The sequence below is a fragment of the Aeromonas sp. EERV15 genome (assembly GCF_900079845.1).
Classification (GTDB): Bacteria; Pseudomonadota; Gammaproteobacteria; order Enterobacterales; family Aeromonadaceae; genus Aeromonas; species Aeromonas sobria.
The window spans coordinates 1-57363 of the sequence record NZ_FKKY02000018.1 but is presented as its reverse complement, the minus strand read 5'-3'; the positions used below and the strand labels follow the sequence as shown (position 1 = coordinate 57363).

58 protein-coding genes (1 of these 58 only partly in view) are annotated in these 57363 nt (G+C 56.9%); 16 read left to right on the top strand and 42 right to left on the bottom strand.

The features are described 5' to 3' along the window. The 6 genes from rbsB to BN4575_RS22455 form a co-directional block, all read right to left on the bottom strand. On the bottom strand, positions 1-50 hold the 5' portion of the coding sequence (rbsB, locus tag BN4575_RS15690) for a ribose ABC transporter substrate-binding protein RbsB (protein ID WP_042023335.1). 826 nt of this gene lie to the left of the window's left edge; the window shows 50 of its 876 coding nt (coding positions 1-50); it begins with the start codon at positions 48-50; the stop codon falls past the left edge of the window. 35 nt (positions 51-85) lie between these two features. Then, positions 86-1054: a ribose ABC transporter permease gene (gene rbsC / locus BN4575_RS15685; RefSeq protein ID WP_068978889.1), complete on the bottom strand. Its 969-nt coding sequence runs from the start codon at positions 1052-1054 to the stop codon at positions 86-88. Beyond that, complete coding sequence (rbsA, locus tag BN4575_RS15680) at positions 1051-2580, bottom strand: ribose ABC transporter ATP-binding protein RbsA (RefSeq protein ID WP_068978888.1); 1530 nt, start codon at positions 2578-2580, stop codon at positions 1051-1053. The genes rbsC and rbsA overlap by 4 nt, the downstream gene beginning before the upstream one ends. Positions 2581-2616: 36 nt before the next feature. Further along, entirely contained in the window at positions 2617-3036 is a 420-nt protein-coding gene (rbsD, locus tag BN4575_RS15675) for a D-ribose pyranase (RefSeq protein WP_005336666.1), read from the bottom strand. Positions 3037-3379: 343 nt separating this feature from the next. Beyond that, positions 3380-3565 carry a hypothetical protein gene (locus tag BN4575_RS21845; RefSeq protein WP_141689829.1) on the bottom strand — a complete coding sequence of 62 codons (186 nt, stop codon included), beginning with the start codon at positions 3563-3565 and terminating at the stop codon, positions 3380-3382. A gap of 623 nt (positions 3566-4188) precedes the next feature. Beyond that, positions 4189-4575, bottom strand: a complete 387-nt coding sequence (locus BN4575_RS22455) for a hypothetical protein (protein ID WP_068978887.1) — start codon at positions 4573-4575, stop codon at positions 4189-4191. Positions 4576-4776: 201 nt separating this feature from the next. Between BN4575_RS22455 and BN4575_RS15665 the strand changes: the two genes are divergently transcribed. Both BN4575_RS15665 and BN4575_RS15660 read left to right on the top strand, forming a co-directional pair. Further along, a complete protein-coding gene (locus BN4575_RS15665) occupies positions 4777-5517 on the top strand; it encodes a hypothetical protein (RefSeq protein ID WP_042023344.1) in 741 nt (246 codons plus the stop codon). A gap of 16 nt (positions 5518-5533) precedes the next feature. After that, entirely contained in the window at positions 5534-6217 is a 684-nt protein-coding gene (locus tag BN4575_RS15660) for a DUF2987 domain-containing protein (protein WP_068978886.1), read from the top strand. Positions 6218-6320: 103 nt separating this feature from the next. On the opposite strand, the gene ttcA is transcribed toward BN4575_RS15660, so the two are convergent. The 11 genes from ttcA to ccoN all read right to left on the bottom strand — a co-directional run bounded on the left by ttcA (position 6321) and on the right by ccoN (position 16581). After that, positions 6321-7229 carry a tRNA 2-thiocytidine(32) synthetase TtcA gene (ttcA, locus tag BN4575_RS15655; RefSeq protein ID WP_068978885.1) on the bottom strand — a complete coding sequence of 303 codons (909 nt, stop codon included), beginning with the start codon at positions 7227-7229 and terminating at the stop codon, positions 6321-6323. 82 nt (positions 7230-7311) lie between these two features. Then, entirely contained in the window at positions 7312-8259 is a 948-nt protein-coding gene (gene uspE, locus BN4575_RS15650) for a universal stress protein UspE (RefSeq protein ID WP_068978884.1), read from the bottom strand. Positions 8260-8406: 147 nt separating this feature from the next. Continuing rightward, positions 8407-9162 carry an FNR family transcription factor gene (locus tag BN4575_RS15645; RefSeq protein ID WP_042023353.1) on the bottom strand — a complete coding sequence of 252 codons (756 nt, stop codon included), beginning with the start codon at positions 9160-9162 and terminating at the stop codon, positions 8407-8409. A gap of 68 nt (positions 9163-9230) precedes the next feature. Next, the gene (locus tag BN4575_RS15640; protein ID WP_042023357.1) at positions 9231-9917 is read right to left on the bottom strand and encodes a sulfite exporter TauE/SafE family protein; all 687 of its coding nucleotides are present in this window, start codon (positions 9915-9917) and stop codon (positions 9231-9233) included. Then, positions 9901-10089 (bottom strand): cbb3-type cytochrome oxidase assembly protein CcoS, encoded by a 189-nt coding sequence (gene ccoS / locus BN4575_RS15635; protein WP_068978883.1) that lies wholly within the window; start codon positions 10087-10089, stop codon positions 9901-9903. Before ccoS ends, BN4575_RS15640 begins: the two co-directional genes overlap by 17 nt. Positions 10090-10228: 139 nt before the next feature. Further along, positions 10229-12625, bottom strand: a complete 2397-nt coding sequence (locus BN4575_RS15630; RefSeq protein WP_068978882.1) for a heavy metal translocating P-type ATPase — start codon at positions 12623-12625, stop codon at positions 10229-10231. 86 nt (positions 12626-12711) lie between these two features. After that, positions 12712-13212, bottom strand: coding sequence for a FixH family protein (locus BN4575_RS15625; RefSeq protein ID WP_256028986.1), 501 nt, complete (start codon positions 13210-13212; stop codon positions 12712-12714). 140 nt (positions 13213-13352) lie between these two features. Continuing rightward, positions 13353-14336: a cytochrome-c oxidase, cbb3-type subunit III gene (gene ccoP, locus BN4575_RS15620; protein ID WP_068978881.1), complete on the bottom strand. Its 984-nt coding sequence runs from the start codon at positions 14334-14336 to the stop codon at positions 13353-13355. Next, positions 14336-14515: a CcoQ/FixQ family Cbb3-type cytochrome c oxidase assembly chaperone gene (locus BN4575_RS15615; RefSeq protein ID WP_068978880.1), complete on the bottom strand. Its 180-nt coding sequence runs from the start codon at positions 14513-14515 to the stop codon at positions 14336-14338. The genes ccoP and BN4575_RS15615 overlap by 1 nt, the downstream gene beginning before the upstream one ends. A gap of 10 nt (positions 14516-14525) precedes the next feature. Then, positions 14526-15140 (bottom strand): cytochrome-c oxidase, cbb3-type subunit II, encoded by a 615-nt coding sequence (gene ccoO / locus BN4575_RS15610; protein ID WP_068978879.1) that lies wholly within the window; start codon positions 15138-15140, stop codon positions 14526-14528. Positions 15141-15156: 16 nt separating this feature from the next. Then, positions 15157-16581, bottom strand: coding sequence for a cytochrome-c oxidase, cbb3-type subunit I (gene ccoN, locus BN4575_RS15605; RefSeq protein WP_068978878.1), 1425 nt, complete (start codon positions 16579-16581; stop codon positions 15157-15159). Positions 16582-16862: 281 nt separating this feature from the next. Between ccoN and BN4575_RS15600 the strand changes: the two genes are divergently transcribed. From BN4575_RS15600 to BN4575_RS15560, 9 genes are all read left to right on the top strand, one after another. Beyond that, positions 16863-17324 (top strand): hypothetical protein, encoded by a 462-nt coding sequence (locus BN4575_RS15600; protein WP_068978877.1) that lies wholly within the window; start codon positions 16863-16865, stop codon positions 17322-17324. Positions 17325-17422: 98 nt separating this feature from the next. Next, the gene (locus BN4575_RS15595; RefSeq protein ID WP_068978876.1) at positions 17423-17881 is read left to right on the top strand and encodes a GAF domain-containing protein; all 459 of its coding nucleotides are present in this window, start codon (positions 17423-17425) and stop codon (positions 17879-17881) included. Between the two features lie 102 nt (positions 17882-17983). Then, positions 17984-18628, top strand: coding sequence for an RNA chaperone ProQ (gene proQ / locus BN4575_RS15590; RefSeq protein WP_068978875.1), 645 nt, complete (start codon positions 17984-17986; stop codon positions 18626-18628). Between the two features lie 8 nt (positions 18629-18636). Further along, the gene (prc, locus tag BN4575_RS15585; protein ID WP_068978874.1) at positions 18637-20652 is read left to right on the top strand and encodes a carboxy terminal-processing peptidase; all 2016 of its coding nucleotides are present in this window, start codon (positions 18637-18639) and stop codon (positions 20650-20652) included. Positions 20653-20795: 143 nt separating this feature from the next. Beyond that, on the top strand, positions 20796-23420 hold the full coding sequence (pepN, locus tag BN4575_RS15580) for an aminopeptidase N (RefSeq protein ID WP_068978873.1): 2625 nt from the start codon (positions 20796-20798) through the stop codon (positions 23418-23420). 71 nt (positions 23421-23491) lie between these two features. Then, positions 23492-23713 (top strand): DUF2835 domain-containing protein, encoded by a 222-nt coding sequence (locus tag BN4575_RS15575; protein ID WP_042023382.1) that lies wholly within the window; start codon positions 23492-23494, stop codon positions 23711-23713. A gap of 278 nt (positions 23714-23991) precedes the next feature. Beyond that, positions 23992-28830 (top strand): NAD-glutamate dehydrogenase, encoded by a 4839-nt coding sequence (locus BN4575_RS15570; RefSeq protein WP_068978872.1) that lies wholly within the window; start codon positions 23992-23994, stop codon positions 28828-28830. A gap of 77 nt (positions 28831-28907) precedes the next feature. After that, positions 28908-29918 (top strand): quinone-dependent dihydroorotate dehydrogenase, encoded by a 1011-nt coding sequence (gene pyrD, locus BN4575_RS15565; protein WP_042023386.1) that lies wholly within the window; start codon positions 28908-28910, stop codon positions 29916-29918. Positions 29919-30007: 89 nt separating this feature from the next. Beyond that, positions 30008-30544, top strand: a complete 537-nt coding sequence (locus BN4575_RS15560) for a cell division protein ZapC (RefSeq protein WP_068978871.1) — start codon at positions 30008-30010, stop codon at positions 30542-30544. A 419-nt stretch (positions 30545-30963) separates the two neighbouring features. Here the strand turns inward: BN4575_RS15560 and BN4575_RS15555 are convergent, their stop codons facing one another. The 9 genes from BN4575_RS15555 to BN4575_RS15515 form a co-directional block, all read right to left on the bottom strand. Further along, positions 30964-32595, bottom strand: coding sequence for a methyl-accepting chemotaxis protein (locus BN4575_RS15555; RefSeq protein WP_068978870.1), 1632 nt, complete (start codon positions 32593-32595; stop codon positions 30964-30966). 84 nt (positions 32596-32679) lie between these two features. After that, positions 32680-33906, bottom strand: coding sequence for an EAL domain-containing response regulator (locus BN4575_RS15550; protein WP_068978869.1), 1227 nt, complete (start codon positions 33904-33906; stop codon positions 32680-32682). 13 nt (positions 33907-33919) lie between these two features. Further along, the gene (locus BN4575_RS15545; RefSeq protein WP_068978868.1) at positions 33920-34990 is read right to left on the bottom strand and encodes a protein-glutamate methylesterase/protein-glutamine glutaminase; all 1071 of its coding nucleotides are present in this window, start codon (positions 34988-34990) and stop codon (positions 33920-33922) included. Then, entirely contained in the window at positions 34987-35847 is an 861-nt protein-coding gene (locus BN4575_RS15540; RefSeq protein ID WP_256028984.1) for a CheR family methyltransferase, read from the bottom strand. The genes BN4575_RS15545 and BN4575_RS15540 overlap by 4 nt, the downstream gene beginning before the upstream one ends. Then, positions 35847-36380 (bottom strand): chemotaxis protein CheW, encoded by a 534-nt coding sequence (locus tag BN4575_RS15535; RefSeq protein ID WP_068978866.1) that lies wholly within the window; start codon positions 36378-36380, stop codon positions 35847-35849. The genes BN4575_RS15540 and BN4575_RS15535 overlap by 1 nt, the downstream gene beginning before the upstream one ends. Positions 36381-36390: 10 nt before the next feature. Next, positions 36391-38073 carry a methyl-accepting chemotaxis protein gene (locus tag BN4575_RS15530; protein WP_068978865.1) on the bottom strand — a complete coding sequence of 561 codons (1683 nt, stop codon included), beginning with the start codon at positions 38071-38073 and terminating at the stop codon, positions 36391-36393. Positions 38074-38115: 42 nt separating this feature from the next. Beyond that, positions 38116-40278, bottom strand: a complete 2163-nt coding sequence (locus tag BN4575_RS15525; protein WP_068978864.1) for a chemotaxis protein CheA — start codon at positions 40276-40278, stop codon at positions 38116-38118. Further along, positions 40265-40585 carry an STAS domain-containing protein gene (locus BN4575_RS15520; protein ID WP_068978930.1) on the bottom strand — a complete coding sequence of 107 codons (321 nt, stop codon included), beginning with the start codon at positions 40583-40585 and terminating at the stop codon, positions 40265-40267. Before BN4575_RS15520 ends, BN4575_RS15525 begins: the two co-directional genes overlap by 14 nt. 16 nt (positions 40586-40601) lie before the next feature. Further along, complete coding sequence (locus BN4575_RS15515) at positions 40602-40970, bottom strand: response regulator (protein WP_068978863.1); 369 nt, start codon at positions 40968-40970, stop codon at positions 40602-40604. Positions 40971-41205: 235 nt separating this feature from the next. On the opposite strand from BN4575_RS15515, the gene rlmKL reads away from it, so the two are divergent. The 4 genes from rlmKL to rmf all read left to right on the top strand — a co-directional run bounded on the left by rlmKL (position 41206) and on the right by rmf (position 45937). Continuing rightward, positions 41206-43383 (top strand): bifunctional 23S rRNA (guanine(2069)-N(7))-methyltransferase RlmK/23S rRNA (guanine(2445)-N(2))-methyltransferase RlmL, encoded by a 2178-nt coding sequence (gene rlmKL / locus BN4575_RS15510; protein WP_068978862.1) that lies wholly within the window; start codon positions 41206-41208, stop codon positions 43381-43383. Continuing rightward, positions 43383-43613, top strand: a complete 231-nt coding sequence (locus BN4575_RS15505) for a glutaredoxin family protein (protein ID WP_042023414.1) — start codon at positions 43383-43385, stop codon at positions 43611-43613. Before rlmKL ends, BN4575_RS15505 begins: the two co-directional genes overlap by 1 nt. Before the next feature lie 75 nt (positions 43614-43688). Continuing rightward, positions 43689-45599 carry an ATP-binding cassette ATPase Uup gene (locus BN4575_RS15500; protein ID WP_068978861.1) on the top strand — a complete coding sequence of 637 codons (1911 nt, stop codon included), beginning with the start codon at positions 43689-43691 and terminating at the stop codon, positions 45597-45599. Positions 45600-45760: 161 nt separating this feature from the next. Next, the gene (rmf, locus tag BN4575_RS21320; RefSeq protein WP_082186839.1) at positions 45761-45937 is read left to right on the top strand and encodes a ribosome modulation factor; all 177 of its coding nucleotides are present in this window, start codon (positions 45761-45763) and stop codon (positions 45935-45937) included. 84 nt (positions 45938-46021) lie between these two features. On the opposite strand, the gene fabA is transcribed toward rmf, so the two are convergent. Further along, complete coding sequence (gene fabA / locus BN4575_RS15490; protein ID WP_213391080.1) at positions 46022-46561, bottom strand: 3-hydroxyacyl-[acyl-carrier-protein] dehydratase FabA; 540 nt, start codon at positions 46559-46561, stop codon at positions 46022-46024. 94 nt (positions 46562-46655) lie between these two features. Continuing rightward, positions 46656-48635, bottom strand: coding sequence for a Lon protease family protein (locus BN4575_RS15485; RefSeq protein WP_042023424.1), 1980 nt, complete (start codon positions 48633-48635; stop codon positions 46656-46658). Positions 48636-48775: 140 nt separating this feature from the next. On the opposite strand from BN4575_RS15485, the gene BN4575_RS15480 reads away from it, so the two are divergent. Then, on the top strand, positions 48776-49207 hold the full coding sequence (locus BN4575_RS15480; protein ID WP_068978860.1) for a hypothetical protein: 432 nt from the start codon (positions 48776-48778) through the stop codon (positions 49205-49207). 28 nt (positions 49208-49235) lie between these two features. On the opposite strand, the gene BN4575_RS15475 is transcribed toward BN4575_RS15480, so the two are convergent. The 14 genes from BN4575_RS15475 to BN4575_RS21840 all read right to left on the bottom strand — a co-directional run. Next, a complete protein-coding gene (locus BN4575_RS15475) occupies positions 49236-49598 on the bottom strand; it encodes a hypothetical protein (protein WP_068978859.1) in 363 nt (120 codons plus the stop codon). 212 nt (positions 49599-49810) lie between these two features. Beyond that, on the bottom strand, positions 49811-50785 hold the full coding sequence (locus tag BN4575_RS15470) for a zonular occludens toxin domain-containing protein (protein WP_068978858.1): 975 nt from the start codon (positions 50783-50785) through the stop codon (positions 49811-49813). Positions 50786-50792: 7 nt separating this feature from the next. Beyond that, positions 50793-51059: a DUF2523 family protein gene (locus tag BN4575_RS15465; protein ID WP_068978857.1), complete on the bottom strand. Its 267-nt coding sequence runs from the start codon at positions 51057-51059 to the stop codon at positions 50793-50795. Beyond that, positions 51059-52168 carry a hypothetical protein gene (locus BN4575_RS15460; RefSeq protein ID WP_218060776.1) on the bottom strand — a complete coding sequence of 370 codons (1110 nt, stop codon included), beginning with the start codon at positions 52166-52168 and terminating at the stop codon, positions 51059-51061. Before BN4575_RS15460 ends, BN4575_RS15465 begins: the two co-directional genes overlap by 1 nt. Positions 52169-52231: 63 nt before the next feature. Continuing rightward, positions 52232-52360, bottom strand: coding sequence for a major capsid protein (locus tag BN4575_RS21315; protein WP_005333101.1), 129 nt, complete (start codon positions 52358-52360; stop codon positions 52232-52234). A 137-nt stretch (positions 52361-52497) separates the two neighbouring features. Then, complete coding sequence (locus BN4575_RS15455) at positions 52498-52785, bottom strand: hypothetical protein (protein ID WP_068978855.1); 288 nt, start codon at positions 52783-52785, stop codon at positions 52498-52500. Then, entirely contained in the window at positions 52785-53042 is a 258-nt protein-coding gene (locus BN4575_RS15450; protein WP_068978854.1) for a hypothetical protein, read from the bottom strand. Before BN4575_RS15450 ends, BN4575_RS15455 begins: the two co-directional genes overlap by 1 nt. A 1-nt stretch (position 53043) precedes the next feature. After that, positions 53044-53385: a DNA-binding protein gene (locus BN4575_RS15445; protein WP_068978853.1), complete on the bottom strand. Its 342-nt coding sequence runs from the start codon at positions 53383-53385 to the stop codon at positions 53044-53046. Positions 53386-53436: 51 nt separating this feature from the next. Further along, positions 53437-55353: a phage/plasmid replication protein, II/X family gene (locus tag BN4575_RS15440; protein WP_083221062.1), complete on the bottom strand. Its 1917-nt coding sequence runs from the start codon at positions 55351-55353 to the stop codon at positions 53437-53439. A gap of 273 nt (positions 55354-55626) precedes the next feature. Further along, positions 55627-55809, bottom strand: a complete 183-nt coding sequence (locus BN4575_RS15435; RefSeq protein WP_068978851.1) for a hypothetical protein — start codon at positions 55807-55809, stop codon at positions 55627-55629. After that, positions 55806-56210 (bottom strand): hypothetical protein, encoded by a 405-nt coding sequence (locus BN4575_RS15430; protein WP_083221061.1) that lies wholly within the window; start codon positions 56208-56210, stop codon positions 55806-55808. Before BN4575_RS15430 ends, BN4575_RS15435 begins: the two co-directional genes overlap by 4 nt. 35 nt (positions 56211-56245) lie before the next feature. Continuing rightward, complete coding sequence (locus BN4575_RS15425) at positions 56246-56476, bottom strand: hypothetical protein (RefSeq protein WP_068978850.1); 231 nt, start codon at positions 56474-56476, stop codon at positions 56246-56248. A 465-nt stretch (positions 56477-56941) separates the two neighbouring features. Continuing rightward, positions 56942-57232 carry an NIPSNAP family protein gene (locus BN4575_RS21310; RefSeq protein ID WP_218060775.1) on the bottom strand — a complete coding sequence of 97 codons (291 nt, stop codon included), beginning with the start codon at positions 57230-57232 and terminating at the stop codon, positions 56942-56944. A gap of 22 nt (positions 57233-57254) precedes the next feature. Further along, positions 57255-57363 (bottom strand): IS3 family transposase (locus BN4575_RS21840; protein ID WP_141689828.1); only part of this gene is annotated, 109 nt, incomplete at its 5' end.

Sequence of the window (57363 nt, the reverse complement as noted above, 5' to 3'; positions counted from 1 at the left end):
CCCAGCACGGACATGATGGCGGCAGCGAGCAGGGTATTGAGCTTTTTCATCATTTCATTCCTTGTGTGTGGCTGGTGTTACGTTGTTATCGATTGCTTTTGTTATCGACCATCACGGCGAGCAAAATCACGCTGGCCTTGGCGATCATCTGGTAATAGGACGAGACGTCGAGCAGGTTGAGGGCGTTGTTAAGGAAGCCGATGATGAGTGCCCCGATCAGGGTTCCCATGATGCGACCCTTGCCACCCATCAGACTGGTTCCACCCAGCACCACGGCGGCGATGGCATCCAGCTCGTAACCCATGCCTGCAGTCGGCTGGGCCGAGGAGAGGCGGGAGGTAACGATGAGCCCGGCCAGTGCCGACAACATACCGCACAAACCATACACCGCCAGTTTCACCCTGGCCACATTGATGCCGGAGAGGCGGGTGGCCGATTCGTTGCCGCCCAGGGCGTAGATGTAACGGCCGAGGCGAGTGTGGTTGAGCATGAACCAGGCTAGCAGGAAGACGATGGCCATCAGCCAGATGGGCACTGGCAGACCGAACAGGTAACCGGTACCGAGCCAGGCGAAGTGATCGGCACCCTCACTGAAGCCGGTGGAGATGGGGCGCCCTTCGGTATAGACCATGGTCACGCCGCGCAGGGCGGTCATGGTGACCAGAGTAGCGATGAACGCCTGCACCTTGCCCTTGGCAATGATGAGGCCGCTGACGCCGCCAAGCAGGGCACCTGCACCCAGGGTGAGGGGCACCACCAGCCAGATCGGCAGCTCCATGGCCACCATGGTGGCCGCCAGCGCGCCGCACAGGGCCAGCACAGATCCGACCGACAGGTCGATACCGGCAGTGAGGATAACCAGCGTCATGCCGACCGCCATGATGGCGTTGACCGAGGTCTGGCGCAGAATGTTCAGCAGGTTATCGGCGGTGAAGAAGTTGGGACTCAGGAAGGAGACCACACCAATCAGCACCAGCAGGGCGACCAGGGATTTGTTCTCGATCCACCAGGCCTTGCTCATGACGCCACGGCGGGAAAGGGTTTGGGTTGTCATTGGGATGCCTCTTGCTCTGCTTGCCACTGTTTACCGACTGCCGCCGCCATCAGCTTCTCCTGATTGGCGTCACGGGTGTTGAACTCTGCGCTGATGCGCCCTTCGTGCATCACCATGATGCGATCACTCATGCCGAGCACTTCCGGCATCTCGGAGGAGACCAGAATGATGCTCATCCCCTCCTTCTTGAACTGGTTGATCAGCTGATAGATCTCCTTTTTCGCCCCCACGTCGACGCCGCGGGTCGGCTCGTCGAGGATCAGTACCTTGGGCCGGGTCAGCAGCCCCTTGGCGATGGCTACCTTCTGCTGGTTGCCGCCGGAGAGCAGCTTGATCAGCTGATCCTGACTCGGGGTCTTGATGTTGAACAGGCGCACATAGTCGCTCACCGCCTGCCGTTCGGCCTTGCCGTCGATCTTGCCGTGGCTGATGAACTCGTCGAGGGCGCAGAGGCTCATGTTTTCGCGCACCGACAGCTCCAGCACCAGTCCATCTCCTTTTCGATCTTCGGAGATATAGGCGATGCCTGCGGCCAGCCCATCCGCCGGGCTGCGCGGTACCAGCCCATGGCCGTCCACTTCCACTTCACCGGCGCTGATGGGGCTGGCGCCGTAGATAAGCTTCATCAGCTCGGTGCGGCCAGAGCCCATCAGGCCGCTGAAGCCCAAAATTTCCCCCTGACGCAGGGAGAAGTTCACCCCGCGCACGCCGGGGCCGGCCAGATTTTTCACCTGCAGGCTGACAGGGCCAAGCTCGCGCGCAAGACGCGGGTACTGCTCTTCCAACCGCCGACCGACCATCATCTCGATGATCTTGTCTTCGTCCAGATCGCTTACCGCCTTCTCACCAATCCATTTGCCATCGCGCAGTACGGTGACCCGATCGCAGATCTGGAAGATCTCCTTGAGGCGGTGGGAGATATAAACGATGCCGCAGCCCTGCTGGCGCAGCTCGCGGATAACCACAAACAGCTGCTCGGTCTCGGTGTCGGTCAGCGCATCTGTGGGTTCATCCATGATGATGACGCTGGCATCAAACGACAGCGCCTTGGCGATCTCCACCATCTGCTGTTCGCCAATGGAGAGATCCCCAAGCCGGGTATCCGGCCCATGTTTGACGCCGAGTCGGCCCAGCAGGCCGCTGGCCCGCTCGCGCAACTGTTGGTGGTCGATGCTGCCAAAACGGGTACGCGGTTCGCGACCCAGGAAGATGTTGGCGGCAATCGACAGCTCCGGCAGCAGGTTTAGCTCCTGGTGGATGATGCTGATCCCCTGATCCTGAGAGTCGCGGGGGCCCTTGAAGTGGACCGACTGACCGCGATAGCTGACGCTGCCCGCATCTGCCTGATAGATACCGGTCAGCACCTTCATCAGGGTGGATTTGCCGGCGCCATTTTCACCGAGCAGGGCCATCACCTGGCCCGGATAGACCCGCAGACCCGCTTCGTCGAGGGCGCGCACACCGGGGAAGGTCTTGACGATCCCGGTCAGCTCCAGAATGGGTGAGAGGGGGGAGGTTGTGCTCATTTGCAGCTTCCTTGAAGAGGCCTTCTTTGAAGAATGTCAGAACGCCACACCGGCGCAGAGGATCAGGTTGGCGTAGGGAGTCACCTCGCCGCTGCGCACGATCGCCTTGCTCTGACGGGAGCGGGTTTTGAACTCCTCGTGCAGGCAGTATTCGATGGTGATGGGCTTGCCCTGGGCGGCGGCGTGGGCCTCAAGCTGATCGACCAGCGCCTGATGGGCGGCGGGGCTGATCTGCTTGATCTCGCTCGCCATGATCACCTTCTCCACCACCAGATCGGTGAGCAGGGCGGTCAGTACGGTTGCAAGGCTGGGCGTCCCCGCCATCAGCGCCAGATCGATCCGCTCCGGCCCGGCCGGAATGGGCAAGCCTGCATCGCAGACGGTGATCTCGTCGGTGTGGCCCATCTGTGCCACCAGAGCACTCAGGGGAGCATTGAGCAGTACGCCTCGTTTCATACAGCACCTCATCAGGCCTTGGCCCGTCAATCTGTGAACCGCTAGGCAACCGGTTACGCAACCGGTTGCGTGATGGTTTAAAGGTAGGCCATCTACCGGAAAACAGCCACGGCAAAACAGCAAAACTGTGAAAACGATCTCAAAGGCGGGAGAAGAAGTGCAGGGGAGGAGGGAGAAAGGGTGTCAGCAGAGCCCTGACACCCGTCGTTATTGATTTTATGGTTAGTTGGCCAGCGCCTTGGCGACCGCCGGACGGTATTACTGCGACCAACTGAGGGGAGTTGTAGGGGCTACTGAAAAAATCAATGTGCTTCACCGTGTCTGCCGCGAATGAAAGGCTATGTCATCTTGCTTTTGTGTTACGACGTTTTCTGCCAACCCAAAGAACTAGCAGTAACCATGTTTGCAAGAAAATACCGGCAAATAATCCAAACGGGTAAGCACTTGGTGTACTGAAAAACTGCCAAGCAATTCCACCCATGACATATCCAATAGGAAGATACGGTGCTGTAGCAAAAAGAAAAAACATCTGTATTGTTCCCCCAATCAAATTTGAGAGCGGCAAAGCAGCGGCGTACAAAGTAACCGCTAGAAGCTGCCATCTGGTAAGCGTGAATAGTTGCATGAAAAGTAATAGGCCTAACGTTGAGGTGACAGGGCTGCACAGCTTTTCGCAGCGATGGATTATAAAGTAGCCAGTTCATCAGCTTCGCGGTAGCAGAGTTTTATTGAATATTGCTCTTAAGCTTGTCTGATAAGCTATTTTTTCCGGGCTGTTCGGACAATGTATTTCAAATAATGGCGATGAGGGCTGCAGGAAAAAAGTGAGGATTAATGAGGGATCTTTGTTCCCATCTACCGGACACATTGAATACGCCACAGATCGACTTAAGATCTCACCAGTAGCCGTCAGCCCTTACTGCGCGAGGTTATGTTGTCCAATCTACAGAAGAACCACCGGTCACCATATGGCGAGATTTCCGTTGCGCCCTGAAGCAGACAGGTTTTGTTGGATTGATTGGTTTGTAGTAGCGAGTAAGACAGTGGCCAATTGTACTTGACCACTACAGTGCTGCCGGGACCACAATGAATGAAGGGGGCAATATTGCCCCCTTCATTCATTGTGCCCATAAAGGGCGATTAAACGCCGACTTAACCGGCCTTGGCCACCATAGCTTTAAGCTGCAGGAAGTACTGCTCGTAGAGACGGGAGGCATCACCCACATCGGATTGGAACTCGCCCTTGCGTTTGATCTCGTCGCTCGGGAAGACCATGGGGTTGTTGCGAAACGCCGGGGTGAGCAGGGGAATGGCATCCTTGACCGGGGTGGGGTAGCCGATTGCTTCGGCCACCTTGGCGGCCACATCGGGGCTCAGCAGGGTGCGCTTGCCACCGCTGGAGGGACTCTGCAGGGTAAGAAACTCACTGTCATAGGTCTCAAGATCAAGATCAAGGTCAAGGTTGGTCAGGATCCGCTTGCCATCGGATATTTTGCTGATATTGTTCAGCGCAACAATGACTTGTGGGTTGTTCATCATCCGCCAGTCTTACCCCAGCCAGTGGCCATCGTGTTGAAAGAGGGCCGGGTCCTATGCCGCGAGCACCTGAAATTGAAGGCTTTTTCGTCGAGTTTCACCCTGTGTGGTCAGGAAAAACGGCTACGAATAGCGGGCCAAACCGTTATAATGCGCCACCTGATTTGATCGTTTTCGATATTGGATAGTCAATTGAGTAATAAAATGCGTATTGGCGGCTCCCTTGAGCAGTCTCTGAACCAGGGTTATCGCCTTGATGTAAAAGCAGTCATCCAGGAGGGTTGGAAACAGACCCGCAGCAATGGACTCGGTCTGCTGCTGGCCACTGTCGGGGTGACGGCAATCTGGATCCTGTTCAGCAATACGTTGCTGGTGCCCTATCTTGGCGGCGACGATGAGCAGATGAATGTGGCCATGTTACTAAGCCTCCTTATCACCGTTGTCATGGCCCCCATGACCAGCTCCCTCGATATGTTGGGATTGCAGCAAGCGGTCGGGGTTCGGGCACGGGCGAATCAGGTGTTCGACTTTTTCCGCCATTTTGTGCGTCTTGGCATGTTGAGCCTGCTGGGCAGCGCCTTGACCAGCCTGTTCGGGCCCTTGTTTGATCTGGTGGGATTGCCAGCGGTGCTGGCCTTTATTCCCTCGGCCCTGATCGGCATGGGGCTGGTGTTCACCGTACCGCTGGTGCTGGAACGTGGCCTGACGCCCCCTCAGGCCATTTTGGTCTCTCTCAAGCTCTTTGTACGCGGTTGGCCCAGCATAGTGCTGTTTCACAGCGTTATGGCTGTGCTGCTGTTGGTCGCGCTGATCCCCATGGGGTTGGGTCTTATCTGGGTGGCACCGCTCTACTTTAACTGTAAGGGGATCCTCTATCGCGATCTCTGCGGAGTGGGGGTAGAGGTCAATGAGGTGACAGAAGGCCCCAACCATTTCAATGCATGATGCAAAAGGATCTTGAATGACCCGTTATGGAGTGACCTCGGCCGTGCGCCATACCCTGCTGGCCAGTCTGTTGTTACCAGCCGTGGCGATGGCCGCGCCGACGCTGGATCTGCAATACAGCACCTTCTACAGCCAGATGAAGACCTTTGCCAAGGGCGAGTTTGGCCACGCCAGGCTGGGCTTTTATCTGACCGATCCGCAAAATGGTCAGCTTTGTGGTCTGGTCTCCGCTCGGGTGTCCACCCAGGACAAGCAGGTGCCCGCCGAAGTGACTGTAGACAGCGAGCTGCGGTTGCCATTTGATAATGACTTGAACCTCGACAAAGGCACTGTGGTGGTCACCCTCAAGGAGCCTCATAAGAGCTGCGATCTGGCGGTGCAGGTAATGGCAGATGTGCCCGTCGGACCAGCGCTGCCATTGGACGAGCTGGCGGCCCGTCAGCAGCAGATGCAGTCGCTGCTCGAGAAGATGGCGGGGATGGTCGGCAAGCACTTCTTGCCGAAGATGGAGGGGGTGCGGATTGCACTGGTTGAACCAAGTGGCACTGCGTACCTCAAGGATGGCGATCGTCAAGAGGCGCTTCCCTGGCAGCATGGGCAGTTGCTACTGAGCAACGAGCAGCTGACAGACTTCGCCGCCGGGCAGCTGATGGTGCAGGGCGAGGTGTTGCGACTGACCCCCTGGCTGCACAAGGGCTGATGCTGGTGGCGCTGTCACGCCAGTGACAGGTACATAAAGAAAGCAAAAAAGGAGCGATAATCGCTCCTTTTTTATTGTGTGGCGTTTTCCATGTGATAGCGGCTTAGCGCACTTCAATCACATCCAGCATGTCCATCTCGTCGATGTCCAGCAGCGGGGCCTTTGGCAGTTCGGGCGGATCAAACGCCTTGTCACCACCATCGATGATGCCGGAGTCGCGGTTGATGCTCTTGAAGTCAAACAGCTTGTGATCGAGCAGGTGGCTCGGGATCACGTCCTGAATGGCGGTGAACATGGTCTCGATACGGCCGGGGAAGCGGCGATCCCAATCCAGCATCATCTGCTTGATGGCCTGACGCTGCAGATTCTCCTGGGAGCCGCACAGGTTGCACGGGATGATGGGGAAGGATTTCACCTCGGCATAGCGAATGAGATCTTTCTCTTTGCAGTAGGCCAGCGGTCGGATCACCACGTTCTTGCCATCGTCGCTCACCAGCTTGGGTGGCATGGACTTGAGCTTGCCACCGTAGAACATGTTGAGAAACAGGGTCTCGAGGATGTCGTCACGGTGGTGACCGAGGGCAATCTTGGTGCAGCCCAGCTCCAGGGCGGTACGGTAGAGAATACCGCGGCGCAGCCGTGAGCAGAGTGCGCAGGTGGTTTTGCCTTCCGGTACCTTATCCTTGACGATGGAGTAGGTATCTTCCTCGACAATCTTGTACTCGATGCCGAGTGAGGCGAGGTATTCAGGCAGCACATGCTCGGGGAAACCGGGCTGTTTCTGATCAAGATTGACCGCTATCAGATCAAAATTAATAGGGGCGCTGGCTTTGAGGCTCATCAGTATGTCGAGCATACCGAAGCTGTCCTTGCCGCCGGAGAGGCAGACCATGACCTTGTCGCCCTCTTCAATCATGTTGAAGTCGGCAATGGCCTGACCCACGTTGCGCCGCAGGCGCTTTTGCAGTTTGTTAAAACTGTATTTATCTTTGGCGTTCAGCTCTTCTAGCATGCTCGTAAAATCCGGGACACAAATAAGCGCGTTATTATAGCCATGTCCCGGGGGAGGGCAAGATACCTCGCGCAAAGGCGCGTTACGATTGCGTGCTACGGCTGTCGATCGGACAGCTGTAATCGGCCGGTTTGAGGACCAAAATGTCGCATGATAGCCGGTCAATCACATGTTCGGCGGTATTGCCGAGCAATGCGGCAGAGAGACCGGTTCGACCGACACACCCCATGATCATCAGGGTCGCCTTGAGGTCTTCGGCCATGTCCGGCAGCACCTCTTCAGGCAGCCCCTCTGCTACCCGGGTCCAGAGAGGACCGATCCCGAACTTGTCGGCATGGGCGAGCATCAGGCTTTCATGGTGCTTGCGGATTGCCTCGTTGTAGGCGTTGGGGTCAAACTCGGGTAGCTCGATGGCTACATTGACCGGCGTGCCCGGGTAGGTATTGACCAGATAGAGGTTGGATCCGAGCAGTTCGGCGATATCGCTGCCCTCTTGGGTGATCCGTTCGTTGAGCAGTTTCTGATCGAGGTCGTCGCTTGAGCAGTTGATGGCGGCGATGATATTGCCATCCCGCCGCCAGAGCCCTTCTTTGACCAGCAGCACAGGGCAGGGACATTTGCGCAGCAGATGCCAGTCGGTCGGGGTAAAAATGAAGGTTTGCAGGAAGCTGTGATGATGGGTCGCTTTGACCACCAGATCGTGGCGCTGTTCCAGCACTTCCTGAATGATGCATTCGAAGGGGCGATTGTGCCAGATCACTTTCACTTCACAGTCGATCCCCTTTGCCCGATAGGGGGTGAGGATCTCGTCCAGCCATTCACGTCGTTGTGAAATGACGCCATGACGCATCTCTTGCCGCTCGTCCACCGACAGCATGGCAGTCATTTCATACGAGAAGTCATAGATGGTGAGCAGCAGGGTCAGATGGGCATTTTCGTCCAGCTCGGCGACCTTCACTGCCCGTTCGAGGGCGATTTGACGCTCCTCCTCCGGGTTGATAACCACCAGAATATTTTGATATTTGACCATCTTCTCCTCCTTGGAAAAGTCCAATGACAGCAGAATCTTAGCTTCTATAGCTTAGCGCAGGAGGAGGGGGGCTGGAATGTACCGGATCACATTCAGGGGAAAGGATCCGGCAGATAAGGAGAAGAAAAGAGGGGAAATGTGGTGAAATCAGCCGCAAGCAGGACGGGTCGCGCCTGCCATCACGCCGAGCGCAACCTGATCGAGTACTGTGATGTATTTGCCTTTGACGCCGATAAGCCCCGATTTTTGGAAACGACCCAGCAGTCGACTGATGGTCTCGACGGTAAGACCCAGATAGTTACCGATGTCGCCGCGAGTCATGGCCAGTCGAAACTCTTTGGCAGAGAAGCCGCGCTCGGAGAAGCGTACCGACAGGTTGTGCAAAAAGGCGGCCAGCCGCTCCTCGGCATTTTTCTTGGAGAGCAGCAGGATCATCTCCTGATCGCCCATTATTTCGTTGCTCATCAGCCGCATGATCTGCTGACGCAGCTTGGGCATTTTGCCAGACAGATCATCGAGTATTTCAAACGGAATTTCGCACACCATGGCCGTTTCCAGCGCCTGGGCGAAGGAGGGATGTGCTTGTCGGTGAATGGCATCGAAACCCACCAGATCCCCTGCCAGATGAAACGCGGTTATCTGCTCATCCCCTTGCTCGGTGATGGTATAAGACTTGATGGTCCCGGAACGAATGGCATAGAGGGATTTGAACTCATCACCGGCCTTGAACAGTTCTTCACCCTTCTGGATCGGCTTTTTACGCTCGATGATGCTATCCAGCTGATCAAGCTCATTCTCGTTCAGGGTAAAGGGGATGCAGAGCTGACTTATGCTGCAATCCTGGCAATGAATTGCACAGCCACCGCTCTGGATACGTCTGCCTGGTTTCTTTTCCGGGATCATAGGCTCATACGAATAATTGATTTATATCAAACAAGTTTACCATCAACTCATCCGTTTTGGATAGGGTTTCAAAAGGAAGCAATGCCAATCCACAGGGTATGCACTCCGAACAAAATGAGCAGCAGGGCACCGCCAAGGCGCAAACTGCGTAATGTCAGCCAGTATCTCAGGCGATCGGCAAGCCCCCCCAGCGCAAACAAGGTGGGCAGGGTACCGAGACCAAAAAAGAGCATGATCAGCGCACCGCCACTGGCCGAACCTGCCGCCGCGCTCCAGGTCAGCATGGAGTAGACCAGCCCGCAGGGCAGCCAGCCCCACACCATGCCAAAGGGCAGCGCCTGCAGCGGTGAGGTGAAGGGGAGAAACTTGCCCGCCAGCGGTTTGATATGGGGCCACAGCCTGGCGCCGAGCCGTTCCAGCAGCAAGATCCCCTGCCACCAGCCCGCCAGATAGAGGCCAAGTGCAATCATCAACAATGCTGCCACGAGGCGTAATCCGGCGATGGCGTGTTTGCCCGCGCCAAGTTCGCTGGTGGTCGCCAGCAGTCCACCCACCAGCGCGCCAGCCATCACATAACTCAGGATCCGGCCGAGGTTGTAGTTGAGCAGATAAGCGAGCCGCCCCCAGAAGTGCTGCTTGTTGGCAGGGATTGCCATGGATAGCGCGGCAGAAACGCCACCGCACATGCCGATACAGTGGGCGGAGCCTGCCAGTCCTACCAGCAGGGCCCCTGCCAGATCAAGGCTGTGAGTCATTGTCAGCAGGCTTTGCGGGTTTGCGTGCGGGTTGATCTTCGTCAAACAGGATATTGGAACCTTGCCGGTCGAGATCTTCAAACTGCTCGGAGCGAATGGCCCAGAAGAAGACGACCCCGGCAATGATCACAAACAGGATGGCGATGGGGATCAGGACAAAAATTATGTTCATGAGAGGTACCCAGGTATTCATCTTTGGCAAGCGTCCCCTATGGTAACCCTGTTCGGGCAGGGGGCCAGCCGCTATCAGTTAGAAATGTGGCCTGCATCGGAGGCAGGCCACATTTGCACCTATTTATCTGACGGTTTGCTTATCGGTTGAGACGCATGGAGTTGGTCACCACGATGAGTGAACTGAGTGACATGCCCGCTGCCGCCAGATAGGGGGGCAGCCAGCCGCAGGCCGCCAACGGTAACACCAGCAGGTTGTAGCCGATGGACCAGCTGAAGTTCTCGATGATGATCTTTCGGGTACGCATTGCCAGCACTCTGGCGCCGAGCAGTCGGCTCAAGTCATCGGCCAGCAGGATGGCATCGGCGCTGTTTTTCGCTAGATCAGTGCCGCCTGCCATGGCGAACGAGGCGTGTGCCCCGGCCAGCACGGGGGCGTCGTTGATGCCATCGCCCACCATGATGCTGATATCTCCTTGGGCTTCACGGGCCTTGAGGTAGGCCAGCTTGCCATCGGGTGAAACCCCCTTGACCAGCTCGTCGACACCCAGCTCGCGGGCAATCTCGTCGGCTTGCAGAGAGCTGTCCCCCGTGAGTACGGTGGTTTGCAGACCGGCCGCCTTGAATGCCGCGATCAGCGCCTTGGCATCGGGGCGCAGGGTATCTTCCAGATTGAAACGGGCCAATACCTGCTGTTCGTCAGCCAGATAGATAGCCAGACCGCGGCCGATCTCTTGCGCCGGATCCAGCCCAAGCCAGCGCGCGCTACCGATGCGGTAGCGTACACCGTTCACCAGAGCCGTGATGCCGTGACCGATGACAGGGCTGATGTCTGTGGTATGGGGCAGCACAGTAACGCTATCGGCGGGCAGCCGGAAGGCGCGGGCAATCGGGTGTTCGGATTGTGCTTCCAGTGCTCTGGCGATGGCGAGGCAATGTGTCTCGTCAACCTCTGCCAATGTGGTGATGCCGGTCAGGCTGATTTCGCCGGTCGTTAACGTGCCGGTCTTGTCCATCACGATCCGGTTGGCTTTGGTCAGAATATCCAGGACATGGCCCCGGCGCAGCAAAACACCATTACGAGTCAGATTGGCGGTGGCGGAGGTCAGTGCCGTCGGGGTGGCCAGCGACAGGGCGCAGGGGCAGGTGGCGACCAGCACGGCGAGGGTGACCCAGAACGCCTGCTCCGGTTGGTGAAAGTGCCAGAAGGTCCAGACCGCCACGGCAATGATCAGCAGTACCAGAATAAAGTGGCGTGACAGCTTATCCGCCATCTGGGCGATGGCCGGTTTGTCGTCAAGGGCATGATCTTGCAGCTGCATGATCTGGGCGATCCGCGACTCTTCGATACGGTGGCTGACCCGGATCTGCAGCGGGGCATCGGTATTGATGGTGCCGGCATAGACCTGATCATCGCGCTGTTTGAGCAGAGGCAGCTGCTCGCCGGTCAGCATGGACTCGTTGAGGCTGGCTTGCCCTTCGACAATGATGCCGTCGGCCGGCAAGGTCGCACCGGCCAGCACCCGTACCCGATCGCCGACTTGCAAGGTCTTGGCCGCCACTTCATGTTCCCCTTCATCATCGATACGGGTCGCCATGATGGGCACCAGCCGTGCCAGGTTGGAGCTCGATTCCGACGCCTTGCGCCGGGCCCGCAACTCGAGAAAACGGCCCAGCAGCAGGAAGAAGACGAACATGGTGATGGAGTCGTAATAGACCTCGCCGGTATTGAACACGGTGGCCCACATGGAGGCGACAAAAGCACCGATCAGCGCCAGCGACACCGATACATCCATCGACAGATGACCCTGTTTCAGGCTACGCCAGGCATTGATGTAAAAGGGCTGGGCCGAGTAGATCATGATGGGGGTGGAGAGCAACAGGCTGATCCACTTGAAGTAGACCATGAACTCCTCTTCGACGCTGATGAAAAGATCCATGTAGAGGGCCACAGCGCACATCATCACCTGCATCGAGCCCAGTCCTGCCAGTGCCAACCGGAACATGTAGCTGCGCACCTCTTTGGCGTAGAGCGCTTCCTGTTGATGGGCCTGAAACGGGTAGGCACGATAGCCAATCTGGGCGAAGCCCTTGAGGATGTCGCTGAGAGACAGCTGGGCGGGATCCCATTTGATGCGAGCGCGATGGGTGGTGGTGTTGACGTTGATATAGCGCAGGCCACTTAACGTCATCAGGTGGCGCTCGATAAGCCAGGCACAGGCGGCGCAGGTGAGCCCCTCAACCGTCAGCTGGATTTCGCGGATTGTCTGGCTACCAGTGCCGCTGTCGGTGACAAACTCCTGCTGTATCTCGGCCAGATCGTAGTGGCTGAGGGCGGCCAGCTCCTCGGGCACCAGATCTCCCCTGGTGCCGGGGGCTGTGCGGTGATCGTAGTAACTGGCGAGACCGCACTCCATGATGGTTTCCGCCACAGCCTGACAACCGGGGCAGCACATGGGGCGGACTATCCCCTTGATCTCCAGCGCATAGTGACTATTGGCGGGTACTGGCTCACTACAATGGAAGCAAGAGGTCATGGTTTATGGCCCCCTGAATGAAGAATGCGAGCAGCAGGGTCGATGGCAAGCACCGGCTCGCCACAGTGAGAACAGCCGGTCATGGCTTAGCGTCCTTTCGGATCGAGTTCGACAGGTGACTGGGTTGGCAGTTGTACCGTCTCTTGCAAGCGCCACTGGTGATCGAAGGCATCGACCCGGATATGCCATTTTCCAACCAGCGGTTTGTCGAAATGGAAGCGATAGGTGCCACTGGCATCGGCGGTGATCAGGTGTTCGCTATCCTGTCCGGCCAAAGTCGGGTGGAACAATGAGAGATAAAGAGCTTGCCCGGCGGGAATATCGCCGCTGATGGGTTTGAGAGTCAGCTCGTGACCGTCAACCTGCAGCCCAAAGCGGATATTGAGGGCTTCGGAGCGGTCAAACTTGCTCAAGTCCTGATTGATCTCTTTCCCTTGTTTGTAATAGTCCTCGGCCACCAGATTGACGCCATCTTTACTGGCAATAATGGCGGTGGCGATGCCTGCGATCACCGCTGTGCTTGGCAGGGCGATGATAAACCAGGGCCAGAATTGGCGATACCATGGCTTGATGATGGGCTGGGTCATGATTGCTACTACCGTGAAACGAATGATTAACGTGGAAGATGGTGTTTACGCAACACAAGATAACAAAAAGCCTCGAGTAGTCGAGGCTTTTTGCTGTGTAATCACGTGTTTATCACATGTTACATCTTTATGGGCGAACCTTATTTGGCAGACTGCTGATGAGACAGACTGTAAACGTAGGAGGCCAGCAGGTGGACCTTATCCTCACCCAGAATGTCTTTCCAGGCAGGCATCACGCCTTGGCGACCGTGGGTGATAGTTTGTACCACCACTTCGCGGGAACCACCGTAGAGCCAGGTGTTGTTGGTCAGGTCTGGTGCACCGACGGCGATACCCCCCTTGGCATCGGCCCCGTGGCAGGCAGCGCAGATGGTAAAGCGGGCTTCACCTTTCTTCGCTTCCACCAGGTCGACCTTGCGACCGGAGAGGCTCAGCACATAGGATGCTACTTCTTGCACGCCATCCTTGCCGAGGATTTCACCCCAGGCAGCCATTATCCCCTGACGACCGCCCATGATGGTGGTCTTGATATTATCCGGCTGACCGCCCCATTGCCATTCGCTGTCGGTCAGGTTCGGGAAACCGCGACCACCACGGGCATCGGAGCCGTGACACTGGGAACAGTTCTGCAGGAACAGACGCTGGCCCACTTTGAGTGCCTCCGGATCCTTGGCGATCTCGGTGATCTCCTTGTAGGTCTTGCCATCGGCCTGATAGGTGAGCTCACGGAACTTGGCGCCGTAGATCTCGTCAGCCTTGGCCACTTCACGGTCATACTCCACCGCACGACCTTCACTCTTGGCTGATTCATTTGCCGATTTGGACTCTGCCAGCGAACGTACATCCTGGTTGGAGCTCTGCCAGCCCAGCACGCCCTTCCAGTTGCCCAGTCCCGGGAAGGCGACTAGATAAATCAGACCGGTGACGATGAAAAAGAGGAACATATAGGTCCACCATTTGGGCAGTGGGTTATTCAGTTCTTCAATTCCGTCGAAGCTGTGTCCCATGGACTTGCCTTCTTCGACACCCATTTTGTCCTTGAGGCACCACACCAACAGGATCACACAACCCAGAATGGTTCCCAGGGTTATGACGGTTACAAAAATGCTAAACAGAGTGCTCATTATTGCTTCGCTCCTGCGTTCTTGTTATCAGCACCGGGTTGCTCATCATCGGCAAAAACCAGATTGGCAGCCTCGTCGAAAGAGGTCTTGCGGCGTTTGCTATAGGCCCAGACGATGATGCCAATCATGATGGCCATCAACAGCAGGGTATAGAGACCGCGAAATGTGCCGTAGTCCATCATCGCCTCCTTATTTCAGGGCATGACCCAGTGATTGCAGATAAGCCACCAGTGCATCCAGCTCGGTCTTGCCCTTGACGGCATCAGTAGCACCCTGGATGTCGGCATCGCTATAAGGCACGCCGAAGTGATCGCGAAACAGCGCCAGTTTCTTGCCCGTCAACTCGCCGGTCAGCACTGTGGTATCAAGCCAGGGATAACCGGGCATATTGGACTCTGGCACCACATCGCGCGGATTGATCAAGTGAGCGCGATGCCAGTCATCAGAGTAACGTCCGCCCACCCGGGCCAGGTCTGGACCAGTACGCTTGGAGCCCCACAGGAAGGGGTGCTCCCAGACGCTTTCACCGGCCACAGAGTAGTGACCGTAACGTTCGGTTTCAGCGCGGAACGGACGGATCATCTGGCTGTGGCAGTTGGTGCAGCCTTCGCGGATGAAGACATCGCGTCCTTCCATCTGCAGTGCGGTATAGGGCTTGAGGCCCTCAACCGGCTCGGTGGTCTGCTTTTGGAAGAACAGCGGGGTAATTTCAACCAGGCCTCCCAGACTGATGGCGAAAATGATGCCGACCACCAGCAATGGGACGTTCTTTTCAAAGATCTCGTGACGGTTATTGTTGCTCATGCTTGGACCTCTGCATTCAGGCTGGCTGGGCCACAGGTTCCAGGGAACCTTTGGGGGCGGTGATAGTGCGATAAGCGTTGTAGGCCATCAGCAACATGCCGGTGACGAAGAAGCAGCCACCCAGGAAGCGCACAAAGTAGAAGGGGTAGGATGCCTCAAGGGCCTCAACGAAGCTGTAGGTCAAGGTGCCATCCTCGTTGACCGCACGCCACATCAGCCCCTGCATCACACCGGAAATCCACATGGCAACGATGTAGAGCACTGTGCCCACGGTCGCCAACCAGAAGTGCACGTTGATCAGGCGAACGCTATACATACGCCCCTGCTCAAACAGGTTCGGGATCAGATGGTAAACCGCACCGATAGAGACCATGGCAACCCAACCCAGCGCACCGGAGTGAACATGGCCTACGGTCCAGTCGGTGTAGTGGGAGAGGGCATTGACGGTTTTGATCGCCATCATCGGGCCTTCGAAGGTTGACATGCCGTAGAACGACAGTGACACGATCAGGAAGCGCAGGATGGGGTCATAACGCAGTTTGTGCCAGGCACCGGAGAGGGTCATGATGCCGTTGATCATGCCGCCCCAGGAGGGTACGAACAGGATCAGGGACATCACCATGCCCAGAGACTGAGCCCAGTCAGGCAGCGCGGTGTAGTGCAGGTGATGGGGACCGGCCCAGATATAGAGGGAGATCAGTGCCCAGAAGTGCACGATTGAGAGGCGATAGGAGTAAACCGGACGGCCCGCCTGTTTGGGCACGAAGTAGTACATCATGCCAAGGAAGCCGGCAGTCAGCAGAAAGCCCACCGCGTTATGGCCGTACCACCACTGCACCATGGCATCCATTGCGCCGGAGTACATGGAGTAGGACTTGGTCATGCTGAGGGGCACAGACATGCTGTTGACGATATGCAGCACGGCCACCGTGATGATAAAGGCGCCAAAGAACCAGTTCGCCACATAGATGTGGGAGGTGTTACGTGTCATCAGGGTGCCGAAGAACACAATGGCATAAGCAACCCAGACCAGGGTAATGGCGATATCAATCGGCCACTCCAGCTCGGCATACTCCTTGCCACCAGTCATGCCTAGCGGCAGGGTAATGGCTGCAGAAATGATGATCGCCTGCCAGCCCCAGAACACGAAGGAGGCGAGACGGCCACCGAACAGCCTGGTTTGACAGGTGCGTTGCACTACATAGAAGGAGGTGGCCATCAGTGCGCTGACGCCAAAGGCGAAGATCACTGCGTTGGTGTGGAGGGGCCGCAGGCGACTGTAGGTCAGCCAGGGAGTCTCGAAGTTGAGGGCAGGCCAGATCAACTGGGCTGCGATCAGTACGCCAACCGACATGCCGACAATTCCCCAGACAATCGTCATGACGGTAAACTGGCGAACAACGGTGTAGTTGTACTCAGGGTGGTTTGTTGTATGGCTCATCGTTATATTCCGCTTCCGATGCTGCTGTTGTTTGGTTTTGTATCCGGACAACCGGACTGGCTTCATTGAACTACCGCCCACGCTTGTTAACACCTGTTAACGAAAGGAAAAGCAAAAGATAGTTAAATGAAAACTTCATGGGAATGATACTGAACTGACAGGTAAAATAACAGTATAAACAGTGATATATTTGGCTCCGCTGTGCCCCGTTTTCAGGGCTCTTTACCTTGTCCAAGATCACAAAAATACTATTTTTATTACACCTTATCGGGGCTGTTTGAATGAAAGAGAAATTGAGTGCACGTAAAGTATTCCACCTCTCACTGGTGCTGGCACTACTGTTGGCGCTGGTGGCCTATCGCACCTGGTTTTCGGTTGATAACAGTGCAACGGTTGATCAGATAAAAGATCAAATTTGTGATCTTTCCCACAGCAGTTGCAGCGAATTGATTGGTGGCAAGTCGTTGACCGCGGCGATTAGTGAGTTACCGGTACGTGCAGAACAGGACTTTATCGTGCGCCTGACAGGTGGTGATCCGGCCATCAAGCCGGTAAAAGCCTGGCTCGAAGGCAGAGATATGTTTATGGGCACCATTCCGGTGAATTTTGAACAAATAGCTGGGGGATGGCAGGGCACCACCCTGGTGGGGAGTTGCACCTCTTCCATGATGGTATGGCTACTCAATATTGAATGGAGCAATGGACAACGTCAGCAATTAGTGCTGTCAGTGGCGCGGGAATAACGCCACCGTGGCGGATGGTTACCGTGAAAAAATATTTGAAATTTTCCTGTCAGGCGTTACCTTGCCTGCAAGCCACAGGGAGTGAAATCGATTTAATCATGATTGAAAAAACACAGTTTTACCGCACCTTCAACCGGCAAGCCAAGGCGCTGCTTGAGGGGGAAACCGATCTGATTGCCAATTTGGCCAACCTGTCAGCGCTACTTGGACAGGAACTGACCGATATCAACTGGGTTGGTTTTTATCTGTTGCAAGGGGACACCCTGGTGTTGGGACCATTTCAGGGCAAACCGGCCTGCGTGCGCATTCCGGTCGGTCGTGGTGTATGTGGTACTGCAGTCGCAGAGGGCAAGACCCAGCTGGTGGACGATGTGCATCAGTTCGACGGGCATATTGCCTGTGACGGGGCCAGTAATGCTGAAATTGTCATTCCGGTGCGCCGTGCTGGCGAGATCATCGGGGTGCTGGATATCGATAGTCCGATTTTTAACCGTTTCGACCAGCAAGACCGGATTGGACTCGAAGAAACAGTACAAATTTTGGAAAGCATGCTTTAAGTCATTGCTAGATGGTTCGCAAAAGGCCCCAAGCTCTCTATAATGGGGCCTTTGTTGTGCTCGGGTTATGCCCGTGCGTTTATATGAAAGCCAAGGTTATACATGGAAAACACTGAGAAGCTGAAGAACAGTAAAGAGATCGTTGCCTACCTGGTCGAGAAATTCCCGGCCTGCTTCGTTGCTGAAGGAGAGGCCAAGCCGCTCAAGATTGGCATCTTCCAGGATTTGGCCGAGCGTCTTGCTGACGATGCCAGAGTCTCCAAGACCATGCTGCGTTCTGCACTGCGTCAATACACCTCCAGCTGGCGCTATCTGCACGGCCTCAAAGCTGGCCAGGCTCGTGTAGACCTGGACGGTAACCCGGGTGAAGTGCTGACCGAAGAGCACATCGAGCATGCCAAGCAAGCGCTCAAAGAAAGCAAAGAGCGTGTGTTTGCCAGCCGTCGCACCAACACCAAAGAGAAAGAGAAGGACGAAAAGGCCAAAAAGCCCCGCCGTCCTGCTGCGCGTAAAGCTGAAAAAGCTGACGTAGCTGCCAAGCCGAAGGTTGAAGCTAAAGCGCCGGTAGCAGAAGCGCCGCTGGTCAAAGTGGATGCCGCTACGCTGAAAGTTGGGCAGGATGTACGTGTCGTCATGGGCAGGTTCCCGGTTCCGGCAACTATCAAGGAAGTGACCAAGGATGATGTGCAGGTCCAACTGCAGACTGGCATGATGGTGCGGGTCAAATCAGAGCACTTGGTTCTCTAAGGAGACAAATGTTGAAGCATGGCGTAATTCGTTTTTCCCTCGTTGCCTGTAGCCTGGCGCTTGCCGGGCTTGCACAGGCCATCGAGCCGGTGCTCAAGGAGAGTGATTTGCCTGTGTTGGCTCAAGAGAGCCAACATGCTACGGCCAGCAAGCGAATTGCCAATCTGTTTACCCGCTCGCACTACAAACAGTTCAAGCTGGATGATGCCTTTTCCTCCGTTGTTTTCGACAAATATCTGGAGAATCTGGACTACAGCCGCAATCTGTTTTTGGCCTCTGACATCAGCCGTTTTGACAAATACCGTAACGGTTTTGACACCGACCTCGAAAGAGGCCGTCTGGCACCTGCCTACGAGATGTTCAACCTGAGTCAGCAACGGCGTTATGAGCGGTTCGAATACGCCCTCAAACTGCTTGATACTCCTTTTGATTTTACCCAGACCGACAACTATCAGTTTGATCGGGAAGGGGCGGCTTGGCCCAAGGACGAAGGCGAACTCAATGAGTTGTGGCGCCAACGGGTCAAGTTCGATGCCCTGAGCCTCAAGCTCAGTGGCAAGGAGTGGCCCGAGATCAAGGAGCTGCTTGGCAAGCGTTACAACAACGCCATCAAGCGGATGTCCCAGACCGAGAGCGAGGATGTGTTCCAGCTCTTCATGAACTCCTTCGCTCGCGCCATCGAACCGCATACCAGTTATCTCTCTCCGCGTAATGCCGATCGTTTCAACACCGAGATGAACCTCTCGCTGGAAGGCATTGGTGCCGTATTGCAGGCCGAAGATGACTTTACCGTCATCCGCTCCCTGGTGCCCGGTGGTCCGGCTGCCAAATCTACCCATCTCAAGGCCGATGACAAGATCACCGGTGTTGGTCAGGAAGATGGCAAGATTGTCGATGTGATTGGCTGGCGTCTTGATGACGTGGTCGAGCTCATCAAAGGGCCGAAAGGGAGCAAGGTGAAGCTGGAGATCCAGCGTGGCAAAGGTGCTGCACTCAAAACCGAGCAGGTCGAGCTGATCCGCGACAAGGTGCGCCTCGAAGATCGTGCGGCCAAGTCAAAGGTAGTCACTGCCGAAGGCAAGAAGATCGGTGTCATCGAGATCCCCAGCTTCTACGTCAATCTCCACGACGACGTGATCAAGGAGCTCTCCAGCCTCAACAAGCAAAAGATCGATGGTCTGATCATCGATCTGCGCGGTAATGGCGGTGGTGCCCTCACCGAAGCCTCTGCCTTGAGCGGGCTGTTCTTCGCCAGCGGTCCCGTGGTGCAAATTCGTGATCACATGGGCCGTATCACGGTCAATGGCGATGACGATGGCAACGTCTACTACGGCGGCCCCATGTCGGTGATGATCGACCGTTACAGCGCTTCGGCGTCCGAGATCTTTGCTGCGGCCATGCAAGATTATGGCCGCGCCCTGATCCTGGGTGAAAACTCGTTCGGCAAGGGCACGGTGCAACAGCATCGCAGCCTCGCTAAGGTCTATGACTTCTACGAGCAGCCGCTGGGCCACGTGCAATACACCATCGCCAAGTTCTACCGGATCGACGGTGGCAGCACCCAGAACAAGGGCGTGGCGCCGGATATCAGCTTCCCGACGCCGGTTGCCCCGCAAGAGACGGGTGAAAGCCGCGAGTTCAATGCGTTGCCGTGGGACAAGATTGCCTCCGCCAACTACCAGAGGCTCGGTAACTTCACCAGTCAGCTGCCCAAACTGCAGTCGGCTCATGAGGCCCGGATCGCCAAGGATCCTGAATTTGCTTATGTTATGCAGGACATCGCTGACTACAAGGAGGAGAAAGACAAGAAGTCGGTCTCCCTCAACGAGGCGGAGCGTGTTGCAGAGCAGGCGAAACAGGATGAGAAAGCGCTCAAGCGCACCAACGAGCGTCTTGCTCGTCTTGGCAAGCCGGCGGTGAAGAGTCTGGATGAACTGCCCGCGGATTTTGAAGCGCCCGATGAGTATCTCATCGAAGCGGCCAACATCACGGCGGATCTGGTCAAGTCCAGTAAGCGCAGCTGAACAAACTAACATAATGAACAAGGGCGACTCCGGTCGCCCTTTCTTTTTGTCTGGCATATCTGACGATATGCAAATTGTTTGACCCCGCCAGTTGGTTGTGACAGCCTCTTTCTCGCCTTTAACAAGCGTGGAAGCAGACAATAATGACCGATCACTCCCAGGCCATGACGGCCAAATATCGCCAGGATTATCAGGCGCCGCTCTACTGGATCGACACCCTCGACCTCGATTTCCAACTGCAGGAGCCGCTGACCCAGGTCACCGCCATCACCCGCATTCGCCGCAACGGTGAGCATAATGCGCCGCTGGTACTCGATGGCGAGCAGCTGACCCTGAAAAGCGTTGCCATTGATGGCATTCCCTGTGACCACTACGAGCAAGGCGAGAGCAGCCTGACCCTGTTCAACCTGCCTGCCGAATGTGTGCTGACTATCGTCACCCTGCTGGATCCGGCCGCCAACACCGCGCTGGAAGGGCTCTACAAGTCTGGCGATGCCTACTGCACCCAGTGTGAAGCGGAAGGATTCCGCCGCATTACCTATTATCTGGACCGCCCCGACATTCTGGCGCGTTACAGCACCCGCATTACCGCCGACAAAGCTCAGTTCCCCTTCCTGCTTTCTAACGGCAACAAGGTCGACAGTGGTGAGCTCGATGGTGGTCGCCACTTCGTGCAGTGGCAGGATCCTTTCCCCAAACCGAGCTACCTGTTTGCGTTGGTCGCCGGTGATTTCGATGTGGAGCGCAGCCACTACACCACCAAGAGCGGTCGCAAGGTGGCCCTCGAGATCTTCGTCGACAAGGGCAACCTCGACCGCGCCGGTTTTGCCATGGAGAGCCTCATCAACTCCATGGGCTGGGACGAGCAGCGTTTCGGCCTCGAGTATGATCTCGACATCTACATGATCGTCGCGGTGGACTTCTTCAACATGGGCGCCATGGAGAACAAGGGGCTCAACATCTTCAACTCCAAGTTCGTGCTGGCCAATCCTGCCACTGCCACCGACAGCGACTACCACGGTATCGAACGGGTGATCGGTCACGAATATTTCCACAACTGGACCGGCAACCGCGTCACCTGTCGCGACTGGTTCCAGCTCAGCCTGAAAGAGGGGCTGACGGTGTTCCGGGATCAGGAGTTCTCCTCCGATCTGGGCTCCCGTGGCGTCAATCGCATCAACAACGTGCGTACCGTGCGTGGCCCGCAGTTTGCCGAAGATGCCGGCCCCATGGCGCACCCGATCCGCCCGGATGTGGTGATCGAGATGAACAACTTCTACACCCTGACCGTCTACGAGAAGGGGTCGGAAGTGATCCGCATGATGCACACCCTGCTGGGTGAAGATGCCTTCCAGGCCGGTATGCGTCTCTACTTCGAGCGTCACGACGGCTCGGCCGCTACCTGCGATGATTTCGTGCAGGCGATGGAGGATGCTTCCGGTGTCGATCTCGGCCGTTTCCGCCGCTGGTACAGCCAGTCCGGCACGCCGGAGCTGACCGTCACTGACGAGTACGATGCCGCCAGCGGTATCTATCGCCTCCATGTGAGCCAGCACACCCCACCGACCCAGGATCAGCCGCAGAAGCTGCCGCTGCATATCCCCCTCGACATCGAGCTCTATGACCAACAAGGTGCCGTCATTGCGCTGCAATATCAGGGCAAGGCCATCGGCAACGTGCTCGACGTGCTGGAAGCAGAGCAGACCTTCGAATTCGATCAGGTGCCGGTCAAGCCGGTTCCCTCCCTGCTGCGGGACTTCTCCGCGCCGGTCAAGCTGCACTATGACTACAGCGATGAAGCGCTCGCCTTCCTGATGCGCTTTGCCCGCAACGAGTTTGCCCGCTGGGATGCCGCCCAGATGCTGATCAACAAGGCGGTCATCGAAGGGGTGGCACGGGTACAGCACGGGCAGGGGGTTGAGCTCTCCCAGACCCTGCTGGCAGCCTTTGTCGCCATTTTGGACGACAGCGATCTGGATTTGGCCCTCAAGGCGGAGCTGCTGGCGCTGCCCGGTGAGGCAACCTTGGCCGAGCTGTTCGAGGTGGCTGATATCGACGCCATCCATCAGGTGCGCGACGCGATCCACATCCGTCTTGCCGAGGCCTTTGGCGCGCGGCTGGCGGCTATCTACCAGAGCCTGCGTCTGAGCGGTTATCAGGTGGTGCACGCCGACATGGCCAAGCGGGCCCTCAAAGGGGTGGTGCTCGGCTATCTGGCGGCACTGGACTCTGAGCATGCCGATGCGCTGGTGCGCGAGCAGTATGCAACTGCCGACAACATGACCGATACCCTGACAGCGTTGCAGGTGGCCAACGGCTATCTGTTGCCATGCCGCGCCGCGCTGCTGGCCGATTTTGAGGGCAAGTGGGCCAAGGATGGACTGGTGCTGGACAACTGGCTGCGGCTGATTGGCAGCAAACCCGCCGCTGATGTGCTCGGCGAAGTGAAACAGGCGATGAGTCACCCCACCTTTAGCATTCGTAACCCGAACCGGCTGCGGGCGCTGATCGGCAGCTTCGCCATGAGCAATCAGGTGCAGTTCCATGCGGTGGATGGCAGCGGTTACCGCTTCCTGACCGATCTGCTGATCGAGCTCAACGAGGTCAATCCGCAGGTGGCATCCCGCCTCATCACGCCGCTGATCCAGTTCAAGCGACTGGATGAGGCGCGCAAGGCCCTTATTCGCGCCGAGCTGACCCGTCTTGCCAACCTTGAGGGGCTGGCACGGGATCTGTTCGAGAAGGTAAGCAAGGCACTGCAGCAGTAAGTACCGACGGGGCAGGGGCGTGAACGCGCCTGCCCCTCATTGTGTGATTTACCGTGTGATCAGGAGCAAGCGTGAAGCAGTTTACTTTCCGGCTCTCATTGAGCAGCGACGAGGTGATGCTGATGTATCAGGGCCATGCCAAACGGCTGGTGGTGCGCAGCGAACAGGGGCTGACCCTGGAACTTGGCATAGAAAAAATACGGCCCTTTGTCGCCATTAATGGTGTTCATGGCTACTTTCGGCTGAAAACTCAGGATGATTACCGCTTTATCAGTCTCGAACGCATAAATTAACAAAAATCGAACAGATTACCGACTGTTTATCTGCTTTGCGTCACTATCTATCCGGTAAACTGGCACAAAGGTAGTGGGAATTTCTGTATTTTTGGTTATTTACAAAATTTCTCACAGTTTAAGCCGTGATCTGTACCTTGTTTTTAACATCTCGTTAGCACCTGTCCTCGCCTTCCCTTATCCAAGCCATTACACTTCGCAACAACTCTGCACCAGCGGGTAACCAGGGTGGTTGCCTCTGCGTCGGTGGTTAATGTCGTCCGATAAGGAATATAAAAATGGCATTGAAAGACGCCCCTACCTCAGTTCTGCTCGAAAACGTTCTCAGCCTGATCCATCAGAAGTTGCCCAAAAACAGTGCCTCGCTGGTCGAGCGCTTCGTTGCCAAGTTCTACGGCAACATGGCGAGCTCCGACCTGCACGATCGCAATGACAGCGATCTCTACGGTGCGGCCCTGAGCCTGTGGAATGCCCTCAATCAGCGTACCGGCACCGACCCCTACATCCGGGTCTACAATCCCGAGCTGACCCGTCACGGCTGGCAATCGCCCCATACCATCGTCGAGGTGATCCTGCAGGATTCGCCCTTCCTGGTGGACTCCATCCGGATGGCGCTCAAGCGGCTCAATATCACCGCTCACATGATGCTGCACCAACCGCTGCACCTTATTCGTGGCGCAGATGGCAAGATTGGCGCCATTCTCGAGCTCGACAACACCGACGGGCAGACCTCGGTTGAAACGGCATTCCTTATCGAGATCGACCACCTCACTAGCGAGGAGCAGATGGCCGCGCTGGCTGCCGAGCTCAACTCGGTAGCCGGTGAAGTGGCGCTGGCGGTCGGCGACTGGCAGCCGATGCTGGCCAAGCTCAATGAGATCATCGACGAGTTGCCCAAACGCAAGAGCCCGGTGAGCAAGGAGGAGGTGGCCTCCTGCGTCGCTTTCCTCAAATGGGTGGCTGCCCACAACTTTACTCTGATGGGCTATCGCCGCTACGACGTCAAGGCGGTGGAGGGGGATCACGAGATCCTGCCGCAGGCCAGCTCCAGCTTGGGTCTGATGAAGAACTCTATTAAGGAGGTGGGCCAGCGCCTTGGCAACATGCCTGCCAGCGCCCGTCACGCTGCCCTGAGCTCCGATCTGCTGATCCTCACCAAATCCAACAGCAAGTCCCGGGTACACCGTCCGGCCTATGTGGATTACATCGGCATCAAGCGCTTCGACGAGCATGGCAAGGTGATCGGGGAAGATCGCTTCATCGGCCTCTACGCCTCTTCCATCTACAACACCAGCGCGACCCAGATCCCGCTCATCAGCCATCGGCTGGAGCGCATCATGGCCGCCTCCGGTCACGAGAAGGGCTCCCACGCCTACAAGGCACTGCTCAACGTGCTGGAAACCTATCCCCGCGATGAGCTGATCCAGGCTCGCGAAGAGGAGCTGCTGGCCACTGGTCTCGGCGTGCTGGAGATGCAGGAGCGGGACATGCTGCGGCTGTTCGTGCGTCGTGATGTCTACGGTCGCTTCTTCTCTTGCATGGTCTATGTCACCAAGGAGCGCTACAACACGGCGCTGCGGATCAAGACCCAGCAAATTTTGCAGAAATATTTTGGCAGCAACGAAGAGGTGGAGTTCAACGTCTACTTCACCGAGGGCGTGCTGGCGCGGACCCACTACATAGTGCGGGTCAACAACAACAACGTGGATGTTGATGTGAACGAAGTACAGAACAACCTGATTGAAGCGGCTCGCAGCTGGGATGACCGACTCGACTCCGTGCTGCTCTCCCACTATGGCGAGGCCCGTGGCAACGAGCTGCGCCGCCGTTTCTGCACAGCGTTCCCCCGCGCCTATAAGGAAGATGTGCTGCCGGGCTCTGCCGTGGCCGACATCATGGCGCTCGATAACCTGAGCGAAGTCGAGCCACTCGGTATGCTGTTCTACCGCGCCCAGGAAGAGGAGAACGACCGTCGGGTACGGCTCAAGCTGTTCCATCGCACCGAGCCCATTCACCTCTCCGACGTGCTGCCGATGCTGGAGAACATGGGGCTGCGGGTGATCGGCGAGACCCCGTATCAGGTTCGCACCCCGAGCGGCGATCTGTTCTGGATCCTCGACTTCTCCATGCTGCTGCGTGGTGAGCAGCCCTTTGATCTGGCCCAGAGCCAGCAGCGCTTCCAGCAGGCGTTTGCTGCCATCTGGAACAAACAGCTGGAAGATGACGGCTTCAACCGGTTGGTACTGGGGGCAGGTCTCACTGGCCGTCAGGTCTCAGTGTTGCGCGCCTATGCCAAATACATGCGCCAGACCGGCGTCTCCTTCAGCCAGTCCTATATCGAAGAGACCCTGACCCGTTATCCCGATATCGCCCAGCTGCTGTTTACCCTGTTCGAGCAGCGCCTCGACCCCGCAGGCAAACAGGACGCCAAGGCAGAAGCCAAGCTGCACGAGGAGCTTGCTGCCAAACTGGATCAGGTGGCCAACCTCGATGACGATCGTATCATTCGCCGCTATGTAGAGATGATCGACGCCACTCTGCGCACCAACTACTACCAGCTGGACAAAGCGGGCAACATCAAGCCCTACATCTCCTTCAAGCTGGCCCCCTCCAGCATCACCGACATGCCGCTGCCGCTGCCGAAGTTCGAGATCTTCGTCTACTCGCCTCGGGTGGAAGGGGTACATCTGCGCTGGGGCAAGGTAGCCCGTGGCGGCCTGCGCTGGTCCGATCGCAAGGAGGACTTCCGCACCGAGGTGCTGGGTCTGGTGAAGGCACAGCAGGTGAAGAACACTGTCATCGTGCCGGTGGGGGCCAAGGGCGGTTTCTACTGCAAGCAGATGCCGGTGGGGGCAGCCCGCGCCGTCATTCAGGAGGAGGGCAAGGCCTGTTATCGCCTGTTTATTCGCGGCCTGCTCGATGTGACCGACAACATCATCGGCGGCGAGGTGATCCCGCCGACATCCGTGGTGCGTCACGACGAGGATGACTACTACCTGGTGGTCGCCGCCGACAAGGGCACGGCGACCTTCTCCGACATCGCCAACGAGATCAGCCTCGAATACGGTCACTGGCTCGGCGATGCGTTCGCCTCCGGCGGCTCGGTCGGTTACGACCACAAGAAGATGGGGATCACCGCCCGCGGCGCTTGGGAGTCGGTCAAGCGGCATTTTCGCGAGATTGGCGTCAACTGCCAGACCACCGATTTTACCTGCGTCGGGATCGGTGACATGGCGGGGGACGTGTTTGGCAACGGCCTGCTGCTCTCCGAGCACACCCGGCTGGTGGGCGCCTTCAACCACATGCACATCTTCATCGACCCGACCCCAAATGCGGCTAGCAGTTTTGTCGAGCGGCAGCGGCTGTTCGATCTGCCGGGCTCCAGCTGGGATGATTACAACCGCGAGCTGATATCACAAGGGGGCGGCATCTTCCTGCGCTCTGCCAAGTCCATCAAGCTCAGCCCCGAGATCCAGACCCTGCTTGGCAGCGACAAGGCCAGCATGGCGCCGAACGAGCTGATCAAGGCGCTGCTCTGCCTCAACGTCGATCTGCTGTGGAACGGTGGCATCGGCACCTATGTGAAGAGCGCTCGCGAGAGCGATGGGGAAGTCGGGGATCGCAGCAACGACGCGCTGCGGGTCAATGGCCGTGATCTGCGGGCCCGCATCGTGGGCGAGGGTGGCAACCTGGGCTTTACCCAGCTGGGTCGGGTGGAGTTCGCCAGTCAGGGCGGTCGCATCAACACCGACTTTACCGACAACGTGGGCGGGGTGGATTGCTCCGACAACGAGGTGAACATCAAGATCCTGCTCAACCAATTGGTGACAGCAGGGGATCTGACCCTCAAGCAGCGTAATCAGATGCTCTACGAGATGACTGACGACGTGGCGCAGATCGTCATCACCAACGCCTACCGCCAGTCCCAGTCCATCTCGGTCACCAGCTTCCGAGGCACCGAGCAACTCAAAGAGCAGCAACGCTTTATTCAGGGGCTGGAGCGGGAAGGCAAGCTGGACCGTGCGCTGGAGTTCTTGCCCTCTGATGAGGAGCTCTCCGAGCGGATGGCGGCAGGGCAGGGGCTGACCCGACCCGAACTGGCGGTGCTGGTGGCCTACGGCAAGATGGTACTGAAAGAGCAGCTCAACTGCCCGGAAGTGACCGACGAGCCCTTCCTCGCCAACATGCTGGTCACCAGCTTCCCGGCCAAGGTGCAGCAGCAATTTGGTGCCCAGCTGGCCGATCACCCATTGCGCGGTGAGATCATCGCCACCCGGGTGGCCAACATGCTGGTCAACGACATGGGGCTCAACTTTGCCAGCCGGATGAAGGACGAGACCGGTGCCTCGGTGGCGGAAGTAGCCTGCTGCTTCGCCATGGCCCGCGAAGTGTTTGGCATGAACCCCCTGTGGCGCGATATCGAAGGGTGCGACAACCTGGTGGATGCCCAGACCCAACTTGAGCTGATGTTCTACAGCCGCCGCATCGTGCGCCGGGCTACCCGCTGGTTCCTGCGCGCCCGCAATCGCAGCTGGAGCATCAGTGAGAACATCGCCTTCTTCCGTCCGGCGTTCGAGACCTTAGGGAAGCACCTCTACGAGGTGATGGATGAGAGCGAAGTGGCCGAGCATCGTCAGGCTGTTGCCAAATGGATGGAGAAACAGGTGCCCGAGGCCATTGCCCGTCAGGTCGCCCATATGAGTAGCCTCTTCTCCTGCCTTGATTTGGCGCAGATTGCGGCGGAGCACCAGATCGACATCCTGCTTGCAGCCAATGTCTACTATCGCCTCGGGGCCAAACTGGATCTGCACTGGTTCCTCGACCAGATCAATCATCAGCCGGTCGGCAACCACTGGCAGGCGATGGCGCGGGCCTCCTTCCGCGAAGATCTGGACTGGCAGCAACGCAGTCTCACTTCTGTGGTACTGGAAGGGTGCAAAGATCAGGGAGAATGCGCTACCATACTGGCCGACTGGATTTCGGAGCATGAGCAACTCTTGTCCCGTTGGACCCATATGTTGGCCGACTTCAAGACCACCAGTACCCACGAGTTCGCCAAGTTCTCGGTGGCCTTGCGAGAGTTGAATCTGCTCCAGTTGAATTGCCGGGCACTTTAATTGCCAGATTAAGGCATCACACCGGCATTACACCCAAAGCCCCGGCCAGTTGCCGGGGCTTTCTTTAAGGAGCAAAGATGTTGTACCCCATCGCCAGGCATTTCCTGTTCAAGCTCAATCCGGAACAGGCTCACGATCTCTCCATGAAATATTTGCCCCGTCTTCTCGGTACGCCACTCGATTGTTTCTTCCGCCAGAATTTGCCGAAACGCCCCGTCACTGTCATGGGGCTTTCTTTTGCCAATCCGCTGGGGTTGGCGGCGGGTCTGGATAAAGATGGTGAGTGCATAGACGCGCTGGGCGCCATGGGATTTGGCTTTATCGAGGTAGGTACTGTCACCCCCAAACCCCAGAGCGGCAATGACAAGCCTCGCCTGTTCCGGGTTATTCCGGCAGAGGGGATCATCAACCGGATGGGATTCAACAACAAGGGGGTGGATCATCTGGTGGCCAAGGTGAAAGAGGCCAAATATCAGGGGGTGATCGGCATTAATATCGGCAAGAACAAAGATACCCCCATCGAGCAGGGCAAGGATGATTACCTGATCTGCATGGACAAGGTTTATGATCACGCCGGTTATATTGCCGTCAATATCTCTTCCCCCAACACCCCGGGGTTGCGTTCGCTGCAATATGGCGAGGCGCTGGATGAATTGCTGGCCGCCCTCAAGGTGCGTCAGCAAGAGCTGGCCGCCCAATATAAAAAGTATGTGCCGCTGGCGGTTAAAATTGCCCCGGATTTAAGCCTTGAAGAAATAGACCAGGTCGCCGCTTCGCTGGTGCGTAATGGCATCGATGGGGTTATCGCCACCAATACCACCCTCGAGCGCGAGATGATTTATGACATGCCCCATGCCGGTGAAGCGGGTGGCCTGAGTGGTCGTCCGCTGCAACACAAGAGCACCGAGGTGATCCGTCATCTGGCCAAGGCGCTAAATGGTGCGCTGCCAATTATCGGGGTGGGCGGTATTGATAGTGCCATGGCTGCCCGTGAAAAATTGGCCGCCGGTGCCAGTCTGGTGCAAATTTATAGCGGTTTTATTTTTAAAGGACCGGGTCTGGTCAAAGAGATCGTGACCAATATATAAGAAATAGGGTGGAGCCCTTTATTTGATGTTGCTGATTTTATCGACATGGAATAAAGTCGATAGACGAAATTTCAAGCAAGGGCTCCAACATGTTTATCCAACCGACCGATAGCTGGAAATGGCACTATGATGCCCAGAGTGACCGTCTGATGTTGGACCTGTCCGATAACATGTTATTTGCTACCGAGTATAAAGGGCGACAATTGGTGCCCAGCTCCTTTGCTACCCAGCCTTTTTGTGTCGATGATGCCGCCCTCTATTATCAGTTGATGGATAAAGCCGCCGAACTTGATTGGAGTATTCCCCATCAGGTGCAACTGGTACTCAATGCCATCGCTGTCAGTCGTTTTTATAAACCCCTGATGCCACAAAGCTGGTTTTTTAGTGAACAGCATCCGCAGGTGATCCCGCAAAACGGTGATCTGGTCTGGATGAATACACCGCACGGCAACGGGGAATTTATGGTCATTGAAGCAGGGGAGCAGGCCAGCGTCTGTTTGAACCTCACTGCCGATCTGGTATTGACCACCAGCAAAGCCCTGCCCCGTTTCGGGGTGATCAAGGTGATGAATAACCGGATGAAACCGCGTATTACCGTGACCGAGCAATATCGTCAGGTCAGTTGATCCCGCATTCTATTAACCCGCTTGCCATTATCGTGGGCGATGCTTACCTCCTTGTTTGAAGACTGTCTGGTTTACCGTTTTGATTGCCATGTGATTTATCTGGTTTGCTAGAGCCCCCGCACCTTCTGTTGATCCTCTCTCAGTTTGTCATTTCTCACCATTTTCCCAACACAGCAGCGTGCCTTCCTCGTCATAAATGCAGCAAAAAAAAGTGGCGGGATATTATTCCCGCCACAACCATTGTCACTCACAATTTTCAGACTGGAGAGTACTGAAACCAGAGTATTGAAACCAAAGTACTGAATATGCTACTTGAACCAATGCGACTTGAATTAACGGAACCTGAACCAACGGAACGTAAATCGATGAGGCTGATTGAACAGACCACAAACCTGTCGGTTTGTGGTCTGTCTGCTTGCTTAGACCTTGAAGAAGCGGATCCCCTGATCCAGCTGCTGAATGATGTCGGTGAGCTGGGAGGCATCGTGGTTGACGCTCTCGGCCGCTGCCACGTTCTCCACTGACATCTGGGTGATCTCTTCAACGGATTGGGCAATCAGCTGGCTGGCTGCGGCCTGTTCATGGAGCATGGAGCTGATCTCCTGAATCAGTCCGACCACCTTGCGTGAACTCTGATCGACCTGAGCCATGGTGTTGCTGGAGTGATCCGTGGTCTCCCGCACGGTATCCATGCTGTCGGCGCAGGTATTCATCCCTTTCACCGCGCCAGTCGCCCCTTGCTGGATCGACTGCAGCATCTCGTTGATCTCCTGGGTTGCTTGCGTGGTACGGGCGGCCAGGGTGCGAACCTCATCCGCCACCACCGCAAAGCCACGCCCCATGTCACCGGCGCGGGCCGCTTCAATGGCGGCGTTCAGCGCCAGCAGGTTGGTCTGGTCGGCAACCCCCTGGATCATCACCGAGATCTGGCTGATCCGGGTGATGTCATCAAACAGTCCCTGAACTTGCTTGGCGGAGTCATTGACCGCGGCGGTTACCCGCACCACCTCTTGGGAGGCGCGCTTGACCTGCACTTCCCCTGCGTGGGCAATCTCGCCAGACTCCATGACCACGGTATTGGCCTGATTGGCGAAGGAGGAGAGCTGGGAGACCGAGGTGGTCAACTCTTCCACCGAGGCGGCGGTATTGGCGGTAGCCAGCGACTGTTGCTGGGAACTGGTGTTGACTTGCTGCGCGGCGGCGACCAGCTGAGAGGAGCTGGCCGTGAGCCCTTCGGCGGCATGCTGCATGGTGGAGACGATATCGCGCAGACTGCGGCGCGCGTTGATCATCGAGAGCTGCATCTGGGTCAGTTCATCATTGCCATCCGAGTTATCTTTCGCAGTGAGATAACCGGCAGCCAGTTGTTTGATCTCTTCCATGATGCTGGCCAGCGGCTGGTTGATGCTGTTACTCAGCAGCCAACCCAGCAGCAGGGAGAAGATGACGGAAATGGTGAGAATGGTGTAGGTCGTGGCAGTGAGGCCAGCCACGATCACATCACTGTCGTTATAGGCTTTGGTGCCCAGTTGTTCATTGATATCCACCAGCTTGCTGAGCATGTCGTCGACCATCTGAAAACTGGCCGCCGCTTCGCCTTTCATCAATTTGACGGCGGTATCGTTGTCATTGGCATAGCTGGCGGCCATGGCTTTTTTGGCGGCCGCTTTATAGAGGGGCCAGGTGCGGTCAACTTCTGTCAATGCGGCTTTCTCTGGATCGGTCAACTCGGTGGCGCGATATTTATTGAGCAACGCCTGCATTGTTTGCTCGTGGTCATCTATTTCACGGCCAATGTTGTCCATCCCGGCCTGGGTGGGTTCGATAACATAATCAAACAGTGAGCGGTTATGGTAGATCGCCTGCATATTGGCGTTGGCAATATCCTTGATGGGCGTCAAATTGTTGAGATACATGCTATTGAGCATGTCATTGACGACGGCTGTATTTTGTTTGCCATATATCCCCACCCCGATCAGGATAAGGTTCACCAGTAAAAATGAGATTATCAATCGCACTTTAATGGAAAACTGACGGATTAGATTGTTCATAGATAGCCTCATGCTAATTGTTAGCGTTCCTTGCAGTGATAAAGCGACTGCTTTTGTACTATTTCCCCCAGTCAGGGGACAAATTCAATATGGTCTGGCTGGTGAGGTTGATCTGGCTTGCCATTCGGCAAACCAGTTTTCAATTTGGTCCAGTGGCAGAGGGCGACTGATGTAATAGCCTTGTGCCAATTCGCAGCCCAGCAGGGCCAGCTGTTGCCAGTCCTCTTCGCTCTCAATCCCTTCAGCCACAGTTTTAAGCCCCAGTTTTTGGCTCATCACGATCGCTGAGGTCAATATAGCCAACTTCTTGGGGCTGGTATGGGCATCGTGGACAAACTCTTTATCAATCTTGATCTCGGTAAAGGGACAGCGAGATAACTGCTTCATGGAGGAGTAACCCGTCCCATAATCGTCCATGGCGACGCCAAATCCCCGTAATCTCAGCCGTGCCAGCGTGCCCAACGACATGGCCAGATTTGACATCACCGTGGTTTCGGTTACTTCGATAATGATGGCGTTGCAGGGCAGTTGATGCTCCTGAACAATATTGACCATGTTCTCGACCAATTTATCGGTGGTCAGCAGGGTGACCGGCATATTAATGGAACAGCTGATGGGAGCAGGCAGGGTACTTAATCTATTCAGTGCCTCGCAGGTGGCATGTAAAAATAGATAGAAAAAGTCCAGCGCCAATTGCCCCTGTTCCAGATGATGGACAAAACAGAGCGGCGGGAGCACCCCGTGTTCAGGGTGACGCCAGCGAACCAGCGCTTCAAAACCGTAGAGACTGGAGTCCACCATGGCGATCTTGGGCTGCAGAAAGGGGACCAACTGGCCATTATCCAGTGCCTGCTGTACATCCTCCACGGTAAAGCTGAGTTGCATCCAGTTGTTGCTTTTGCGGTGTTTCAAGGGATCGCAATGCTGGAGTATGCCGTACAAATCACTTTTCCTCAGTGGCTTGGCCAGCACCCCGATCACTTCCAGCGTGCCGGCATCGGCGATGGAGTGGATCACGTCCAGTACATCCCGATCGACGGCGCTCATGACCGCGATAAACATCTGGTAGTTGGTCTGTTTTTCCAGCTGGCTGATGAGTTCCACCCCATCCATGCCGGGCATATTGAGGTCGGTGAGTAGCAGATCCACATGGTCGATTTGCAGCAGTTTGTTGAGGGCTTCCTGGCCATCGCTGGCAACATGGATCTGGCCAAAGCCCAGCTCCTGCAACAGGCAAGTCACTTCGTATTGCTGGGTGCGAGAGTCATCGACCACCAGGGCACAGCGGCCCTGCCATTGCGCTAATGACATAGTTAATCCCCTGTTAATCCGGACGCGCGAGCATCTGTGTTATCTGCGAAAGTGACATCACTTCATCGACCCCGCCGTGGGCTATCGCCTCTTTGGGCATGCCAAATACCACACAACTGGCTTCATCCTGGGCAATGGTGCGGGCACCGGTGTCGTGCAGTTCCCGCAAACCACGGGCACCATCGTCCCCCATGCCGGTCATGATGACCCCGAGCGCATTGTGACCCGCACTCACCGCCACCGAGCGAAACAGCACATCCACCGACGGGCAGTGGCGGGAGACCGGTGGTCCGTCTTTCACTTCGGCCAGATACTGGGCGCCGCTGCGCTGGATCAGCAGATGTTTGCCGCCCGGGGCAATCAGCGCGACCCCGGGCAGCAGGCGATCGCCGGTCACGGCCTCTTTCACTTCCAACTGGGAGATACCATTGAGCCGGTCGGCAAAGGAGGCGGTAAATTTGGCGGGCATATGCTGGACGATGGCGAGCCCCGGGCAGCTGGTGGGCAATCGGGTCAGCAGATACTCCAGCGCCTGGGTGCCTCCGGTTGAGGTGCCCACGGCAATGATCCGCTCTGTGGTTTTGAATTTGATCCGCTCGGCAGGGGGGGAGAGCATGGCATCGGCGCTGCGTTTGGGGGCGGGCACGAAGCCTGCGGGCTGGTTGGCCGGGAGCAAGTTACGCAATTTGGCATTGGCCGCGCCCCGGATCTCCTGGATCAGCTCATTGGCCGATTGCTGTAGAAAGCTTTTAATGCCGACAGCCGGTTTGGTGATGATGGAGATGGCCCCTGCCGAGAGGGCATCCAGGGTGACGGCGGCCCCCGCTTCGGTCAGGGAGGAGCAGATGATGACCGGGGTCGGGCGTTCGGTCATGATCTTCTTGAGAAAGGTGAGGCCATCCATCCTTGGCATCTCGATGTCGAGAATGATCACGTCCGGCCAGCATTTTTTCATCTGCTGCATGGCAAAAATGGGGTCAAACGCAGCGCCAATCACCTCTATATCGGGGGATTTGCCCAGCATCTGGGTGAGCACCTCTCGCACCAGGGCAGAGTCGTCCACGATCAATACCCGTATCGTCATACATTATCCTTTGCCACGGCATCCTGGCAGCGATAGCGAGAAGGGGCTTCCTGTTCCAGCGGCAGATCTTGCTGGCGGATGATCTCCGAGTGACCAACCAGCAGATAGCCACCGGGCCTGAGCAGGCCGCATAGCTGTGATAGCACGCGCGCCTTGGTCGCTTCATTGAAATAGATCAGCACGTTTCGCAAAAAGATCACGTCGAAATCCCGCTCAACAAAGTCACTGCAGGTAAGCAGATTGAGGTTGGAGAACGAGACCTTTCTGGCCAGCTCCGGTCTGACCCGGATCTTACCTGTGTATTCGTCATGGCCGCGCTGAAAATAGCGCAGCCACAAATGGGGGGGGACGTGCCGAGCCCGTTCAGCAATATAGATGGCGCGCTGGGCAATGGGGATCACCCGGGTATTGATGTCGGTCCCGTAGATCCGCCAACGTTCATTGATGCCGAGTTGTTCCGCCAGCACCATGGCGGCAGAGTAAGCCTCCTCGCCGGTGGAGCAGGCAGCAGACCAGATGCGCAGTGGCTGGTGGCGGCTTGCTTGCAACTGCTCGGCGTACTGTTTCAGCCAGCTGAAGTGCTGCGCCTCGCGGAAAAAATAGGTTTCGTTGGTGGAGAGCAGATTGATGGCAATTTGCCGCTCATTGGCTTCCGAGGGCTGATTTATCCGCTCCCAGTAGCTGTAGTAGCTGCTGATGTTGAGTGCCCGCAGCCGTTTGGCCAGCCGTGATTGCACCAACGCTCGCTTGCAGGGCGCAAGGTCGATGCCAGCGGTAGTCAGAATAAAGCGCCGGAACAGATCGAACTCCTTTTGGCTAAGCAGCGGCCCCTGTTCCGGTGTGACGAGTGATGCCACTAGCATCCCCCTTGCTCGACATTGAATAGCTGGCTGGTGGACGCCTCCGCCATGGCGCTGAGTTCGGCAATGGAGAGGGCTTTTTGCATATCGAGCAAAATGGCGAACTGCTGGGCGATGGTCACCACCCCCTGAATGAAATCCCCCCGGATATGGGCGCCAAAGGTCGGGGCGGGCTCTATGGTGTCGGTGGCGATCTCCAGCACTTCACACACGGCATCGAGTAGCATGCCGATCTCCTGATCTTCGCCGTTGCAGTTTGACAGGGAGAGGATCGCCACACAGGTGGTCGGTTTAAGCTCGGTCTGGGCCCGTCCGAAGCGGATGGAGAGGTCGATAACGGGCACCACGGCGCCCCGCAGATTGATGATCCCCCTGACGAAGCGCGGCATCATGGGCACCGGGGTCATCCCCTCGAACTCGATGATTTCACGGATGCAGCTGATATCGACCCCATATAACTCCCCCCCTAGCATGAAGGTCACGCAGTGGAAGTGGGAGGTGGTGGTCTCAGGAGCAAGTTTGGTGCGCATATGCCGGCTCCTAGTAGTTGGTGAACTTGCCATCATCCACTGCTTGTTCCAGATCATCGTCGTGGTGCAGGTGTGGATGCTGGCTCAGGGCGCTCTTTTTCGGGCTCACGGGTTTGGCCACATAGTGTGAACCGTGGAACGGCTGTGGCTGACGACTGTTGCCTCCCCTCAGGGTGAACTGCTGCATCAGCTCCTGCAGTTGCAGGGCGGTGGAGCTCAGCTCTTCCGAGGTGGAGCTCAGCTCCTCGGCGGAGGCGGCAGAGGCCTGCATGCCATCGCTGATCTGGGTCACTGCGATATTGATTTGCGAAACGCTGGCCCGCTGCTCGCGAGAGGCGGAGGCGATCTCTTGCACCAGGGTGGCGGTCTGATCGATGCCGGGCAGCATCTCACGCAGCAGGGTGCCCGCCTGTTCGGCCACGCTGACCGAACGGCTCGCCAGCTCGCCAATCTCTTTGGCGGCATTTTGCGAGCGTTCAGCCAGTTTTCTGACCTCGGCCGCCACGGTGGCAAACCCTTTGCCGTGCTCACCGGCCCGCGCCGCTTCGATGGCGGCATTGATGGCCAGCAGGTCGGTTTTATTGGCGATGTCGTTGATCACTGTGATGCGGGAGGCGATCTCTTTCATGGCATGCACCATCTCACCGACCGCCTTGCCACTGTCGGTGGCACTGCTGGCCGCCTTGGTGGAGATATTCTCGGTCACCTTGGCGTTGTCGGCGTTCTGGCTCACGGTGGCGGCCATCTCTTCAACCGAGGCGCTGGTCTGCTCGACGCTGGATGCCAGCTCCGAGGCAGTTTGGGAGAGGGAGTTGGCGGTGGCTGCCACCTGTTCCGAGGCCGAACCGATGGCCTCCGACATGGCGCCCACTTCGTTGAGGGTATCGGAGAGGCGATGGGCCATGCTCTTGATGGCAAACAGCAGGCTGGAGGTGTCATCAGCCCGCAGCTTGACCGGGGTGGAGAGATCGCCATTGGCAACCCGGGAGACAACTTGCACGGTATAGGAGGGATCGCCCCCCAGCTGGCGCAAGATACTGCGAGTCACCAGCAGCGCGAGCAGCAGGCAGATAACAAACGCAGAGCTTGAAATACCGATCAGCAGGCTGAAATTGCTCTGGTAGATCACCTCGCTCTCATCCAGAGACTGGCTGGCCAACTTGTCATTGAGGTTGACCAGTCCGGTCAGCAGATCATCCGCCTGATCAAAGGCCGGACGTCCTTGTTCTGCCATGAGCTTCGCCGCACTCTGATTATTGAGGCTGTCTACGATGTCAGCTTGCGCGGTGTGAATGATGGTCTCGGCAGAGGTTTTATAGACGGCCCACGCCTGGTCAAAACGGGCCAACGCATCGATCTCCGGCTGGGTCAGGTTGGTTTTGCGGTAGGCATCCAGCAACTTGTTGAGCTGCTTCTCATAGCGCAACATGTTGCCCGCATTGGTTCTTCTGCTCTCTTCACTCGGCTCCAGCACATAGCGATAGAGCGCCCGGTTCATGTAGATCGCTTGCATATTGGCATTGGCCAGATCCCTGATAGGAACCAGCTGATTGGCATGCATGTTCTTGACCAGCTGAGCCATTGCCTTGGTGGAGTGGTAACTGGTGAGGGTCAATATCACCAGCAGCACCATCAGGATGGAGAACGAAAACACCAGTTTTGTTCTGACTTGCAAGTTGTGAAACCAGTCCATGGTTTTGACTCCGTTAATCCGGTTGAAAAAGTATGTTGGGGATCAGTTCCTGATGTTGAACAATGTGTCGGTCTGCTCATGGAGCAAATGCCGTTCTCTGCGCCGTGCCAGCTCGATCAGCTGTGGCACATCGAGAATAAGGGCGGGCTGACCGTTGCCCAGAATGGTGGAACCGCTGACATAGCGCAGGGATTTGAACAGCTCGCCCAGCGGTTTGATCACCGCCTGTACTTCGCCGATCAGCCGATCCACCACTATGCCCGCCCGGTTGTCGGCATAATCGACCATTACCACAAAGGCGGGCTCGTTGGCCGGGGGGAGGGCAAACAGTTCGCGTAACACGATGAAGGGCACCCACTCGCCGCGAATATTGATCTGGCGTGAGGGGGTATCGAGCGCCTCCGGCGGCAGGTCGATGCACTCGATCATCATGTCGAGGGGGATCACCAGTGAGGAGTGATCCACCTCGATGCGAAAACCGTCGATGATGGCAAGGGTCAACGGCAACCTCAGCCGGAAGGTGGTGCCCACACCCAGACGACTTTCGATGGTGGCTTCTCCGCGTAGCGACTCCAGATTGCGTTTGACCACATCCAGCCCGACCCCGCGACCAGAAAGGTCGCTGACATCGGCGGCCGTAGAGAAGCCCGGCTGAAACAGAAACTGGAATATCTCCTGTTCCCCCAATACTTTGCCCTCTTGTGTCATGCCGAGGGACAGCGCCTTGGCCTGGATCTTCTCCCGATCAATGCCGCGGCCATCATCGCTCACTTCAACCACCACGGCGCCTGCGTCGTGGTAGGCATTGAGGGTGATCACGCCAGATGCAGGTTTACCCGCCTGCAGGCGCTGTTGTTCATTCTCTATACCATGGTCGACGGCGTTGCGTACTAGGTGCATCAGGGGATCGGTCAGCTTCTCGACCATGGATTTGTCGATATCGGTATCGGCGTTGTTGATGTGCAGGCTGATGTTTTTACCGGTCTGTTGGGACAGTTCATGAACCAGACGGGGAAAGCGGTTGAAGATCTCGTTGATGGGCACCATCCGCAGGGTGAGGGCATCATCACGGATCCCCTCGACCAGGGTGTTGACGGTGGCGACTGACTCGACCAGCTCGGCATCCCCCCGCATTTTTGCCTGCAGGGTGGTGGCCGAGGTGGCGATCACCAGCTCGCCCACCCGATTGATCAGTCGATCCAGTTTGGCGGCTTCAATGCGGATGTAGTGCCCTTCGCCCCGCAGCGGCGCGGCTTTGAGCGGAAGGGGGAGTGGATTGTCGGCTTCGCTCAGCGGGTTGGCGGGGGCGGGCTGATCACGCGGATCACATGAGGCGGCGGGCGCTGTGTCGTATACGCCCTGTTCGATGGCATCCGCTTCTGTCCGGGTCAGGACATTGGCCGCTTCCCAGCGAGCCAGTTGCGCCGCCAGCGGTTCATTGCGCCACTGGGCCAGCCGCGCGCCCTGTTTGGCAAATTCGGCCAGATCCTGATGAGGGGTGAGCAGGCAGATAATGCTGGCGTGCGCGACAAAATCGAAGGTGCTGCGAATGCGTTCGGGTGATTGTGCGCTGCGCAGCGTGATCTCGTAGCCCAGAAAACACTCGGTTGGATCAAGCAGTTGTAGCGGTGGCCACTCATGCCAGACCGGCTCGATAAAGACGATATCCCCCAGATTGGCGAGGTAGCGGATAAACGCCAGCAGATCGAAACCATCCTGATAGAGGGCCGGATAGAAGCGCAGCGACAGGTGCCATGCTCGCATATCTTGCTCGGCAGCAACGGTCTGGACGGGGAGTGAGACCGGCGGGTTGGGCATGTTTTGATGGCCCTGCAGCTGGGAGAGCAGCGCCAGGATCTGCTGGGTTTCGGTTTGCGGCAACTCGGGGTTGTGCTCGGCCCCTTGCAGCAGATCGCGCAACTGATCGTTACAGGCCAGCAGCAGATTGATCAGATGCTCATCGAGCTGGAGCTCACCGCTGCGCAGCCGCGTCAGCATGTTCTCCATGGCGTGGGCAAAGCGCACCAGCATGGTGAGCCCCAGCATGCTGGCCGATCCCTTGATGGTATGGGCGGTGCGAAACATCAGATTGTAGGTATCCGGGTTCGCGGGGTAGGTCTCTCTGTCCAGCAGGGCGTGCTCCAGATTGTCGCACTGCTCATAGGCCTCTTCAAAAAAGAGGGCGCGCGCTTTATTGATGTCCATCTTGAGCCCTCACCAAGGTCAGCATGGGCAACAGGCCGAGCTGACTCAATGCCTGTTGTGCCACGCTCTCTTCACCTGTGCGGATCCGCAGACTCTTGTTCTGCTGGTTGGCTTCTTGCTGCAAGAGCGCCAGTAGCTGGGCACCACAGCCATCCAGCGCCTCCAGCTGGCTGATATCCAGCACGACGATGGCAAAGTTGAGCAGGCTGAAGAGATCGTCTTGCAGCTCGCCGAGGGTCATGATGGTGAGCTCCCCCGTCAGCGTGGCGGTCGGGGGAGCATGCAGAATATCAAGCTCGAAACTCATCTCCATTGCTCCCGTTTCATGGTTGCATCACCTTGTAGACATCATCGATCAGCTTGAGTGGTTCAAACGGCTTGGTCAGCCAGATGCGCGCCCCCGCGTCAAACCCCTCCTGCCGGATCTCTGGCGAGTTCTCGGTAGTCAGCATGATGAACGGCAGATAGCGGGTCGTTGGCTGCTTCTTGACTTGCCTGAGCAGGGTCATGCCATCCATGCCAGGCATGTTCAGATCCGAAATAATGAGGTGTACACGCTGGCGTTCCAGCTGGCCAAGAGCCGCATTGCCATCATCAGCCTCAATCACTGCAAAGCCTGCGCTTTGCAATGTCATGGTGATGGTGGCTCTGATGCTGACAGAATCGTCCACAACGAGGATGGTTTTAGTCATGTGCATGCTCATTCATACGCGAAGAGGGTATCCGGATGACAGTTTTCTAGCCCCCTAATTGTTGTCCAATAACTTGATGTATGTAGATTTTTTAAAAATGAGGTCAAAGGATGACAAACGCAGGGATGGGAGGAGAGGAGCGGGTATTTCATCCGGTGGGTGGGTGGGTTCAATTGCGCGGCTGTCATCGTTTCTACCCTAGTTTTGCATGCTCAGCGCGGCCATATAGGGTATAATGCGGCACTATTTTTATGGGTTCCCCGTGAGCGTGATGAAAGAATTTTTTGCAACCTGCCCCAAGGGGCTGGAAAACCTGTTGGCCGACGAGCTGACCACCCTGGGCGCAGAGCAGGTCCGTGAGACCGTGGCTGGCGTCCACTTCAAAGGCGAACTGGCGATTGGCTACAAGGCCTGCCTGTGGAGCCGTTTTGCCTCCCGCATCGTGCTGGTGCTGTCCGAATTCCAGATGAACGACGATCTGGATCTCTATCTGGGCGCTCACACCATCCCTTGGGAAGAGCATTTCCCCGGCACATCCACCATTGCAGTGGACTTTACCGGTACCAACCCCGCTATTCGCAATACCCAATATGGCGCGCTGAAGATCAAGGATGCCATCGTTGACCGCTTTACCAAGCGTGGCCATGTGCGTCCGGACGTTGACAAAAAATCGCCGGATATTCGCATCATGGCGCACCTGGGCAAAGGCAAGGCCAATATCACGCTGGACTTGTCAGGCCCGGCGTTGCACCAGCGTTTCTATCGTCAGGGCACCGGCGAAGCACCGCTCAAAGAGAACCTGGCCTGCGCCATGATAGCCCGTAGCGGCTGGGCCGGTGAGCCGATGATGGACCCCATGTGTGGTTCCGGTACTCTGCTGATTGAAGCGGCCTTTATCGCCGCCGACATGGCGCCGGCCCTGCGCCGCGAGCGCTTCGGTTTCGATCGCTGGCTGCAGCACGATAGCGAGCTGTGGCAGAGCCTGATGATGGAAGCGCAAGTGCGCGCCAAACGTGGTATGCAGCGTTGCGAGACCAAGTTGTTTGGTTGTGATACCGACGCCCGGGTGTTGATGAAGGCCCGTGACAACGCCAAGGCAGCCGGTGTGGCGCACTTGATTACCTTCAAGCAGGCCGAAGTCAGTGCGCTGGATAACCCCTTGCCGATGGCGAGCGTCGAAGGGGAGGCTCGTCAGGTCGGTATGCTGATCTCCAACCCGCCTTATGGTGAGCGTCTTGGCGAATTCCCGGCGCTGCTGGAAGTGCATCAGGCCCTCGGCGATGCCCTGCGTCGCAGTTTCCAGGGCTGGCGTGTCTCTATCCTGTCGGCTTCACCTGAGCTCTTGAGCTGTCTGCGCCTGCGTGCCGACAAGCAATATCGCCTGTTCAACGGCGCCCTTGAGTGTCAGCTGCGTAACTATCAAATCGCACTGGACTCCGTGGCTTCCCAAAAAGAGGTCGCTCAGGACTTTGCCAACCGCCTGCGCAAGAATCTGAAGACCCTCGAGAAGTGGGCTGCTAAGGAAGGTATCGACTGCTACCGCCTGTATGATGCCGACCTGCCGGAATACAACGCCGCCATTGACCGCTATCAGGATTATCTGGTGGTTCAGGAGTATGCTGCGCCGAAGGATATCCCCGCTCAAAAGACCCGTCAGCGTCTGCTCGACATGGTTCAGGCCGCCATCAAGGTGACCGGTATGGACGGCGAGAAGGTGATCCTGAAAGTGCGCGAGCGTCAGGAAGGCAAACAGCAGTATCAGAAGCTCTCCGAAGAGCAGCACCGGATGGAAGTGCAGGAGTACGGCGCCCGTCTGTGGGTCAACCTCTACGACTATCTGGATACCGGCCTGTTCCTCGACCATCGTCAGACCCGCCGCATGCTGGGTCAGATGGCCAAGGGCAAGCGCTTCTTGAACCTGTTCGCCTATACCGGCAGTGCCACTGTGCATGCTGGGCTTGGCGGGGCCAGCGAGACCACCACCATCGACATGTCCCACACCTACCTGAACTGGGCGCAGGACAACATGCGTCTCAACTCGCTGGTGGGCCGTCAGCACAAGTTCGTGCAGGCCGATTGCCTGAAGTGGTTGTCTGAAGCCGATGATCAGTACGACCTCATCTTTATCGATCCGCCGACCTTCTCCAACTCCAAGCGGATGGATGAGAGCTTTGACGTACAGCGCGATCACCTGCTGCTGATGCAGCACCTGAAGCGTCTGCTGGCGGCGGATGGCACCCTGGTGTTCTCCAACAATAAGCGTCACTTCAAGATGGATCTGGCCGGGCTTGAAGCCGCAGGTCTTAAGGCCCAGAACATTACCCAGAAGACCCGGCCGAAAGATTTCGAACGTAACCAGCATATCCATAACTGCTGGATCATCAGCCATGCACCGGCGCAAGCTGAGTCGTAATGCTGACCCTGTTTCACACCGACGGTTGTCACCTGTGTGAGCAGGCTTGGGGGCTGGTGGAGCAGGCTGGCCTTGCCGCCGCCACCCGCCAGAGCGACATCATGGATGATGAGCAGTGGCTAGCGGCTTATCGGGTGCGCATTCCGGTACTGCGTGACGAGGCGGGCCGCGAACTCGGCTGGCCTTTTACGCTGGTGGAGTTGATGGCCTGGGCTGCGCATCGGGGTTGATGTTGAATTGACGATAAAACGGGGGCAGACCTTCAGTCTGCTGCCCGTTTTTTTCATATGAAATAAGGAATACACATGGCTCTTTTAACATTGCACGGCGCATGTCTGTCGTTCAGTGATTTCCCGCTGCTCGACAACGCCGAGCTCAGCATTGAGCGCGGCGAGCGTCTCTGTCTGGTTGGCCGCAACGGGGCAGGTAAATCCACGCTGATGAAAGTGATCGCGGGCGAATTGCCCCTTGATGACGGTCGCATGGTGCAGCAGCAAGATCTCAAAGTGACCCGCCTTGAGCAGGATCCGCCCGCATCGAGCGAGTTGACCGTATTTGACTACACCGCCGAAGGGTTGGCGGGGGTGGGTGAGCTGCTCAAGCAGTACCACCACATTTCAATGGAGCTGGCGCACGACCCCAGCGATGCCAACATCCGCATCATGAGCGAGTTGCAAGAGCAGCTCGATTATCAGAACGGTTGGCAGTTCGAGACCCGGATCAGCCAGGTGCTGACCCTGCTCAATCTCGATCCTGACGCGACCCTTGATAGCCTCTCCGGTGGCTGGCTGCGCAAAGTTGCCCTGGCCCGCGCACTGGCTTGCGATCCCGACTTGTTGTTGCTGGATGAGCCGACCAACCACCTGGACATTGAAGCCATCAACTGGCTGGAAGAGTTCCTGAAAGATTTTCGTGGCGCTATCGTCTTCATCTCCCACGACCGGGAGTTTATTCACAAGCTGGCGACCCGGATCATCGATCTGGATCGCGGCGAGATCACCTCCTGGCCTGGCAACTACGATCAGTATTTGCTGGGTAAAGAGGAGTGGCTGCGGGTCGAGGAGCTGAAAAATGCCGAGTTCGATCGCAAGCTGGCGCAAGAAGAGGTGTGGGTTCGTCAGGGCATCAAGGCCCGCCGTACCCGTAACGAAGGTCGGGTGCGCGCCCTTGAAGCGATGCGGATGGAGCGTTCCCAGCGCCGTGAGCTGCAAGGCAAGGCAAAACTGCAGATGGACGATGTGAGTCGTTCCGGCAAGCTGGTGTTTGAAACCGAAGGTCTGGGGCTGGACTTTGGCGCTTGCACCCTGTTCCAGGGGCTGGATCTGCAAGTGCTGCGTGGCGACAAGATTGCGCTGGTTGGCCCGAACGGTTGTGGTAAATCGACGCTTATCAAGTTGCTGCTCGGTCAGCTTGACCCAAGCCGTGGCTTGGTCAAGGGCGGCACCAAGCTGGATGTGGCTTATTTTGACCAGTATCGTGATCAGCTCGATCCTGAGCAGACAGTGATGGAAAACGTGGGGGAGGGCAAGCAGGAGGTGATGGTGCGTGGTCGCTCACGTCATATCCTCGGCTACCTGCAGGACTTCCTGTTCGAGCCCAAGCGGGCCCGTACTCCGGTCAAGGCGCTTTCTGGCGGTGAGAAGAACCGTCTGCTGCTGGCCAAGCTGTTCCTCAAGCCCAGCAACCTGCTGATCCTCGATGAACCGACCAACGATCTGGACGTAGAAACCCTGGAATTGCTGGAGGAGTTGCTGGCCGACTATCCCGGCACCTTGCTGCTGGTCAGTCACGATCGTCGCTTTATCGACAATACCGTGACCGGTTGCTGGCTGTTTGAAGGGGATGGCCGCATCAGCGATTATGTCGGTGGTTATGCTGATATGATGGCCACCCGCGAGCTGCAGAGCTCACAACAGCAGCTAAAGAGCACCCAGAGCAAGGCAGCTGAGTCTGCGGTAACGGTTAACGAAGCGCCGAAGAAGAGCAAGAAGCTCTCTTACAAGCTGCAGCTTGAACTCGACGGTTTACCTGCTCGTCTTGAACAGTTGGAAGGGGAGCTGGAGGCGCTGCAAAGCGAGATCAACCAGCCCAGCTTCTTCTCCTTGCCAAGCGATCAAACCCAGCAAAAACTGGATGCCTGTAGTGCGGCTGAAGCCGCGCTGGAACAGGCCTTTGCCCGTTGGGAAGAGCTGGAAGGACTCAAAAATCAGGATTAAGTTCCCTGTCATTAAAACTTAATCCAGTTCAGTGTCTTGTGTCACATAGCCCTGTCAGGGTGAATGTTTTTGTTTGACCGGACCTGCTCGCTGGGGTAAAGATAAAGGCGACCGATGAACAATTGGTCGCTTTTTTTGTTCCACGAAGAGGGTCGTAGATGATGAAGAGACAGAAACGGGACCGTCTGGATAGAGCTCGTGCTCGTGGTTATCAGGCTGGCGTTGTCGGCAAACAGAAAGAAGCGTGTCCGTATCAATGTCTGGATGCCCGTGGGCATTGGCTTGGTGGTTGGCGTGATGCCATGGAAGGGCGGGGCTCTGGCCTCTTCATGAAGTAATCGATACTTCATCACATATTACAAAAGGAAAGGGGCCATCGAGGCCCCTTTGCGTTATTGCGGTTTTACCACTGAGGATAGTGATCAGAATGCGGTGGTATCTTTAAACAGGCCAACTTTCAGGTCAGTTGCGCTGTAGATCGGGCGGCCATCCACTTCGACGACACCATCAGCGATACCCATCACCAATTTGCGGTTGATGACGCGCTTGAAGGTGATCTTGTAGGTCACTTTCTTGGCAGTCGGCAGGATCTGGCCGGTGAATTTCACTTCACCCACCCCCAGAGCACGACCCTTGCCAGGACCGCCTTTCCAGCCCAGGAAGAAGCCGACCAGCTGCCACATGGCATCCAGACCAAGGCAACCAGGCATCACGGGGTCACCCGGGAAGTGGCAATCGAAGAACCAGAGATCAGGTGTAATGTCGAGTTCAGCCAGGATCTCGCCCTTGCCATGCTCGCCGCCGTTGTCATTGATCTTGACGATGCGATCCATCATCAACATGTTGGGAGCCGGTAACTGGCTATTGCCCTCACCAAACAGCTCACCACGGCTACAAGCCAGCAGCTCTTCACGGGTAAAAGAGTTCTTGCCCTGTTCGCACAGAGAAAGGGGAGCTGCCATGGTGCTATTGTCTACGGTCACGCTGAATTTCCTTCAAATGAGTAAAGCTGCGCCAATTTAGCTTACAGCTGTTCGCTAAACAACTCCGATCTCTTTATGAGCGACCAAGCAGTCGGCCCAACAGGGCGCTCAAGAGGCCGCCTTTTCGGCCGCTGCCATTCAATTCATCCAGTCGATCCTGGATCCGGCCAAACAGGGTATCCGGCATATCCGGCTCGCCAGCCACACAGCCGGTGAGCAATTCGATAGCCTCTTCCACGTGATAAACCGGGTGGATATGGAACTGGCCCGCCGCCACAGCGGCAATCACCTCATCAGAGAGATTCAACTGCTGAGCGTTGGTGCCGGGCAAAATAATCCCTTGTTTCCCCGTTATGCCGTGGATCTGGCATACCCGGAAGAAGCCCTCAATTTTTTCATTGACGCCACCAACGGCCTCGACATTACCAAACTGATCGATGGCACCGGTCACGGCGAACTGTTGATAAATCGGCTGGCGGGCGAGGGCAGAGAGCAGGGCGCATAGCCCGGTCAGTGATGCACTGTCGCCATCAATTTCATGATACGACTGCTCGAACACCAGATTGGCAGAGAGCGGGGTAGGGGTTTCGGCCCCGAACATATTGGAGAGATAACCTTGAATGATCATCATCGCCTTGGCATGAATGTGGCCCGCGAGTTCCGCTTTTCGCTCGATGTCGATCACATCACCATCACCCAGATGCACGGTTGCGGTGAGGCGTACCGGCTCACCGAAATCATAGGGGTGGCCGGAGACCTGAATGACGGAGAGGCCGTTGATCTGGCCAATCTCTTCACCATCGGTTTGCAGCAAGATCTGGCCATCAATGACCCCCTGATCTGACTGTTCAACCAGATAGTTGAGGCGGTAATCCTGCTCTTCCAAGGCCCCCCGAATATGGTCATCGGTGACGACATCGGACTCCAGTTCGCGGGCCAGACTATCCGACATCCGCATGATGGCGGCCAGTTGCACTTCGGAGAGGGACAACCACTCCTGATGATCGCACAGTCTGCTGGCATGACGGCAGAGCGCGGCGAGGGCGGCAGGAGTAAAGTCCAGCAGGTTCCAGCGCAGGCGTAACCCGGCCAGATATTGCAAAAATTCCTGCAGATCTTCCTCGATATTGACCTCGGAAACCAGGTCGGCGCGCAGGAAGATACGCTCGGACATATCACGATCCAGCATCTGGAACTCTGCTACCTCAAGGCGATCACCCACCAGGATCAGCTTGAGCTTGATCGGCGTCGCTTCAGGGGTAAAGAAGGGGGTCAGGGTTTTCCCTTCCTGATAGGCGTTCCAGTCCAGCTCGCCTTTTTGCATGGCATTCTTCAGCTTGAACCAGAGGTGGGGCTGATCAAGCAGCTCATCCAGTTGCAAAATGAGATAGCCGCCATTGGCTTCGCGCAGCAAGCCGGGCTCCAGCAGGTGCTGGTTGGCATACACAGAGCCTTGCTCGGTCTGGTAATTGATGGAGCCAAACAGGGTATCCCAGTTCAGGTCTCGCCCATAAACCACCGGTGCTTCTTGCTGCTCGTGATGGATCAGCAGATTAATCAGCACTGGGTGTTGAAATTCCAGACCCTGGGCTACGTGAGCGGCCAGATCAGACAGAAAATCATCGATCTTCGGATCATTGTTTTGCTTGCGCATGATGCGGGTGACCAGACGCTCCGCATCAAGATGGAGGCTCATCAGCTTAAGCAGCTCGCCAACCATTTCGCAGAACTCGATACCGGTGCCGGGTTGCAGCCGCAGCCAGATAGGCTTGAAGGGATTGTTCAGATTCTCGGTGTAGCAGAGATCAAACAAATCGGCATCTTTGCCATTGGAGTCGGCAATAAGGGTCTGACAGACGCCTTCATAGTCTGCACCTGGAAAACCGTTGAGCAGCATTACCGGACAGTCACCATCAAAACTGGCCAAGCGTTTGACCGCGGAGATGGCTCTGGGTTGCAATGCGGCAAAGGGGATAGGTTCAAGCTCACTGAGCATGGAGAACTGTTCAATCGCAAAAGCGGGTTTTAATTGTTCTGATGTTAATTCAGCCACTTAAGACATCCGGTCGAAGATAGGATCAATTGTTGCCATTATACACAGTTCAATTAGTGGTAACAGGAAACAAGATATCGCATTTAACATAATATACATTATGCGCAGTGATGGGTTTCTACGTTTTGGAGGTTTTTTCGATGAAACACAGCCGTCGCCCACAGGATCGACTCTCGCTGGATGCGTTAACTGCCGGTGTCGACCTGTTGGCACAACTGCGGCGCCATCGCTTTCGGCAGCTAGAGATCAGTGTGCCCGATGACCACCAGTTGCTGTGGTTCGATGTGTTCCCGCTGGCCGGTGCACTGGTGTTGATGAGTGGCGACGTTCCGCTGTGGGTCTGCCGCTGGCAGTTGGTCGACCGGGTGGCGGTTATCCACGACTGGCAGGCCTTTTGGTACACCCATCAACAGGATTTGGAGCATCTGCCGCTGGAGGCGATTTGCTGGCTATCCGGTCGTTACCTGGTGAAATGGGCTGCGCCTAGTGGCGGACACTTCTGGCGACGCTGTTTACGTGAGGCCCGAGTTCGGGGCCTGTCGGTGAACGGTGGTGCCATCGGCCAGCCCTAAAGCCTGCTCACCGGGTTGGATGGCTCTGTTAGGCATGATCGATTGGCGCGACCTCGCGGCGTGCGGCATGCAGCACGTCGGACATTTCCCCTGGGCTGACCCGTCGCACCACATCGGCCGGACTGGCACTGCCCAGCCAGCCATTGGCCGACTGGAACCAGATCGCTAGCGCGACAGGACTGCGTTGGGTTTGCAGGATGCTGATGATCTGGTCCAGTTCTGGCGATGATGGCAGGTTCAACTCGGCCAAACTGAGCACGCAGCCTCTGGCCAGCAGCTCCTCGCGGGTTGCGACCCTAAAAACGGGCTCGGCTATGACCGGTTCACGTTCGGCCAGAAATGTCGGATCAACGGGATCCGTTGAATCGCTGAAATCGTTCCAATTTCCCATATTGTACGTCTGCTCCGTTAGAGATGTTGAAGGTCAAAATGGAGATGTTGGAGGTCAAAACTCACATAATCTTTACAAATGATGCCGATAAATGGGGTTATCGGCATCATTATTGGTAACTGTTACCGTAATTATGTTGATGACCGGCCATCCGCCTGTCCGCCGCCCGCTAGCGGTCGTCGCCCAGTCGCACGGCCCTGCGCCTGCGGCGCCTATCTGTTCGCCATCAGCGCGTCTTCGTCCTGTTGCAGATACCCTGCCAGATCGGCATCACGTATCACCCACTGGGCCACATCATCTCCAGCGTGAGCCAGCAGCAGCACGTTGGCGCCCTCGATCCGATACGCTGCGAACATATGTAGACTCGCATATCCCCCGCCCTCCCCCAGTTCGACGCGATATTCGGGGTGACCGTTCACCACTACTCTGGAACGGAAAAACGCCTGCGGGATCGGTGGCGGCAGGCTGGGCTCGGCACTAGAGACTGCGGCGGACACCGCCTCCTGTTCGGCGGTGGTGACGGTGGCTGCCTGTTCTGACGGGGTATCGCCCTGCCCCTGCTGCCAGATGGACCAGAACGACCAGGCAAACAGGGTTACCGCCGTCAGCAGTGAACCGATGAGCAGTGCAAATTTTTTCAGTGGCGGCCGGGATTTGTGGGTATGAACCTCAGCGGAGGTGTACAGCTCATACAGCGTTTTATCGAACGGTTTTTTGGTGATCAGTGCGTTTTTCTCTCCCTGGGATGGCTCCGGATCCTCATTACAGCTGTTCCACTCGAAAATCTTCCGGTGCTCCATGCCAAATGGTCTGTACGCGTGCAGGTGCCGCCCGACGGTTTTACGGGCCAGCACGTCGATAAGCTTGGGGTCTGGGGTCATCAGGATCAGGTCGATCCCTGCGTGACGATGTTCGTTCAAAAAATCGACATGAGGTGGAACCTTCGCGCCACTGGGACGAGGCGGCATGATCTTCTGGCATTCGTCTATCACCACGATGGCCCCGGACGGCAGCTGTGGCCATGCGGTTGGGTCATCGAGCGGAAAACAGCGCAGGCGATCAAAATCGAGGCCGTCGATGTTGCAAAAAAGCGGTCTGATCCGTTCTGCATTGGCATTGTCGCGGATCATCTCGACGGCGAGCAGGGTTTTGCCGCTTCCTGGGCGGCCGGTGATGAGGGTGATCATATGCTAGCTACCTCACGCGCATTGTGGTCAGCGCCGCCATGGCCAGTCTGGCTGCATAGCCCGACAGGATCAGGTTGATGCACAAATCAATTCGGGCCAAACCCATCAGCCCCAGCGCGGTTGCAGGCAGACCGGTGACCAACTGTCGGATTTCCGCGGTGGCCAGCGACAGAATGGCATCGAGTCCCTGATAGGAAACCACGGCAACGCCCAGCGCGAGCAGAATTCTGGCCACAAAATTCCCGGCCATTAGTGTCCCAAATGCGCCCCACATCAGCTAGGCCTCCCGACTCCGACGATCACGATCGACAAAAAACCGAACAATGACAACAGTCGCAGAACTGGCGCGACTGCGCTCTCGATCAGCCCGCACAGGGTCGTGTAGTCGATGGAAAAATCCTGCCCCATGATCGGGATCACTGTGGGTGCTGGGCACTGGCGGGGTAACCAGCCGCTGCCCCAGTCGTAAAAACGGCGCACGTCGATCACATCCGTGGGCACATCAGCCATCGAGGCCAGTTCTGTCTGAGCCTCGGGATCCGGATCCGGGTTGGGTTTAGTCCCCTCGCCCGGGTTTGGGGCCGTCTCATCGACGGTGACCGGCTCAAAAATGTCCGGGTAAAGCCCAGGGGCAATTTGCAACGCGGCGGGGTTGGACAGAACCATATCGGCGAATTCTGCATCGGAGATTTCGCCACCGTTTTCCGGTTCGACCTGTTGTTCCCCGCGGGCCCAGTTCCTTTTGTAGTTCCACAGGTCGCCAGGCTGCGGGCTATTCAGGTCGCCCCAGGTTGTGTAGAAGATCCCGCGCTGGACACTGGGCGGGATCTCGGGGGTGCGCCAGCTGTCCGCTGCGCCACTGGGGCCAGCAGTTTTGAGGACCCAATAGCCGGTTTTTTTCTCGATGCACGGCAGACCAGGGAGCGTTTTGACGCGCGTACCATCAGGGCCAGGTAGAAAAGTCCAGTCACGAGGGCACTCCCCAGTAGCGGTCGACGGCCTCTGTAGCCACCCGTTGATCAGATCGTACCCGGCGTAGGCCGCTGCGGCGGTGATGGCGCCGACCGCCGCACAGCGAGCAGCCCCCGCAGGTGACAGGCAGGTGCGACCGAACCTGGCCAGCGCGTCAGGTACGACCCGTAGAACCCGATTAACCCGGACGGCGTTCCCGAATTTGTCCCGTGCATCGATAACAGCGCCGACGGTTCGGGCGGTTCTGTCGATGCTGGTGACGCCGACGATCCTGCCGGTGGTGCCGTTGGCAACCCGAACGGTGCCCGCCCCTGGGAACAGCTCGACAACATCGGCGTGCACCGGTGCAGTGAGTGCGATCAGTAATAGAGCAGCCAAAACGCTCCGATTAGTGCTGATACGTAGAGCCACCATTCACTCCCCATAGTTGGCCTCCGATATAAAGAAGGGGGCCTCGCGGCCCCCAGTTTCTTGTTACTTAAACGCGCCGCGTACCCAGGTAAACGTTCTGATCGTGACGTACACACTGAGGCAGGCCAGCCCGATGGTGGTGATCTGGGTGACAGCGCCAGTGATCGCGGTGGTGATTGAGGTCAGGTCCATATAAAAACTCCATTGCGTTGATTAGCGGATGATTTTCCGCAGTTGACGTAGAACCCACGCGGTGGCCCAGAGCAGGCCGATGGCCTGCACCAGTTCGACCGCCTGCGCGGGGGTAATATCAGGAAGCAGATCCATTGTCAGCACCCCAGAATCGGTGTTGTGGCCAGCCGTCCCTCTGCCAGCATCAACCCCGCTGGCGTCGAGATGACCGGCAGTGCTACGAGGGTGCCAACGAGCCCCATCAGATACTGCTCCTGAGCGGAACCGGCAAAATGGTCAGGACAGAGCACCACAAAAAGATCAGCCTCTGCCTCCAGGATCAGCAGGACGGCGGGATCCGCATCAGTGGTACTGCGCTCGATGTGGTCGACGTGGGTCAGCACCGCGTGCAGGACCAGACCGAGGTTGTTCGGGATGAGGGCCATCAGCTCTGCGCCTCGGGATCCCGGTACTGTGTGTCCAGCACGCGGGCCCCATCGATCTCGTGCCCCGGCACGACGCAAAAACCCATTTTTTCCCCGACCAACCGCTCAAAATGAGCCACGGGATCGGGCAGAAGTTGCAGTGCTAGCGGCGGGATGACGATCGCGACATCGCCCTCATCCGCTGTGCGCACGATAACGGAAAAATCCCGAGCCTGTTTAACGCCGGCCAGCACGCCGGTGACAGTTGTTGTGTTCATATCAGAGGCCCAGGATTTGCTGTTTTGCGTCGAGCATCAACGCGTACCCTGCCCCACGTTTTCCGGTGTAGGCCTGCACCCAGACTGGCAGACTGAGAGTCTGACCGCGCAGCCCCTCGAGCTGACGCGGTAGACCTGCATCGACGGCGGCCTGCGGCAGACGGACCTCGACGAGCTCGGCAGTCTCGCCGCCATAAGCGTCGAGGGTGGTCACCCGAACCCCGACCGTGTGACGGATGATCTGGCTATCGCCGTTGCGGAACGTGTCCTGTTTTACCCCAGCGATTTCACCGACCAAATACAGGCCGGATGCACCGACAGTGGGTTGGGTTTTGTCATTCATCTGATCAGTCCTTTTTGGTAACTGTTACTGAAATTAGTGTCATAAAATCCCTTACACCAGACGCAACTGCGGGTGGCGGGGTACGGCGGGAACGCGGAGATCGGCCACATCTGACTGGACGACGATCCGATCCCAGTCGACCTCGGGTGGGAACAGCCCTGCGTGGGAGCCCAGACCGTGACCGGCCGAGCGGTCGAGGAATGCAAAAATTTCGGCATCGGTATCGGGGCGATTATCGACCGGACAGCAGAGGCCATCGTCGGAGCCGATGCAGTCGACCAGACCGTCGCCCACGGCGCGGCGGTGACGGTGCGGCACAGCCATGAAATCCTGATCGTCCAGCCAGCGGGATAGGTCGGCAGGTTTGAACCAGGCGGGCGCGGAGCTGACTGCCTGCACCTCGAGTACCGACCGGAGAGAGACCACGACACCAGCCGCGAGGCGGCTCTCAGCGGTCCCGTCACAGGACTGGAGGGCTGCCAGCGAGATCCCTGCGTCGACGAGCTCGCCGATCGTCCTGTACCAGGTGGCCTGAGATGCAGGGGGGGATTTTTTGGAGGCTGCCCAGCCGCGATCGATGATCGATCTCAGATGCGTGAGGGCGCGGCGCGTGCCCATGGTGCGGGCACGGCCAACGGCATTCTCCTCGTAATAGGCGGTGATTTTCTGCTCGAGTTCGATCTCGTTCGAGAGTGACATGCTAGGGTCTCCCCAGAGTGCGGTTAGGACCGGGCGCCAGACGTGTGCCCAGAGGCTGTGGACAAAATTTGTACCGGCATCAGCGAGCTGGCGCTCGCAGCGGATGAGATCGAGGGCGGTGCCGTCCCAGTCGGTGATACCGAGGCGTTCGAGCTGACCGACCAGCCCGCGGCGCATGGTCCGGGCCTCGAGGCGCAGCAATCTCTCGCAGTAGGCTTGATAATCGGGGTCGGACAGGGCCTCGACCCGAGCTGCGAGGGCAGCGTTACCGGGGTCGCGACGGAGCTCCTGAGTCAGGCGTTTTTCCTCCTCTCGGGCCTCGGGCCCTTTGGGGTAGGCTGCCCCGCGCTGGTGCTCGCTGCGTGGGTTGACGTACACCGTGTCGCCGGATTTGGCGAGAATCTTCTGCTCAAGCTCGGCGTAGGTCCCCGTAGAACCGGCGGCGTGGACGTGCCCGATCTGCACGTGACTGATGCGCCGCAGCAGGGCGCTGACGTCAGCCACGGTGGCGCAGTGCACACCGGAGGTTGAGTCGACGCGCATGACCTGACACCCAACCACATCGACCAGGGCGGCGAGGTCCGGGCAGCCACGGACAAATGCAGACATCGCGATCGGGAGGGCCTGACCGAGTGTGTGAATATCGCTGAACGCGTTGAAACCGTAGGAAATTTTGGTCGGATTGATTTTCGCGGACACGTAGGGGTCTAACCCCAGACGGGCATTGCCACGAGGATAAATTTTTATCGCCATCGACCCGAGATGGGACTCGATGGATTCGAATGGGGTTTTCAGTTCGTCCGTGATCACTGACCCGTCGGGCTGGAACGTGACCTCTGCACACAGGCGCAGGTCAGGCACCAACGAGGCCAATTGCCTCAGATCGACGTCAAAAGTTTTTTCGGTGGAGAGGCTAACGATGCCGTCGGACTCGACCGCATCGGAGGAGCCCACACAGCAGCGTGGGTCGAACAGGAACCGGAATCTGAGCTCAACGAAATCGTTGAACGTCACGAACCCGGCCAGCGCCGTTTCGATGGCCGAACTGAGAGGTTTTTTTTGTGATACGGGCTGTGATACGGGGTCCATGCGCCTATCCGAGACAATGCTAATGAAAAAAATCCGGCCTCGGCGCCAAGGCCGGACCAACAACAGTTTTTTCATTACCCCGGAGGGTGCATTGCCCGAAGGCGTCTCATCCCGAAGGATGGTGAGACACAAACGTGTCTCGAACTGACCGCCCCGCATAAAAATACGGGACTCGATCATCCTGCCACAGGGTCAGACGGAACACAACCGATTTTTACAGGTCAAAACAGACCCTAAAACAGGCTCAAAAAAGAGCCTCAAACGACATCGAATTTATCACGGTGAGAATTGGGTGGGAGATTACAGTACTCCCACCCGACCCAACCACCCTCCCCCAGACCGACCCAACACACAACAACAAAACCGCCCCCTACGGGGTCGCGCTCTCTGCCGCTGGGCAGGCCGACCGGCGTAGGTGGTCGCACAGATGACCACCTGTGCGGACGGCTGAAATCAGGGGGCCGCCTTATCTGCGACCGCGCGGTTGAACTCGGCGAACTCTGGTGCCTGATCCTCCCAGAGTTCGATGGCGATGGACAGCAGCTCGATGAGCTGCCGGTTGGCGTCGTAGACATCAAGCAGTCGTTCCAGCAGCGCCAGCGCCTGCTCATACTCCCCCCGGCTAGAGATGGTCATTCTGCCACCGGTGCCAGCTGCGACAGGGTCGCTGAACGAATCGACTCCAGGATAGAGGCTGCATGTTCTGGGGGGATGGGCGCATCAAACCCTGCGACTAGAGCACGAATGTAACTGTCGAGCGCATCGATGGCCGATCTGTCAAACGTCACAGTGACGGTGCGGGCCCGCTGGCGCTGCCGGTATCTGGCCTGTTTTTGGGCTGGGGTCAGCGCCGTTCCGGTGCTGGGGCGTCCACGGCGGCGGGGTTTGGGGAGTAAATCTGATGTACGGTTATCGTTGGGATCGCGCACGGTGTGACCTATTTTTTGGTAACTGTTACCGAAAATAATAGCACCATTTATAGTAACCGTTACTAAAAATTGAACCAAATTCACCATGTAAGGTAGAACGGGCATCATTGATGCCCATTACTTAGTTCAGAATGAGTAATTACTTACGATTGGGGTGAAGAAAGTAACCTTAACCCGTTACTGGTAATACTCACATTTATATATGCATAGTCATCAGCAGAAGCATCAACAAGATTCAATAGCCCCCTACTTTGCAAACCTAACATAGCTCTATGCATAACATCCTGATCAATTTCAGGAAAATCATCAGCATTAAAGTCAGCTTTAACTGCGTTTTTTATGATATTCAAGATATAGAAATCAATATTGGTCATATTATATCCGTATGAGTGTAGGGTTATTTCTTCTGGCACTTTAGCCAGAAAGGATAATAACATGCACAAAATATGAACGCAAAATATTTAAAAGACAAAACCCTTATGTGTCAACTACTTACTGTCAACTTGAGACGGTGGGTATAGATGTAAACTCGAGGGGAAAGGGGGACTCAAACCATTGAAACAGGTAAATTATATCTGGCTTTATTCTATTTCAGGAAAAATGGCCGCGCCATCTAGGCCTCTTCTCTATTTTCTCTCAAAGAACTTGAGTCGGATAGACAATAACGCCTAGTGGTGGATGGTGAACGAGCGAGGCACACCGCGCATAACCCGCCTTATGTTACGGGCTCTCCGGCGCTTGAACGATGCCGCTTCGCGGCCCACGTTGCTGCGCTTGTCGAGGTCCCCTGCTGCTGCGCATTATCGCAGGGGACAAACCCTCAACATAAGGACAACAGATTATGCGCAGTCATGCTTGGCGATATACAAGGTCTGACGAAGAGCATCGATAGCCGCTGACTCCATCGACACAACAGACATAACGCTAACAGCAATGCTGTTAATGATTTCCTCTCTTGGGCCCTTGCGCCAAACATCGCTTTGGTAAAAGGCATCCAAGGATTGTTGCCTATGCTCTGGGCTATCAAAGGCTCGAATCAACACATAGCTGTCTGGATCATGTTGAGACTGACCGTGAGTGACTACATCAATTCCAGCGGCCTGATGCAAAGGAACACTGATGTTTCGCATGATCTGAATCGCCCCTAGTTTTCTAGACACTCTGTTGTTGAACATTGAACTGCTTTTCAAACTCTACCGGTGACAGCCCATCATTGGAACCATGGCGCCTGATTGGGTTGTAAAACATTTCGATATAATCA

Coding starts and splice junctions, on each gene's coding strand:
- rbsC (WP_068978889.1), bottom strand. CDS start 1,054: ATGACAACCCAAACCCTTTCCCGCCGTGGCGTCATGAGCAAGGCCTGG.
- rbsA (WP_068978888.1), bottom strand. CDS start 2,580: ATGAGCACAACCTCCCCCCTCTCACCCATTCTGGAGCTGACCGGGATC.
- rbsD (WP_005336666.1), bottom strand. CDS start 3,036: ATGAAACGAGGCGTACTGCTCAATGCTCCCCTGAGTGCTCTGGTGGCA.
- BN4575_RS21845 (WP_141689829.1), bottom strand. CDS start 3,565: ATGTTTTTTCTTTTTGCTACAGCACCGTATCTTCCTATTGGATATGTC.
- BN4575_RS22455 (WP_068978887.1), bottom strand. CDS start 4,575: ATGATGAACAACCCACAAGTCATTGTTGCGCTGAACAATATCAGCAAA.
- BN4575_RS15665 (WP_042023344.1), top strand. CDS start 4,777: ATGCGTATTGGCGGCTCCCTTGAGCAGTCTCTGAACCAGGGTTATCGC.
- BN4575_RS15660 (WP_068978886.1), top strand. CDS start 5,534: ATGACCCGTTATGGAGTGACCTCGGCCGTGCGCCATACCCTGCTGGCC.
- ttcA (WP_068978885.1), bottom strand. CDS start 7,229: ATGCTAGAAGAGCTGAACGCCAAAGATAAATACAGTTTTAACAAACTG.
- uspE (WP_068978884.1), bottom strand. CDS start 8,259: ATGGTCAAATATCAAAATATTCTGGTGGTTATCAACCCGGAGGAGGAG.
- BN4575_RS15645 (WP_042023353.1), bottom strand. CDS start 9,162: ATGATCCCGGAAAAGAAACCAGGCAGACGTATCCAGAGCGGTGGCTGT.
- BN4575_RS15640 (WP_042023357.1), bottom strand. CDS start 9,917: ATGACTCACAGCCTTGATCTGGCAGGGGCCCTGCTGGTAGGACTGGCA.
- ccoS (WP_068978883.1), bottom strand. CDS start 10,089: ATGAACATAATTTTTGTCCTGATCCCCATCGCCATCCTGTTTGTGATC.
- BN4575_RS15630 (WP_068978882.1), bottom strand. CDS start 12,625: ATGACCTCTTGCTTCCATTGTAGTGAGCCAGTACCCGCCAATAGTCAC.
- BN4575_RS15625 (WP_256028986.1), bottom strand. CDS start 13,212: ATGACCCAGCCCATCATCAAGCCATGGTATCGCCAATTCTGGCCCTGG.
- ccoP (WP_068978881.1), bottom strand. CDS start 14,336: ATGAGCACTCTGTTTAGCATTTTTGTAACCGTCATAACCCTGGGAACC.
- BN4575_RS15615 (WP_068978880.1), bottom strand. CDS start 14,515: ATGGACTACGGCACATTTCGCGGTCTCTATACCCTGCTGTTGATGGCC.
- ccoO (WP_068978879.1), bottom strand. CDS start 15,140: ATGAGCAACAATAACCGTCACGAGATCTTTGAAAAGAACGTCCCATTG.
- ccoN (WP_068978878.1), bottom strand. CDS start 16,581: ATGAGCCATACAACAAACCACCCTGAGTACAACTACACCGTTGTTCGC.
- BN4575_RS15600 (WP_068978877.1), top strand. CDS start 16,863: ATGAAAGAGAAATTGAGTGCACGTAAAGTATTCCACCTCTCACTGGTG.
- BN4575_RS15595 (WP_068978876.1), top strand. CDS start 17,423: ATGATTGAAAAAACACAGTTTTACCGCACCTTCAACCGGCAAGCCAAG.
- proQ (WP_068978875.1), top strand. CDS start 17,984: ATGGAAAACACTGAGAAGCTGAAGAACAGTAAAGAGATCGTTGCCTAC.
- prc (WP_068978874.1), top strand. CDS start 18,637: ATGTTGAAGCATGGCGTAATTCGTTTTTCCCTCGTTGCCTGTAGCCTG.
- pepN (WP_068978873.1), top strand. CDS start 20,796: ATGACCGATCACTCCCAGGCCATGACGGCCAAATATCGCCAGGATTAT.
- BN4575_RS15570 (WP_068978872.1), top strand. CDS start 23,992: ATGGCATTGAAAGACGCCCCTACCTCAGTTCTGCTCGAAAACGTTCTC.
- pyrD (WP_042023386.1), top strand. CDS start 28,908: ATGTTGTACCCCATCGCCAGGCATTTCCTGTTCAAGCTCAATCCGGAA.
- BN4575_RS15560 (WP_068978871.1), top strand. CDS start 30,008: ATGTTTATCCAACCGACCGATAGCTGGAAATGGCACTATGATGCCCAG.
- BN4575_RS15555 (WP_068978870.1), bottom strand. CDS start 32,595: ATGAACAATCTAATCCGTCAGTTTTCCATTAAAGTGCGATTGATAATC.
- BN4575_RS15550 (WP_068978869.1), bottom strand. CDS start 33,906: ATGTCATTAGCGCAATGGCAGGGCCGCTGTGCCCTGGTGGTCGATGAC.
- BN4575_RS15545 (WP_068978868.1), bottom strand. CDS start 34,990: ATGACGATACGGGTATTGATCGTGGACGACTCTGCCCTGGTGCGAGAG.
- BN4575_RS15535 (WP_068978866.1), bottom strand. CDS start 36,380: ATGCGCACCAAACTTGCTCCTGAGACCACCACCTCCCACTTCCACTGC.
- BN4575_RS15530 (WP_068978865.1), bottom strand. CDS start 38,073: ATGGACTGGTTTCACAACTTGCAAGTCAGAACAAAACTGGTGTTTTCG.
- BN4575_RS15525 (WP_068978864.1), bottom strand. CDS start 40,278: ATGGACATCAATAAAGCGCGCGCCCTCTTTTTTGAAGAGGCCTATGAG.
- BN4575_RS15520 (WP_068978930.1), bottom strand. CDS start 40,585: ATGAGTTTCGAGCTTGATATTCTGCATGCTCCCCCGACCGCCACGCTG.
- BN4575_RS15515 (WP_068978863.1), bottom strand. CDS start 40,970: ATGACTAAAACCATCCTCGTTGTGGACGATTCTGTCAGCATCAGAGCC.
- rlmKL (WP_068978862.1), top strand. CDS start 41,206: ATGCGGCACTATTTTTATGGGTTCCCCGTGAGCGTGATGAAAGAATTT.
- BN4575_RS15505 (WP_042023414.1), top strand. CDS start 43,383: ATGCTGACCCTGTTTCACACCGACGGTTGTCACCTGTGTGAGCAGGCT.
- BN4575_RS15500 (WP_068978861.1), top strand. CDS start 43,689: ATGGCTCTTTTAACATTGCACGGCGCATGTCTGTCGTTCAGTGATTTC.
- rmf (WP_082186839.1), top strand. CDS start 45,761: ATGAAGAGACAGAAACGGGACCGTCTGGATAGAGCTCGTGCTCGTGGT.
- fabA (WP_213391080.1), bottom strand. CDS start 46,561: ATGGCAGCTCCCCTTTCTCTGTGCGAACAGGGCAAGAACTCTTTTACC.
- BN4575_RS15480 (WP_068978860.1), top strand. CDS start 48,776: ATGAAACACAGCCGTCGCCCACAGGATCGACTCTCGCTGGATGCGTTA.
- BN4575_RS15475 (WP_068978859.1), bottom strand. CDS start 49,598: ATGGGAAATTGGAACGATTTCAGCGATTCAACGGATCCCGTTGATCCG.
- BN4575_RS15470 (WP_068978858.1), bottom strand. CDS start 50,785: ATGATCACCCTCATCACCGGCCGCCCAGGAAGCGGCAAAACCCTGCTC.
- BN4575_RS15465 (WP_068978857.1), bottom strand. CDS start 51,059: ATGTGGGGCGCATTTGGGACACTAATGGCCGGGAATTTTGTGGCCAGA.
- BN4575_RS21315 (WP_005333101.1), bottom strand. CDS start 52,360: ATGGACCTGACCTCAATCACCACCGCGATCACTGGCGCTGTCACCCAG.
- BN4575_RS15455 (WP_068978855.1), bottom strand. CDS start 52,785: ATGGCCCTCATCCCGAACAACCTCGGTCTGGTCCTGCACGCGGTGCTG.
- BN4575_RS15450 (WP_068978854.1), bottom strand. CDS start 53,042: ATGAACACAACAACTGTCACCGGCGTGCTGGCCGGCGTTAAACAGGCT.
- BN4575_RS15445 (WP_068978853.1), bottom strand. CDS start 53,385: ATGAATGACAAAACCCAACCCACTGTCGGTGCATCCGGCCTGTATTTG.
- BN4575_RS15440 (WP_083221062.1), bottom strand. CDS start 55,353: ATGATCGAGTCCCGTATTTTTATGCGGGGCGGTCAGTTCGAGACACGT.
- BN4575_RS15435 (WP_068978851.1), bottom strand. CDS start 55,809: ATGACCATCTCTAGCCGGGGGGAGTATGAGCAGGCGCTGGCGCTGCTG.
- BN4575_RS15430 (WP_083221061.1), bottom strand. CDS start 56,210: ATGATGCCCGTTCTACCTTACATGGTGAATTTGGTTCAATTTTTAGTA.
- BN4575_RS15425 (WP_068978850.1), bottom strand. CDS start 56,476: ATGACCAATATTGATTTCTATATCTTGAATATCATAAAAAACGCAGTT.
- BN4575_RS21310 (WP_218060775.1), bottom strand. CDS start 57,232: ATGCGAAACATCAGTGTTCCTTTGCATCAGGCCGCTGGAATTGATGTA.